The sequence below is a fragment of the Falsiroseomonas sp. HW251 genome (assembly GCF_050563545.1).
Lineage (GTDB): Bacteria > Pseudomonadota > Alphaproteobacteria > Acetobacterales > Acetobacteraceae > Falsiroseomonas.
On sequence record NZ_JBNXUM010000005.1, the window covers coordinates 55,611 to 111,513 of the forward strand.

Annotated in this window: 48 protein-coding genes (2 of these 48 only partly in view); 16 read left to right on the forward strand and 32 right to left on the reverse strand. The window is 72.7% G+C overall.

Going from position 1 to position 55,903, the window contains the following annotated elements; genetic code table 11:
• The 4 genes in view from ACLF3M_RS07230 to ACLF3M_RS07245 are tightly spaced (at most 22 nt apart) and all read left to right on the forward strand, a layout consistent with a single transcriptional unit that may run on beyond the window.
• Nucleotides 1–357 carry the 3' end of a carbohydrate ABC transporter permease gene (locus tag ACLF3M_RS07230; protein ID WP_430656205.1) on the forward strand. The gene continues 459 nt to the left of window position 1, outside the view, so 357 of the gene's 816 nt are visible here — the last part of the coding sequence; the start codon falls outside the window, past its left edge; the stop codon is at nt 355–357.
• Nucleotides 358–368: 11 nt separating this feature from the next.
• On the forward strand, nt 369–722 hold the full coding sequence (locus ACLF3M_RS07235; RefSeq protein ID WP_430656206.1) for a carboxypeptidase-like regulatory domain-containing protein: 354 nt from the start codon (nt 369–371) through the stop codon (nt 720–722).
• Between the two features lie 22 nt (nt 723–744).
• Nucleotides 745–1,515 (forward strand): shikimate dehydrogenase family protein, encoded by a 771-nt coding sequence (locus ACLF3M_RS07240; protein ID WP_430656207.1) that lies wholly within the window; start codon nt 745–747, stop codon nt 1,513–1,515.
• Nucleotides 1,512–2,408, forward strand: coding sequence for a polysaccharide deacetylase family protein (locus tag ACLF3M_RS07245; RefSeq protein WP_430656208.1), 897 nt, complete (start codon nt 1,512–1,514; stop codon nt 2,406–2,408). The genes ACLF3M_RS07240 and ACLF3M_RS07245 overlap by 4 nt, the downstream gene beginning before the upstream one ends.
• Before the next feature lies 1 nt (nt 2,409).
• Here ACLF3M_RS07245 and ACLF3M_RS07250 read toward each other — a convergent pair whose 3' ends face one another.
• A complete protein-coding gene (locus ACLF3M_RS07250) occupies nt 2,410–2,865 on the reverse strand; it encodes a hypothetical protein (RefSeq protein WP_430656209.1) in 456 nt (151 codons plus the stop codon).
• 145 nt (nt 2,866–3,010) lie between these two features.
• Here ACLF3M_RS07250 and ACLF3M_RS07255 point away from each other — a divergent pair, with 145 nt between their 5' ends.
• Nucleotides 3,011–3,469 carry a hypothetical protein gene (locus tag ACLF3M_RS07255; RefSeq protein WP_430656210.1) on the forward strand — a complete coding sequence of 153 codons (459 nt, stop codon included), beginning with the start codon at nt 3,011–3,013 and terminating at the stop codon, nt 3,467–3,469.
• Between the two features lie 4 nt (nt 3,470–3,473).
• On the opposite strand, the gene ACLF3M_RS07260 is transcribed toward ACLF3M_RS07255, so the two are convergent.
• From ACLF3M_RS07260 to ACLF3M_RS07310, 11 genes are all read right to left on the reverse strand, one after another.
• Complete coding sequence (locus tag ACLF3M_RS07260) at nt 3,474–4,547, reverse strand: hypothetical protein (protein ID WP_430656211.1); 1,074 nt, start codon at nt 4,545–4,547, stop codon at nt 3,474–3,476.
• Between the two features lie 58 nt (nt 4,548–4,605).
• Nucleotides 4,606–6,225: a formylglycine-generating enzyme family protein gene (locus ACLF3M_RS07265; RefSeq protein ID WP_430656212.1), complete on the reverse strand. Its 1,620-nt coding sequence runs from the start codon at nt 6,223–6,225 to the stop codon at nt 4,606–4,608.
• Nucleotides 6,218–7,384, reverse strand: a complete 1,167-nt coding sequence (locus ACLF3M_RS07270) for an ABC transporter permease (RefSeq protein ID WP_430656213.1) — start codon at nt 7,382–7,384, stop codon at nt 6,218–6,220. Before ACLF3M_RS07270 ends, ACLF3M_RS07265 begins: the two co-directional genes overlap by 8 nt.
• A gap of 1 nt (nt 7,385) precedes the next feature.
• Complete coding sequence (locus ACLF3M_RS07275; RefSeq protein ID WP_430656214.1) at nt 7,386–8,090, reverse strand: ABC transporter ATP-binding protein; 705 nt, start codon at nt 8,088–8,090, stop codon at nt 7,386–7,388.
• The gene (locus ACLF3M_RS07280; protein ID WP_430656215.1) at nt 8,087–9,982 is read right to left on the reverse strand and encodes a vWA domain-containing protein; all 1,896 of its coding nucleotides are present in this window, start codon (nt 9,980–9,982) and stop codon (nt 8,087–8,089) included. Before ACLF3M_RS07280 ends, ACLF3M_RS07275 begins: the two co-directional genes overlap by 4 nt.
• A complete protein-coding gene (locus ACLF3M_RS07285; protein ID WP_430656216.1) occupies nt 9,979–11,022 on the reverse strand; it encodes a hypothetical protein in 1,044 nt (347 codons plus the stop codon). The genes ACLF3M_RS07280 and ACLF3M_RS07285 overlap by 4 nt, the downstream gene beginning before the upstream one ends.
• Nucleotides 11,022–13,628, reverse strand: a complete 2,607-nt coding sequence (locus ACLF3M_RS07290) for a virulence factor SrfC family protein (RefSeq protein ID WP_430656217.1) — start codon at nt 13,626–13,628, stop codon at nt 11,022–11,024. The genes ACLF3M_RS07285 and ACLF3M_RS07290 overlap by 1 nt, the downstream gene beginning before the upstream one ends.
• A complete protein-coding gene (locus tag ACLF3M_RS07295) occupies nt 13,625–16,573 on the reverse strand; it encodes a virulence factor SrfB (protein ID WP_430656218.1) in 2,949 nt (982 codons plus the stop codon). Before ACLF3M_RS07295 ends, ACLF3M_RS07290 begins: the two co-directional genes overlap by 4 nt.
• Before the next feature lie 172 nt (nt 16,574–16,745).
• Nucleotides 16,746–17,963, reverse strand: a complete 1,218-nt coding sequence (locus ACLF3M_RS07300) for a hypothetical protein (protein ID WP_430656219.1) — start codon at nt 17,961–17,963, stop codon at nt 16,746–16,748.
• 76 nt (nt 17,964–18,039) lie between these two features.
• On the reverse strand, nt 18,040–19,320 hold the full coding sequence (locus tag ACLF3M_RS07305) for a hypothetical protein (protein WP_430656220.1): 1,281 nt from the start codon (nt 19,318–19,320) through the stop codon (nt 18,040–18,042).
• A gap of 6 nt (nt 19,321–19,326) precedes the next feature.
• Entirely contained in the window at nt 19,327–21,027 is a 1,701-nt protein-coding gene (locus tag ACLF3M_RS07310; RefSeq protein WP_430656221.1) for a S1 family peptidase, read from the reverse strand.
• 174 nt (nt 21,028–21,201) lie between these two features.
• Here ACLF3M_RS07310 and ACLF3M_RS07315 point away from each other — a divergent pair, with 174 nt between their 5' ends.
• From ACLF3M_RS07315 to ACLF3M_RS07335, 5 genes are all read left to right on the forward strand, one after another.
• The gene (locus ACLF3M_RS07315; protein WP_430656222.1) at nt 21,202–21,666 is read left to right on the forward strand and encodes a (2Fe-2S)-binding protein; all 465 of its coding nucleotides are present in this window, start codon (nt 21,202–21,204) and stop codon (nt 21,664–21,666) included.
• A gap of 2 nt (nt 21,667–21,668) precedes the next feature.
• Nucleotides 21,669–23,897 carry a molybdopterin cofactor-binding domain-containing protein gene (locus ACLF3M_RS07320; protein ID WP_430656223.1) on the forward strand — a complete coding sequence of 743 codons (2,229 nt, stop codon included), beginning with the start codon at nt 21,669–21,671 and terminating at the stop codon, nt 23,895–23,897.
• Nucleotides 23,898–24,033: 136 nt separating this feature from the next.
• On the forward strand, nt 24,034–25,401 hold the full coding sequence (locus ACLF3M_RS07325; protein WP_430656224.1) for an amidohydrolase family protein: 1,368 nt from the start codon (nt 24,034–24,036) through the stop codon (nt 25,399–25,401).
• Between the two features lies 1 nt (nt 25,402).
• Nucleotides 25,403–26,149 carry an aspartate/glutamate racemase family protein gene (locus tag ACLF3M_RS07330; protein WP_430656225.1) on the forward strand — a complete coding sequence of 249 codons (747 nt, stop codon included), beginning with the start codon at nt 25,403–25,405 and terminating at the stop codon, nt 26,147–26,149.
• A 332-nt stretch (nt 26,150–26,481) separates the two neighbouring features.
• Nucleotides 26,482–28,827 carry a zinc-dependent metalloprotease family protein gene (locus ACLF3M_RS07335; protein WP_430656226.1) on the forward strand — a complete coding sequence of 782 codons (2,346 nt, stop codon included), beginning with the start codon at nt 26,482–26,484 and terminating at the stop codon, nt 28,825–28,827.
• A 25-nt stretch (nt 28,828–28,852) separates the two neighbouring features.
• Here ACLF3M_RS07335 and ACLF3M_RS07340 read toward each other — a convergent pair whose 3' ends face one another.
• From ACLF3M_RS07340 to ACLF3M_RS07360, 5 genes are read right to left on the reverse strand one after another with little or no spacing between them, the layout of a single operon-like run.
• Nucleotides 28,853–29,824: a Bug family tripartite tricarboxylate transporter substrate binding protein gene (locus tag ACLF3M_RS07340; protein ID WP_430656227.1), complete on the reverse strand. Its 972-nt coding sequence runs from the start codon at nt 29,822–29,824 to the stop codon at nt 28,853–28,855.
• Nucleotides 29,821–30,888: a CobW family GTP-binding protein gene (locus tag ACLF3M_RS07345; protein WP_430656228.1), complete on the reverse strand. Its 1,068-nt coding sequence runs from the start codon at nt 30,886–30,888 to the stop codon at nt 29,821–29,823. The genes ACLF3M_RS07340 and ACLF3M_RS07345 overlap by 4 nt, the downstream gene beginning before the upstream one ends.
• Complete coding sequence (locus ACLF3M_RS07350) at nt 30,889–32,127, reverse strand: LVIVD repeat-containing protein (protein ID WP_430656229.1); 1,239 nt, start codon at nt 32,125–32,127, stop codon at nt 30,889–30,891.
• A 14-nt stretch (nt 32,128–32,141) separates the two neighbouring features.
• The gene (locus ACLF3M_RS07355) at nt 32,142–33,122 is read right to left on the reverse strand and encodes a Bug family tripartite tricarboxylate transporter substrate binding protein (protein WP_430656230.1); all 981 of its coding nucleotides are present in this window, start codon (nt 33,120–33,122) and stop codon (nt 32,142–32,144) included.
• A 7-nt stretch (nt 33,123–33,129) separates the two neighbouring features.
• Nucleotides 33,130–34,095 (reverse strand): Bug family tripartite tricarboxylate transporter substrate binding protein, encoded by a 966-nt coding sequence (locus ACLF3M_RS07360; RefSeq protein ID WP_430656231.1) that lies wholly within the window; start codon nt 34,093–34,095, stop codon nt 33,130–33,132.
• A 71-nt stretch (nt 34,096–34,166) separates the two neighbouring features.
• Between ACLF3M_RS07360 and ACLF3M_RS07365 the strand changes: the two genes are divergently transcribed.
• Genes ACLF3M_RS07365 through ACLF3M_RS07375 form a run of 3 tightly spaced genes read left to right on the forward strand, consistent with a single transcriptional unit; the run spans nt 34,167 to nt 37,082 of the window.
• Nucleotides 34,167–34,985, forward strand: a complete 819-nt coding sequence (locus ACLF3M_RS07365) for a GntR family transcriptional regulator (protein ID WP_430656232.1) — start codon at nt 34,167–34,169, stop codon at nt 34,983–34,985.
• Between the two features lie 17 nt (nt 34,986–35,002).
• A complete protein-coding gene (locus tag ACLF3M_RS07370; protein ID WP_430656233.1) occupies nt 35,003–35,995 on the forward strand; it encodes an amidohydrolase family protein in 993 nt (330 codons plus the stop codon).
• Nucleotide 35,996: 1 nt separating this feature from the next.
• Nucleotides 35,997–37,082 (forward strand): Ldh family oxidoreductase, encoded by a 1,086-nt coding sequence (locus ACLF3M_RS07375; protein ID WP_430656234.1) that lies wholly within the window; start codon nt 35,997–35,999, stop codon nt 37,080–37,082.
• On the opposite strand, the gene ACLF3M_RS07380 is transcribed toward ACLF3M_RS07375, so the two are convergent.
• The 9 genes from ACLF3M_RS07380 to ACLF3M_RS07420 all read right to left on the reverse strand — a co-directional run bounded on the left by ACLF3M_RS07380 (nt 37,083) and on the right by ACLF3M_RS07420 (nt 45,573).
• The gene (locus tag ACLF3M_RS07380; protein WP_430656235.1) at nt 37,083–37,739 is read right to left on the reverse strand and encodes an amino acid ABC transporter permease; all 657 of its coding nucleotides are present in this window, start codon (nt 37,737–37,739) and stop codon (nt 37,083–37,085) included. It abuts the gene before it with no gap.
• Nucleotides 37,736–38,419: an amino acid ABC transporter permease gene (locus ACLF3M_RS07385; protein ID WP_430656236.1), complete on the reverse strand. Its 684-nt coding sequence runs from the start codon at nt 38,417–38,419 to the stop codon at nt 37,736–37,738. The genes ACLF3M_RS07380 and ACLF3M_RS07385 overlap by 4 nt, the downstream gene beginning before the upstream one ends.
• Before the next feature lie 19 nt (nt 38,420–38,438).
• The gene (locus ACLF3M_RS07390; RefSeq protein ID WP_430656237.1) at nt 38,439–39,245 is read right to left on the reverse strand and encodes a transporter substrate-binding domain-containing protein; all 807 of its coding nucleotides are present in this window, start codon (nt 39,243–39,245) and stop codon (nt 38,439–38,441) included.
• Nucleotides 39,242–40,060 (reverse strand): HpcH/HpaI aldolase family protein, encoded by an 819-nt coding sequence (locus ACLF3M_RS07395; RefSeq protein WP_430656238.1) that lies wholly within the window; start codon nt 40,058–40,060, stop codon nt 39,242–39,244. Before ACLF3M_RS07395 ends, ACLF3M_RS07390 begins: the two co-directional genes overlap by 4 nt.
• Nucleotides 40,053–41,096 (reverse strand): malate/lactate/ureidoglycolate dehydrogenase, encoded by a 1,044-nt coding sequence (locus tag ACLF3M_RS07400; RefSeq protein ID WP_430656239.1) that lies wholly within the window; start codon nt 41,094–41,096, stop codon nt 40,053–40,055. The genes ACLF3M_RS07395 and ACLF3M_RS07400 overlap by 8 nt, the downstream gene beginning before the upstream one ends.
• Nucleotides 41,093–42,013 (reverse strand): NAD(P)-dependent oxidoreductase, encoded by a 921-nt coding sequence (locus ACLF3M_RS07405; protein WP_430656240.1) that lies wholly within the window; start codon nt 42,011–42,013, stop codon nt 41,093–41,095. The genes ACLF3M_RS07400 and ACLF3M_RS07405 overlap by 4 nt, the downstream gene beginning before the upstream one ends.
• A gap of 76 nt (nt 42,014–42,089) precedes the next feature.
• On the reverse strand, nt 42,090–42,317 hold the full coding sequence (locus tag ACLF3M_RS07410; RefSeq protein ID WP_430656241.1) for a hypothetical protein: 228 nt from the start codon (nt 42,315–42,317) through the stop codon (nt 42,090–42,092).
• Nucleotides 42,314–43,948, reverse strand: a complete 1,635-nt coding sequence (locus tag ACLF3M_RS07415; RefSeq protein ID WP_430656242.1) for an AMP-binding protein — start codon at nt 43,946–43,948, stop codon at nt 42,314–42,316. Before ACLF3M_RS07415 ends, ACLF3M_RS07410 begins: the two co-directional genes overlap by 4 nt.
• Nucleotides 43,945–45,573 carry an AMP-binding protein gene (locus tag ACLF3M_RS07420; protein WP_430656243.1) on the reverse strand — a complete coding sequence of 543 codons (1,629 nt, stop codon included), beginning with the start codon at nt 45,571–45,573 and terminating at the stop codon, nt 43,945–43,947. Before ACLF3M_RS07420 ends, ACLF3M_RS07415 begins: the two co-directional genes overlap by 4 nt.
• Nucleotides 45,574–45,626: 53 nt before the next feature.
• Between ACLF3M_RS07420 and ACLF3M_RS07425 the strand changes: the two genes are divergently transcribed.
• Entirely contained in the window at nt 45,627–47,192 is a 1,566-nt protein-coding gene (locus tag ACLF3M_RS07425; RefSeq protein ID WP_430656244.1) for a thioesterase domain-containing protein, read from the forward strand.
• 159 nt (nt 47,193–47,351) lie between these two features.
• On the opposite strand, the gene ACLF3M_RS07430 is transcribed toward ACLF3M_RS07425, so the two are convergent.
• The 4 genes from ACLF3M_RS07430 to ACLF3M_RS07445 form a co-directional block, all read right to left on the reverse strand.
• Nucleotides 47,352–48,854 (reverse strand): Do family serine endopeptidase, encoded by a 1,503-nt coding sequence (locus ACLF3M_RS07430; RefSeq protein WP_430656245.1) that lies wholly within the window; start codon nt 48,852–48,854, stop codon nt 47,352–47,354.
• A gap of 260 nt (nt 48,855–49,114) precedes the next feature.
• Nucleotides 49,115–50,431: a sensor histidine kinase gene (locus ACLF3M_RS07435; protein ID WP_430656246.1), complete on the reverse strand. Its 1,317-nt coding sequence runs from the start codon at nt 50,429–50,431 to the stop codon at nt 49,115–49,117.
• On the reverse strand, nt 50,431–51,144 hold the full coding sequence (locus tag ACLF3M_RS07440) for a response regulator transcription factor (protein WP_430656247.1): 714 nt from the start codon (nt 51,142–51,144) through the stop codon (nt 50,431–50,433). The genes ACLF3M_RS07435 and ACLF3M_RS07440 overlap by 1 nt, the downstream gene beginning before the upstream one ends.
• 19 nt (nt 51,145–51,163) lie before the next feature.
• On the reverse strand, nt 51,164–51,547 hold the full coding sequence (locus ACLF3M_RS07445) for a c-type cytochrome (protein ID WP_430656248.1): 384 nt from the start codon (nt 51,545–51,547) through the stop codon (nt 51,164–51,166).
• Nucleotides 51,548–51,684: 137 nt separating this feature from the next.
• Between ACLF3M_RS07445 and ACLF3M_RS07450 the strand changes: the two genes are divergently transcribed.
• Complete coding sequence (locus tag ACLF3M_RS07450) at nt 51,685–52,674, forward strand: Bug family tripartite tricarboxylate transporter substrate binding protein (RefSeq protein WP_430656249.1); 990 nt, start codon at nt 51,685–51,687, stop codon at nt 52,672–52,674.
• Here ACLF3M_RS07450 and ACLF3M_RS07455 read toward each other — a convergent pair.
• Nucleotides 52,661–53,893 carry a flavin-dependent oxidoreductase gene (locus ACLF3M_RS07455; RefSeq protein WP_430656250.1) on the reverse strand — a complete coding sequence of 411 codons (1,233 nt, stop codon included), beginning with the start codon at nt 53,891–53,893 and terminating at the stop codon, nt 52,661–52,663. The two genes, ACLF3M_RS07450 and ACLF3M_RS07455, sit on opposite strands and share 14 nt — an antisense overlap.
• 11 nt (nt 53,894–53,904) lie before the next feature.
• Nucleotides 53,905–54,945, reverse strand: coding sequence for a hypothetical protein (locus tag ACLF3M_RS07460; protein ID WP_430656251.1), 1,041 nt, complete (start codon nt 54,943–54,945; stop codon nt 53,905–53,907).
• Nucleotides 54,946–55,001: 56 nt separating this feature from the next.
• Between ACLF3M_RS07460 and ACLF3M_RS07465 the strand changes: the two genes are divergently transcribed.
• Nucleotides 55,002–55,903: the 5' portion of a Bug family tripartite tricarboxylate transporter substrate binding protein gene (locus tag ACLF3M_RS07465; protein WP_430656252.1), read on the forward strand. Its footprint extends 79 nt past the window's final position; only the first 902 of its 981 coding nucleotides appear in the window; the start codon lies at nt 55,002–55,004; its stop codon lies beyond the right edge, outside the window.

Here is a 55,903-nt window from a genome sequence, read left to right on the forward strand (position 1 = left end):
GCCGCGTTCGAGGCCGTGCCGCGCAGCCTGGTCGAAGCCGCGCGGATGGATGGCCTCTCGGAATGGCGCATCATCGCCCATGTGCTGCTGCCGCTCTCGAAGCCCGCCATCGCGACCAACGTCATCCTCGCCTTTATCTGGTCCTGGAACAGCTTCATGTGGCCGCTGATCATCACGCGCGACGCGAACATGCAGACGCTGCCGCTCGGCCTGGCGCGCTTCCTGTCCTACATGGAGGACACGACCGGCGCGCTCTATGCCTTCGTCTGCATGGTGCTCGCGCCGGGCCTGCTGGTCTTCCTGATGGCGCAATCCGCCTTCATCCGCGGGCTGACGCATGGGGCGACGAAGGGATGATCCCGTCCTGGATGCGCTCGCGCTGGTTCATCGTGCCGGCGGCGATCGCGACGGTCGTCATCGGCTGGAATCTCTACGTCGCGGCGAACGCGACCGGCGAGGTGCGCGGCCGCGTGGTGGACGCAGCCGGCCGTCCCGTCGCCGGCGCCACCGTCCAGCTCTTCGAGCGCGCCTTCGTCGTGAACACGGAAAAGCAGACGGCCACCACCGACGCCGCCGGCGCCTTCCGCTTCGGCGGAAACGGCAGCCACTCCGTGCAGCTCCAGGCCGAGGCCAACGGAGCGAAATCCGACCGTGTCACGCTCCGGCTGCTGTTCCGCGCGCAGGACGCCGACCTGCCCCGGCCCCTGGTGGTGGCGCGGTGACGCGCGGGGAGGACAGATCGCGATGACCGGACCGCGCACGCGCCTGATCTTCCTTGCCGGCGATCCGATCGGCCACACCAAGGGCTACGCGGAATACGCGGACGCCATCGCCGCCGGCGGCCATGACGCGGCCTACCTCCCCGCGCATGTGCCCGCCGGCAGGCTAGCCGAGTTCCTCGACGGCCTGCGCCACCTGAACAACCTCGCCGGCGTCGTCTGCACCATCCCGCACAAGCAGGACGCCGCCCGCATCGGCCGCGGCGACGAGGCGACGCGGCGCAGCGGCAGCGCCAACCTCCTGCGCCCCGACGGGCAGGGAGGGTGGGAAGCCTCCGGCGTGGACGGCGCCGGCTTCCTGATCGCCGCGCGCGCCGCCGGCATCCCGCTCGAGGGCCGCCGCGTGCAGTTGCTCGGCGCCGGCGGGGCAGGGCGCGCGGTTGCCATGGCGATTGCGGCCGAGACGCCGGCCAGCCTCGTCATCCACGATCCCGACGAGCCCCGCGCCGCCGATCTCGTCGCCGCGGTCGCCGCCGCTTTCCCGGCCCTTGGCGTGACGATCGGCCTCGGCCCCGCCGAGGTGCTGGTCAATTGCAGCGCCGTCGGGATGGGCCATGACGACCGCATGCCCTGCGATGCCGCGCTGATCCCGGGCTTCGTCTACGACGTCGTCAACCGCGCGGACACGCCGCTGCTCGTCGCTGCCCGCCTCCGCGGCGCGGTCTGCGACCACGGCTATTCCATGATGGCCGCGCAGATCCCGCTGGTGCTGCGCTGGATGCTGGATCCACGATGACCGCCACGCTCCGGCTGCTGGGCCTGCCCGACGACGCGCGCGTCGTCATCCTCCATGCCGACGACGTCGGGATGTGCCGCGGCGCCAACCGCGCCTTCCTGGAACTCGCCCGCGCCGGCCGGCTCGACTGCGGCAGCGCCATGGTGCCGTGCCCCTGGTTCCCGGAGATCGCGCATGAGGCCGCGGCCGATCCCTCGCTCGACCTCGGCGTCCATCTCACGCTGACCAGCGAATGGTACGGCTACCGCTGGGGTCCCGTGGCGGTGCGCAGCAAGACCTCCGGCCTGCTCGACGCCAACGGCTATTTTCATCGCGATTGCCTGCTGCTGCGCGCCGCTTTGGACCCGATCGCGGCCGAGGAGGAGATGCGCGCCCAGCTCGACCGTGCGCTCGCCGCCGGCATCGACGTCACGCATCTCGACACCCATATGGGCGCCGCGCTGGTGCCCGAACTCCTGCAGGCGACGATCCGCATCGCGCGCGAGCATCGCCTGCCGCTGCTGCTACCACGCGATCTGCAATCCTATCTCGGCGTGCTCCGCCTGGGCCAGGTGGACCCCGGCCCCCATGCCGAAGCCGTCGCGGAGCTCGACGCTGCCGGGCTGCCCGTCATCGACCGCTTTGCCATGACGCCCGGCGTCCCGAGCGAAGAGTCGGAGGCCGCCTATGCCGCCCTCGTCACGCCCCGCTCACCAGGTCTGACCTATGTCGCGCTGCATCCCAACGGCGCCGAGGACATTGCCGACATCCAGCGCGACCATCCCCGCGCGAAGCCGCATTGGCGGACCGACGAACTGCGCCTGTTCGGCAACGGCCATTGCGATGCCGCGATCGCCGCGGCGGGCGTGCGGCGCCTCGGCATGCGCGCGCTCCGCGACCTGCACCGGGCCTAGACTAGAACGGCACGACCGACGACACCCGCCGCAGCACCGCCGCCATGAAGGCCACCGTGAGCCCGAAGGTGATCATGCCGTTCAGCGCCTGGATCGCCCCCAGCAGCTGCCATTCCGGCGCCAGGTAGATCGCGGCATGCCCGTAGGTGGACATCGCGCCCAGCGAGTAGAGCGATGCGGTGTGCAGGTCCGGCACCGCGCCGATCAGCACATAGGCGATCGCCCAAACCAGCGCCTCGCCGGCGTGCAGGCCGAAGATCAGGGCGACGATCGGCCCGACGATCGCCACGATCCGGGACAGCGAACGCTTCATGCGGTGGTCGAACAGCGCCAGCAGCCGCTCGAAGACGCGGTGCAGAAGGCCGAGGCCGAGGATGTGGAGGAGCAGCGTCAGCACGGTCAGCGTCAGGCCGAACGACCAGTCGCTGCCCCAGGAGCCGATCTCCCATCTCGTCATCGAACCCCCTTCGCCGTCGCCCGACTCCGCAGGCAGCGGCCGCAGCTTTCGCCCCCCCTCCGCGGCTGTCCAGCGGCATCGGCGCTATTGATCCCCGGGAGGTCCAGGGGCAGGTTGCCGCCGACCCCTACGACAGGACAACGCCGTGCGCCGCCTTCTCCTCCTGGGATGCCTGCTCCTCCCGCTGCCCGCGGCCGCGCAATCCGGCGACGCCTTCTGCGCGGGCCTGCAGCGCGCCATCCAGCTTGCCGCCAACGGCTTCCTGGAAGTCCCGCTGAACGAGCACCTCATCCCCGGCACGATCGAGCAGCGCCGCGGCGTGCTGGAGGACCAGGACGGTCCCGCGCGCGCTGCCCTGATCGTCGTCGTCTATGCCGATCCCACGCGTCGCGAGACGGCCGCGCTCGAGAGCCATTTCCACGGCTATGCGGAGCGCGTCGCGCGCTGCCTGCCCGGCGCCGCCTCGAACGGCCCGCTTCCGGTCGCACGCGGCGTGATGAGCAGCTGGCAGACCGAACAGGCGCGCATCCGGCTGCGCCGCGACGCCGGCGACCTCTATTCCGATCCCGCGAAGGTCGAGATCACCGTCGCTTCCCGCTGGTGAGTCGTCAGCGTGGCGGCGTCGCGCAGGTCCCGGCCAGCGCGCAGGCCAACTGGTCCGCCGCGCCGGACGGCGCGCGCGGCGCGGGCGCCGAGGCAGGGGGCACCACGGGCGGTGGCGTGGCGGCGGACGGTGCCGGCGGCTGCCGCGGCGTGATGGTCGCGATCGGGGGCTCGCGCGCCGCATTCGCGGGCGGCGCGTTGCTCGGCGCGGGCTTGTCGACCTGGCTGGCGACGGGCGGGCTCGGCGCGGGAGCGGCCTGATTGGTCGGTGCCGGCTTGGCCGGCAGCGCGGAGGCCGGCGGCGCCTGCGGCGCCTGGACCGTCGGCAGCGGCGCGGCCGGCAGGGTGCGGGTCAGGCTGACCGTGCAGGGCTGGTTGCCGACCACGCCGCGCGCCTCGATGCGGTTCGGCGTGACCATCGTCGCGTCGAAGCCCGCGCCGACGCCGCGCGCGCCGCTGCCTTCAAGCCGGAGCCCCGGCCGCGGCGAGACGCCCGCCACCCGGCCCTGCACGCGCACGCTCGCGAAATCCACGGTCAGCACATTGTCCACCATGCTGCCGCGCGCCGTGATCCGGTCGTCGCCCGAGAGGTCGCGCAGCGGGCAGGTCACGGTCCCCGACCACGGCCCGTCCAGGCTGGGCAGGCCGCGCACCTGCTGCAGCGCTGCGGCCTGGCGGCCGGGCGGCGCCGCCGCCACGGTCAGCGTGAGGTTCAGGTTGCAGGGCTGCTCATTGACGATGCCGCGGGCATGCACCTGGTTCGCGCCGATCACCAGCCCGTCGAAGGATGCCGACCCGCCGCCGCCGCTGCCTTCCAGCCGCACCGCGGGCTGCGGACCGAGTTCGACGATGCGCCCGCTGACGGTCAGGGGCCCGAGGCCGACGGTCATCTGCCCGCCGCGGACATTGCCGCGGACCTGGGTGCTGCCGCTTTCGAAGATGCTGCGCGCCGGGCAGTCCAGCGTCCCCGCGACCGGCCCATCGAAGCGCTGCGCCTGCGCCGCCCAGGGCAGCAGGGCGGACGGCGCGATCAGCAGCCAGGCCCAGGCGGCGTAACGGGGCAAGCGTGTCTCTGGCATCGGGAGCGCAGGATAGGCGGGGCGGCCCGTCCGCGTCCAACGCCCGGCCTATGCCGCATCATCGTGGCGAGGCCGCGGCGCCGAGGATGTCGGTGCGCAGCGTCGCGGCGGAGGGCATGGCGCCGCGCCTCGCCGCCTCCGCATGCCGCGCGACGAGGGCCACATGCGGCGCGAGGTTCGGTACGTTCTGCGCCCTGATCTCCTGCTGCACGACCTGGGCCTCGGCGGGGATGGCGACATCGGCGGCCTGGGCGAGCTGTGCGACGACGGCGGCATAGGCGCGCACCCCGCCATCCACCTCGGCCCGCACGGCGTCGAGCATGGGGCGCCAGTTGCGGGCCTGCTGGTCCGTCGCGCCGAAGGCCGAGGGGTTGTCGATCATCCCCTGCAGCCCGCTCGCGCGCTGCTGGGCGATGAAGATGGAGCGCGAGAGCACGGCCGCCGCCTGAAGCTGGGCCCGCGCGGCGACCCGGGCGCGGTCCGTACGCTCCCGCGTCTCGCGCGCGTAGGCCGCGCCGATGCGGTCCAGCGCGGCCTGGGTCACGGGATCGGCCTGGTCGCGCCGCAGCGCCGCGATCAGCGCGGCCGGGTCGTCCTGGTTCTGGGTGCGGGCCTGCGTCTCCGCCTCGAAGGCCTGGCGCAGCGCGGCGGTATCCGCCAGCGAGGCCTGTGCCGGCCCGGCCAGGGCGAAGCGGAAGCCGACGGTGCCGAGCCGCGTCGGCTCGCCGTTGTCGTCATAGGGCGCGTACTCGATGCGCATGGAGGAGCGGAGCTGCGCCTCCGTTGTCGTACGGAAGTCGCCGCCGCGCGCGACGAGCCCGCCGGCCTGGCCGTGCTGGCGGCCGACGCGGTTCAGCCGGAACGGGTCGAGCACCCATTCCGCGGCGTTGCCCAGCATGTCGTGCAGCCCCAGCGGATTGGGCCGCTTCAGCCCGATCGCGGAGATCCGCCCCGCCGCGCTGCGGCTGCCCTGGAACCAGGCATAGGCTTCCGGGCCATCCGGCATGGGGAAGGTGCGGGCCTGGAAATCGGCCTCGCTGACGGCCGCGCCGCCGCGCGCGGCGTATTCCCATTCGACTTCGGTCGGCAGGCGGACGAAGGCCCGCGCATCGCCCCGCCGCGGCAGGCGCTGCGCGGCGTTGCGCAGCAGCCAGGTGGAATAGCGCTGCGCGGCATCCGCGGCATCGAGCCAGGTGACCTCCACCGCAGGCTGGCGCGAGGCCGGCGTGGCGGCGTTCGGGCAGGGCGGGGCGCGCAGCGCTTCGAACTGGGCGCGCGTCACCTCGTATTTCGACATGAAGAAGTGGCGCGGCACGGCACCGCCGCCGAAGGGGCCGGCGACCCAGGTGCGGCGGAGGTACTCGAGATAGCCGGTCTCGGTCTCCGGCGAGCCCAGCAGCACCGCGCGGTCGTCGAGGCCGCTCTCGCCCGCCGGCGTGTCGACGCGGCGGAAGGTCATGGAGCCGCCGCAGGGCATGGGCAGGATCAGGTCGTCCGGCAGCGGCGCGGGGTTCCAGGCGATTGCCGGCCAGGGCTGTTGCGCGGGCTGGCCGAGGGTGGTCGCGGGGCAAAGCAGCAGGGCGGCGGCCAGAAAGGCGGCGCCGCTTCTCCCTCCCCCGCTGTTGCGGGGGAGGGTTGGGGAGGGGGCGCCGCCGCTCGCCGGCCGACCGTCATTCATCCCGAAGCCCCTCCGCCGGATCGGCCCCCGCCGCCCGCGCCGCCGCGACGCCCGATGCCAGCACCGCCGCGCCGGCCGCCAGCATCGTCGCCGCCGCGAACTCGTCCAGGCCGATGCGGGCGAGGTCGCGCCCATCCGCCGCGCCGAGCAGCGAGAGCCGGTTCACCAGCCGTGCCGCGCCGGCGGCGAGCGCGGTGCCGACCACCGAGCCCGCCACGGCATAGGCGATGCCCTGCCAGACCGGGATCATGACCAGCGTCGCGCGTCGCATCCCCATCAGCCGCAGCAGCGACAGCGTCCGCCGCTTGCGCGCCACCGCCGCCCAGAGCGCGGCGCCCAGCCCGAGCACGAAGCCCGTCCCGCCGACGGCCGCGATCACGACGAAGCCCGCGGTCAGGTTGCGGTCCAGCGCGAGAAGCGCGGCCACGTCCTCCACGCGCGACCGCGTCTCTATCCCCTGTTCCTGCAGTGCGGCGACCAGCGCCGGGACGTCCTCGAGCCGCCTTGCATGAAGGCGGAAGCCTTCCGAGCGCCGCGGCGCCGCGTCCTCCCCGCGGTTGTCGAGGAAGTCCTGCATCCGCCGCCCGAGCGCGGGCGGGGCGAAGACCGCGTCCCGGTCGAAGGCGCCGAGCGGCGCGATGGCGACAGCGACCAGGTCGAGGTTCAGCGCTTCCCGCCGTCCTTCCATCACGCGCACGACGCGCAGCCGCAGCGCGTCGCCGGCGTTCAGGCCGAGACGCTGCGCGGCCGACGCCGTCACCACGACCTGGCCTTCGCGGGGCTGTGCGATGCCGGCCAGCAGCGGATCGCCCGGCGCGGTCGGCAGCACCTCCACCGTCGCGACGCGGCCCGGTCGCGCGGCGGCCTCCAGGCTGCCGGTGGCGGCGAGGAGGCGCGTGCGCGGCACGACGAAGCCGACCTCCGGCCGCGCCGCGATGCGCGCGAACCAGGCCTCGTCCAGCGCGAGGTTCTGCACATTCGCGATCTCCCGCGCGCGCGGGCTGGACGCCAGGTCCTCCTTCAGCCCCGCGACGACGCCGGCGCGAAGCCCCGCGAGCAGGATCAGCGGCGCGATCACCGCGGCGAGCGCCAGCACCGAGCAGAGCGTGAAGGCCGGCTCCCGCCGCAGATCCGCCAGCGCCAGGCGCAGCGCGCGCATCTCAGGCCGCGACACCGGCGGGCAGGCGCGATCCCGCGCCCGCCGGGCGCAGCGGCATCTCCGCGAAGCCGGCGGCGCGCGCGGCCTGCGCGTCATGCGTCGCCAGCAGCACGGCGGCGCCGGCCTCCCGCGCCTGCGCCACCAGCAGCGCCAGGACCTCGCCCGCCATGTCGGGATGCACGCTCGCGGTCGGCTCATCCGCCAGCACCAGCGACGGCCGGTGCGCCAGCGCCCGCAGGATGGAGGCGCGCTGCCGCTGCCCGACCGAGAGCGTCGCCGGCAGCCGGTCCAACAGGGAAGCGAGCCCCAGGGTGCGCGCCAGCGCCTCGATCCGCGCGGCGTCGCGCCGGGCCGCCAGATCCTGCGCCAACGCCGCATTGGCCCGCACCGTCAGGAAGGGCACAAGCCCGCCGGTCTGCAGCACATAGCCGAAGTTTCGGGCCCGCAGGCCGGCAAGGGCATCCCGCGCGCCGCGCCGCCAGAGCGCAGCGGCGTCCTCCCCCGCGACGCTCAGCGCCGCCGCGCGATCGGGCTCGCGCGCCAGCGCCGCGACGTCCAGCAGCGTGGACTTGCCCGACCCGCTCTCGCCGGTCACCGCGACCAGCGCGCCGGGTTGCAGCGCCAGTGCCTCGACCTCCAGCGTGAACGCCGCGCCGCCCGAGCTTCGGGTGACGACCACACCCTCCAGCCGCAGCGCCGCGGTCACGGAAGCTGGTCGAGCGGCACCGGGAAAACCGCCGAGCCCGGATCGTTGCCGCTGCCGAGCTGCGTCCAGAGCGAGGGCGTCGCCGCGTATTCCTCGTACAGCCGCAGCTTGGCCTCCAGCGCGTTCAGCAACTCCCGCTGTCCGCCGGATTGCAGCTCGAGCCAGTTGCGCTCCGTCAGCTCCATCACCTGGCTGCGATAGGGTAGGCCATCGAGGTACTCGCCGAACGCCGCGCCGAGCGTGGCGAGGTTGCCGATCCGCCGGGGATCGCGCGCCGCGGCCAGCGCGGCGTTGCGGATGTTGGCGAACACCGTCTGCGGCTGCAGGCGTCCGGCATTCGCCTGCTCGATCACCAGGCGCAGCGCGCTGCGCAGGTCGGAGAGCTGGTCGCGCGTCAGCAGCACGCGGACCTCGACATTCGCGCGGTTCGGATCCGACAGGTCGCGATCGGTGGTGAAGCTGCGCACGATGTCGGGCGCCGCCGTTTCCTGCACGCGGCCGAGATAGGCGAGCCGCATGGCCTGGGCCACGACCTCCAGGCCCTGGGCCTGCGGCGTGGGTTGCACATTGGCCGGCGCGCGCAGCTGCTGGATGCTGACGCCGGTGATCGCCGCGACCTGGCGCAGCAGCGCTTCCGTGATCTGCTCGACCGTCTGCCCGAACGCCGCGACGTCGCCGTTCTGAATCGGGAAATAGAGCGGCTCCGACGCGCCCTCGAACCGCGTGAGCTCCCTCCACTGGCCGCGCGCGCGGGAGTGGTTATTGCGGCCTTCCGGCGTCAGCAGGTGCAGCGCCAGCGCGGCGATGCGCTGCTGCTTCAGAAGATCGCGGATCTCGGGGATGCCGAGATGCGTCGAGCTCCTGGGGTCGTTGGCGTCGCGCGTTCCGGCATCGGTCACCAGCATGATGAAGCGCGCGCTGACGCCGGACCAGTCGATGTCGTCGATCGCGGCCTTGAGCCCGGCAATCGCGTCCTCGTCGAAGGCGTCGTTGCTGTCGGTCGCGGCGTTGACCGCCGCGATCTGCGGCAGGATGGCACTGGCGGGCTGGCCGAAATCAGGGCGCGCGAAGGTGCGCACGACGTATTGCAGCTGCGGATTGCCGTCCATCGCGTCGCGATAGGCGATGAGGCCGAAGCGGAAGCGGTCGCGCAGCGCGGTGTCGCCGATCCGCGCCATGACGTTGCGAAGTGCTTCCCGCGTGCGATCGAGATAGGGCTGCATGGACAGCGTGCTGTCCACCACGAAGACCAGCGCGCCGCGGAAATCCGCGAGCGGATCGCGCGCCGGCGCGGGCGTGCGGCGTTCCGCCGGGGCGGAGGCGACCTCGATCAGCCGCATGCGCTCGCCGCGCTCGTTCTCGACCTCTTCCGCGTTCAGGGCGGGAAGGAGGTAGAAGTTGCGCGTGATGTCCACCCAGTTCTCGGGCTCCAGCGCGATGACCTGGCCGTCACTGGCATTTCGCGCCGCCGCCGCGGCCGCCGCCATGTCGCGCGAGAGGATGATCCGCCGGACCGCCTGGCCATCGGCGAAGAACATGGTGCGCTGGCGTCCCGCGGGGTTGGTGAAGGACAGCACCATGGTCTGGTTCCAGGGCACGGCGCGTTCCTCGCGCATCCAGCCCTCGGTTGCGCCCTGCGCATCGCGGCCGACCTCGATCCAGGCATCGGCGCCGGAGCCCTGGCGGGCATAGACGTGATACAGCGTGAAGCCCGGGATCTGCCGCGACTGCGCGGCGCCTGGCGTCGCATGCAGCGTCGCACCTGGTCGCGTCAGCACCTTCTGCGTCAGCGTCTGCTTGCCCTCGATCAGCAGGGCGCGGCGCGGCTGCGCCTCGGCTTGGATCGGCACGAAGGCCAGGCAGGCCAGCAGGATCAGCAGGCGGCGCATCATGGCCAGAAATCCCTGAGCGCGAGGGCGGCGATCGCATCGCCGTTGCGGGACGCCGCTTCCAGCCGCTGTCGCAACGCGTCGCGCGGCGCGGCGACGGAGGCGTCGCCCGCGCGCTGCGCACCGCGGTAAAGTTCGGCCGCCTTCACAGCATTTGGCGCCGACAGCGCGCCGCCCGCCGCGAAGGTCGCGGGATCGTAGAGCCGGGCGAGCGCCGCCAGCGCCGGCCCGTATTGCTGGTCCGCCGCCAGTTCCATCAGCAGGAGCGCGTCGCCGTGCCGGCCCTGTGCGCCGCGGCGCTGCGCGATCGCTAGGATGCGCTCGGGCGGCAGGCGCATGGCGGCGATCTCGGCCGGCGTCGCGTTCTCCGTGGGATCGCCGGGCTGGGCCGGCGGCTGCGGCTGTGGCTGCGCGACTTGCGGCGCCGGAGGGTTCACCATCGCCTGGATCTGTGGCCAGAACCACCAGCCACCCGCACCGGCGCCGGCCAGCAGCACCAGCACGGCGAGAAGCGCCACTGGCAGGCGCGATGCGTTCGGCCGCGGCGCTTCGGGCGGCAGGATGCGCTCCTGCTGCGGCGGAGGCGGCGCAACCGGCGGCGTCGGCTTCACGATCACCGTCGCGTCGTCCGCCGGTGGGGCGGCCGTCGCCTTCGGCGGCACGCGGCGCTGCTGCGCCTCGCCGCGCCGCTGCGCCCCGAAGCCGCCCCGCCGTCCCGCGACCGCGGGCGCAATGTCCGGCCAGATCACGATCTGGTCCAGCCCGAGCGCGGGGATGCCCATCCGCACCGGCCCGGTCTCCAGATGCTCCGCCGCTTCCGGGCCCAGCACCAGGACCAGCGCGTCGCCCTCGTTCGTCACCTCGATCGGCTCGATCCGGCCGGCGGCGACCTGCCAGCCGTCGGGACCGAGGCTGTCCGCGCCGAAGCCCTCGCGCGTGAAGGTGACGGCGTTCGGCATGGCGCGGCCGCCGAGGCCCGGCAGCAGGATGCGCGCACAACCCTCGCCGGGCCGGCTCGCATCTTCCTCGATGATGACGCGCATCAGGTCGCCCGGACGGCGGCGAGCGCCGCCTCGACCTCGGCCAGGATCCGCCCGAGCGCCGCGTTGCGCACGACATCGACGGAATCCTCGCCTTCGCCCTGCACGTTGAGCTCGGTGGCGCGCAGGAAGGCCTGGACCCAATCGAGGCTCTGCTGCCGGTCGTAATCCGCCGCGACCTCGGCGAGCGGCGGCAGCCCGTCCAGCTTCGGCCGCGGCGCGAAGATGGGGCGGCGGTCCTGGCCGACCGTCGGCCGTTCCGCGACCGGCTTGGCGTCGAAGCCCATCGCCGCAACAAAGCCGCCGATGCGCAGCGCCGCGCAGGACCCGCAGATCGCCGCCGCCGCCGCGGGATGGCGCCGGAAGCCGAGGATTCCGCGGAGTTCGGCGGCGAGCGCCGTCTGCAGTTTCTCCCGCCGCGCGGAGCGCAGCAGTTCCGCCACCATCGTTCCCGCGACTTCCGGCGTCAGGCCGTACAGGGTCGCGGTGGTCGGCGCGTCGGCGAAGGCGTGCAGCTGATCCGCCCAGAGCTTCAGCGCGACGGTGGCCAGGTGATCCGCCTCGTCCTCCGGACCGCTGCTTTCGACGGTCGGCGGCGGCTCATCGCCGAAATCAAGCTCCGCGAGCAGCCCGGCAGCGCCGCTGCGCGTGCCGATCGGGATCTCGCTGGCGACGAAGCGCGTGCGCGACAGCACGGCCGCGATCTCCTCGGCATCCGGCGAGATCGCGCGGAGCAGGTGGCCGAAGCGCTGCCGCTCGACCGCCCTGGCCAGCGCCACCGCCACCGCGCGAGACGCCGTGCGGCGCTTCGCGAGTTCCTGCGCGAGATCGGCGGAGTGCCAATGCGGCAGCAGCCGCGCGCGCAACCGCTCCGCGAGATCGCCGACCCGCGCCGAGACCTGGCGACGCTTCAGCGCGGGATCGCAGACCGGCCGCAGCCGATCGGCGAGGAAGGAGATGCCGCCGTCGTTCAGCCGCATCGCCTCGTCCCAGGCCAGGCCCGGATCGGCGAAGTGCCGGCGCGCCTCGTCATTCTCCACGAAATCCGCGCGAAGCTGCGCGACGCGCGCGGCCTCGGATGCGCGCACGCCGGCCTCGTGGCCCGCGGCGTCGTAGTCCAGGATCGCCTTGTTCGCGACGTTCGGATTGCGCAGCCAGAACAGGTTGTCGAAGGGTTTGCCGGGATGCCATTCCCGCGGCCAGGCGCTCTCCTTCCCGAAGAAGTCGAGCAGGCTGGCCGCGAGGCGCGCCGTCCAGCGTCCACCGCCTTCGGCCTGGCCCTTCTTGCTCTCGAACTCCATGTCGAACTTGGTCAGCACGAAGAACAGCGCCGTCGGCTGCGTCGCGCGCTTCTCCGGCGTGTCGCCATGCGTGCCGGCGATCCACTCCTCCACCATGCGCGGCAGGGTGCGGACTTCCTGGTTGGACGGGCCGATGCAGAGCAGCATGCCCGTCAGCTCGGTTTCCGCGCAGTAGCGCTCAAAGAGATAGGCGACCTTGCCGCGCAGCAGCACCGCCGGCAGCTTCGTGGGATCCGCGAGGTGCCGCGCGGGATCGCGGATATGCTCGCGGGATCGGGCGCCCGGGAAGTCCAGCAGGTCCGTGACGTCGAAGAAGTCCCAGGGCTTGTCGCGCAGCTGGATCGTGACCTCGGCGACCAGCGCCGTCAGCACCGCGCGCGGCAGCTCGGCGCGAAGCCCCGCCGGCGTCGCGACGGCAATGGTGGAATCGTCGCGCGCCCCGAAGCGGTTCAGCGTGAGCACGTCGATGATCCCGGTCTCGCGCGGCACCAGCGCCGAGAGCGGCGCGAAGGCCTCCGCGGCGTGGCCGAGCTGTGCCAGCGCGCCGACCAGGCGGAGATAGGCGTCGTCGAGCGGCGCGACGCGGCCCCAGACCAGGCCGAACAGCGCGGCGCGCGCGGGCTGGTCGAGCCGCGGCGCGATCTCGCTCGCGGCCTGCCAGAAGCGCGCGGCCTTCAGCGCCTGGACCAGCGCATGCCCGCCGAAGCGCGTCTCGAAATACTCGCGGAGGTCGGCATAGACGTCGTCCTCCGTCAGGCTGTCGGTCGCCTTGGGCAGCATCCGCCCCTTCGCGACTTCCAGCGCGTTCGCGATGACCTCGGGCGAGGGCGGCTCGATGTCAGCGGGGTCGAAGTCCGAAAGGAAGGCGTTGCCGATGATCTTCACGACATCGGTCTGCGACAGCAGCCGCAGCGCGACCGGCATGCCGGGGGGCGTCGCGATGCGCTTCATCGTGAAGCGGGTGACCAGGCCCGTCGCCTCGCGCCCGCCTTCAGGGTTGATCTCGCGGACGAAGTCCACGGCGCGGTCGTCGAAGACTGCCATCAGCGGCGCGTCCTTCGACTGCGCCAGCGCCGAGATCAGGTAGGACTTGCCGGCCTGGGACGGCCCGAAGACGCCGACGCACATCGGCCGCGCCGCGGCGGCCGACAGGCGCTGCGCGCGAAGGTTCACGCCGCGCAGCTCGCGCGCCAGCGCGGCGGCATCCAGCCCCGGTCGCGCGGCGCCGGCGAACCATTCCAGCGATTTCTGCGCGGCCTCGCCGACGCGGCGGGCCTCGCCCGCGAGTTTCTCGTCGGCCGGCGTCACGGCACCCCCAGCGCGCCCGTGTCGCGCCAATAGCCGGCCTCGTCGCGCATGGTCTGCAGGCGCATCCGTACCGTGGTGGGATGACGCTCCTGGCCCTCGGCGTCGCGGATCGAGGTCGGCTTGAACTGTTCCTTGCTGGCCTCCGCCTCGGCCGAGCCGGGCTCGGCATAGCCGCGCGCGAGCCGCACGGTCAGCGGCAGCGCCAGGTTTCGCACGTCATCCGCATTGCCGAATTCCAGCGCGTAGAGCGGCGTCGCCGGCCAGCGTTCCAGCGGCAGCTGCCGAAAACCCAGCATGCAGGGCGCCTCGAAGGGGATCTCGACCTCGAGCGGCACCGACGTATCCGCGTCGAGGTTCACCTCCTTCAGATACTCGTTTCGCTTCAGCAGCTGGCCGGACGTCTCGAGCCGCCCGATGAAGCGCGCCGTGGATTTCATGCCGAGCCGAGAGGACCGCAGCAGGAAGCCCGACAGCGATCCTTCCGCCAGCGCTGCGACCATCGCGCCGACCGCCGCCGTGGTCTTGGGATCCTCGATCCGCGCATGCGCATCGCGGAAGGGATACCAGCCGCCCGCGGGATAGCCCTGCATGTGCACGATCCGATGCGCCGCGACCGGCAGCTTCGCCAGCACGACGTCCGTCACCGCGCGCAGCCGCGACGGACGGCCCGACAGCAGCAGCACGTCGCAGTCATAGGCGTGCGTTGCCTCGCAGAGATCCGACAGGATCGGCCCCAGCGTCCCGCGCACCAGCCCGTCCATCGCGGTCGCATCCGGCGCGACCTCCACCGCATCCAGCCGGAACTCGCCGGCGCCGGCGTCATGCGCGAGCCGCTCGAAGAAGGCGATGGCGCGGTCGTGGCGCGGCCGGCCGTTGCCCTGCGCGATGCCGATGCGCGCCACCGCGCCGCCGGCGCCGGGCTCCATCACCTCATAGGCGCCGAGCAGTTCCAGGGCGCAGGGTTCCAGCACGCGCGCCACGAATTGCCGCGTGAGCTGCCGGTCGGCCTCGGACTGGCCGCCGCGCGCACCGCCGAGCACGCGGCGCAGGAAGGCCTTGGGCTCGCGCAGCCCGGCCTCGCCGAGCGCGGCTTCCAGCGGCGGCAGCACCGCGCGCTCGATCACGGCCTGCAGCAGGTCGTCGCCGGCGATCTTGAAACCCTCGCGGAAGTTCTGCGTGGGCCGGATCTCCTGGTCGGCCGACAGCGTGTAGGTCGTGACCGCGAGGTCCGTCGTGCCGCCGCCGATGTCGATGCTGGCGACGCGCAGGGATGTCGCGCCGTCGCGCATCCGCCCCATCAGCGCGAAGAGCTGGCGCGGATCGGCCTGCAGCCGATGCACGCTTTCGGCATAGAGCCAGACCAGCTGCGTTGCCGTGGCCTCGTCGAGATTGGCGTTGATCCGCGGCGGGATCGGCGCAGCGACGGCGCGCTCCGCCGCGCCCTGCGACCAGCCCATCCAGGCCCAGACAAGCTCCACCGCATGCTCCGCGCGGCGCCGCACGATGCGCTGCTCCGCGACCGGCATCGCGGTCGGCAGCGTGAGCGTCACGCGGCGCAGCCGACGCGGCACATCGGCGTTGCGCCGGGCCTGGCGCGTCGCCGGCGCGTTGATCTGGCAGATCGCCTGCAGCAGGATCTCGGCCAGCATCAGCGTGTAGAGCGAGGAGCGGGAAAAGCGCGCGCGCACCGCGGGCGTCGCGTTGCGGTTGCGCGACAGCAGCTCGCCGGTCTCGGTCAGCTCGTTCATGAAGGCGCCGGAGACCGGCTGCTCGCCCGCCGTGCCGAAGGCGCCGACAGCCGCCCCCGCGCCGAAGCGCCAACCCAGCACGGAAGGCCGCTCATCCCATAGATACCGCTTCGGCGAGGACAGCCCCGTCGCGCCTTCGTTGCCAATGGAAAGTCCGGCCAGCCGCACGGCTTCGGGCCCCACGCGCAGCGGGGACGGCCAATAGAACGCCGTCGCGCGCCCCGACCGGCGCGACAGCGCATCCTGTCCGAAGCTCGCGCGGGAGAATTCGACGCGGCTTTCGAAGGGCCGGGTCGAGACCATCTCGGGCTTCGTGAGGTCGCGCAGCGCCAGCGGGTAGGAATCGTTCAGCGAGAGCGGCCCGTCCGGCGCGCTTTCCACCAGGATGCCGCAGGTCCTGCTGTTGCCGATGTCGAGCAGCAGGTCCACGTCCACCACCGCATTCCGCCGCCCCGACACGCCGGCATCCACCAGCTTGACGCGCGGTGCGGCGCCGGCAGCCCCGAGGAGTTCCAGCAGCGTGAGATACCGCGCGAAGGGCTCCATGCGGTTCGGCAGATCCTCCGCCTTCACGCGCTGGCCGCGGCGCTGGGCGGAGACGAAGTCGATGTAAAGCTGCTCCAGCCACTGGCCGAACCAGCCCTCCGCCAGAAAGGACGCGCTGTCCGCCATCTTCGCGGCCAGGCCGAATTCCTGCTCCTCCGCCGCGTCCTCGGGGCTCGGCCCGGCGTAGGGCAGGCCCTGGCGGCGGGCGAGCAGCGCGGTGTCGAAGGCGAGCACCGCGCGATGCGTCGCCCCACGGACGGTTCCGGGCGGCAGTTCCACCACGCGCAGGCGCGCCCAGTTCGTCGGCCCCTCGTCGAAGATGGGCTGGCCGTCCGCGGTGCGGGACTGCACGCGGAGATAGGGCAGCGGGATCCATTGCCCGAGGAAGGGCTCCAGCGCCTGCGCGCGGGAGATCCGGTAGACCTCCTCCTCCGGCGGGTGGTTGCGCCCGACGGGGTCGAAGAGCTCGCCGGCCTCGGTCTGCTCCAGCACGCGCAGCAGCACCTGCTGGTCGCCGGCGGCGTCGCGCAGATGCATCGGCCGCTCATCCCAGAAGGGGCGGCTGATCCGGGGCAGGGCGTTGACGTCGAAATCGACGTCCAGGAACTGGATGCCCGAGGCCGGGATCAGGCTGGTCAGGGCGCGGCTCATGATGCGGCGCAGTATCGCCCCGCGAGGGGCAGTGCCGCAAGGAAGGCGGCCGGCGCAGCCGGCCGAGGCCGCGAATGCGGTCCGCCGCAAGTGCGGCGAGCCAAGGCCGCGGACGCGGCCGTCGGCGCCCGAGGGCGTTTACGCAGGTGCGTGAACGCAGCCAAGAGACTCCTCATCGGCGCAGCGTGAAGCGGCTGCCGCCGCCCTGCGGGCCACGGACGTTCCGCGTGACGCATTCCGCGCGGTCGTCGCCGGCGCGCTCGCAACGGCCGAGCCGGTGCAGGACGCGGTAATTGCCGTCGCAGGGCAGGTCGGCGGTGTCGTCTATGAGCAGTTCCTGGCCCTCGAAGCGGCCGGCCACAGGCCCCTCGCAACGGCGGCCGTTGGAGTAGGTCATAGTCTGCCGGCCGCGCCCCTGCGCGTCGAAGCACATCCGCCAGGCCCGGACGGTGTCGATCCGGCCGGTATCCACGTCGCGGGTGCGGTAGTCGGAATCGAGGTTCCAGCAGCCCTGCAGAATGGAGATGTCGCCGCGGTCCCAGCGCTCCTGCGGCAGTTCCGCGCGGGGAGGCGGCGGCGGCGGGGGCGGTGGCGGTGGCAGAGGTTCGGGCGGCGGTTCCTCGCGCGGCGGCTCGGGTGCGGGTGGCGGCTCGGCCTGGCGCGGCGGTTCCGGCAGCGGGCAATCCAGCTGCCGGCGGCCGCGGTCCGCACGAAGGCGGTCGCGCTCGGACGCCAGGGCACGTCCCTGTTCGCGGAGCTGCTCGAGTTCCGCCAGCGTCGCGAGGCCGCGTTCGTCCACCACGCAGGCCGGCAGGGGTGGCGAGAAGATCTCCTTCACGAAGGGCGCCGCCAGCACCGCCGCGATCGCCAGCAGCAGCACGGCGAGCCCGGCGAGCCAGATCGCCGTCCGGTCGGCGACCAGCGGCGTCGCGGCCCTGCCGTCGTCGAAGGGCGTGAGCACGGAGATCGCGGGCCCTTCGCCCGCGGCCATGCCCCAGCCCGCCAGCACCGGCGCGCCATCCACGGCGAAGACGAGTTCCGGCGCCGGCACGCGACGCACCAGGTCCAGAAGCTCCGCTTCCTCGGGCCGGCCTTGCGCACGCGCGGTCTCCGCGGCGCGGCGGACGTCCGACAGCAGCGTCGTCAGCGTCGCGTCGAAAACCTGGCGCTGGCCCTTGTCCAGCGAGGGCATGGCCCGATGCGCGGCCCCCGGCGCGTCCCAGGCCATGCCCGCCGCGGTCTTCACGGGCTGCGCCAGCAGCCCCGCGTGATGCGACCCAAGCGCGGCGAGCAGCTGCCGCAGCCGCGCGTAGACCGCGTCGGGCGTCTGCGGCCCCAGCCAGCGGACCCGCGCATCCGGCAGTTCGACGAGGCGGCGCATGTCGGTCATGCGTGGCCCCCCTCACCCAACCCTCTCCCCCCGTCGGGGGGGGAGGGCAACAGGCGGGGCATGTCGAAGGGCGCGCTCATCGGCCGGGGATCGTGAAGCGGTCCACCACGCGGGGCGGGCCGGGGCGGGCGACGCCCTGGATGACGCGGTCGGGCTGGCCGGCGATGCGGATCGTCACGCGATAGGGCGTCTCGGTGCGGTCCACATGGTCGTACTGGTGCACGCGCACCTCGTAGGTGCCTGGCATCGGGTTGTCGAAGAAGACGTTCTCCACCGGCGTGCGCGTGCGGTTGTTGCCGACGTTGCGATCCACGTCGAGCGTCCCGCCGCAGGCATTTCGCTGCTGGTACCAGATCATCTGGCCGTTCGGGCAGACGATCGAGAGATCGAGGTCGTCCCGAGTGTCCCAGCCCAGGATGACCTGCACACGGCCTTCCTGCCCGCCCTCGCGCCGCGCGCGGTCGAGGTCGTCGTTGCGCGGCTGCGGCGGAGGCTCGGGCGGGCGCGGCGGTTCCGGCACCGGCGGCGCGGGCGGCGGGGGCAGGGGCAGCGGCTCCTCCGGCGGACGGGGCGGCGGTGGAGGCGGTGGCGGCGGCGCGGGCGGCTGGCACAGCAGGCGGCGCCGGCCGAGCTCCTCCATGATCTCCGCGATGCGGCTCCGCAGCGTCGCCTCCTCGGCCCGCGCGGCGTCGAGGTCGCGCAGCAGGTCGAGATCCGCGGGGTCCGCCACGCATTGCGCGTCGGGCGGGATGAGCCAGCCGAACGGGTCCTTCCACGCCAGGAACAGCCCGATCGCCGTCATCAGCGCGACGAAGGAAGCCAGCAGCAGCGCCAGCGGCCAGGTCGCCTTCCCCGCGACGGCGCCGAGCGCCAGCATCGTCATCGGCGCCGCGGTATTGGGCAGCGTCCGGATCAGCTCCGCGCCCTGCGCGCGGCCCGTCGCCAGGTGGCCCCAGGCGATCAGGACGATCGCATTGCCGCGGGTCGCGATCCAGCTGCGGTCGGGAACTTCCAGGGCCAGGCGCAGCAGCTCGCCGAGCAACTTCAGTCCCTCGTCGCGCTCGGCCAGCAGGCGTTCGGATTCCGCGCGGATGTCGGCGACGAGCTGCTCGAAGCGCGGCAGCAGGCTCGGCACCTCGTCCAGGCTCTTCAGCTCGCCCTCGCCCTCGGCGTACCAGTCGGTGGTGCCGCGCGCGGGATCGGGGCTGGGCTCGGCGAAGAGCGCGGCATGCGCGGGCGACAGGCGCCGGATCAGGTGTCCCGTGATCTGCGCCCAGGCGCCCGCTACAGGCTGGCCCGCCACGGCCAGCGCGCGCAGCTCCGCATCGCGCGTCGTGGCGGCGAGGCTGCGGGCCATGCTGCCTCAGCGCGCCGGCTGCGCTGGCGCCGCGGGGGCGGCGGGCGCGGCCTGGGCCGGGGCAGGGGGCGTGGCGGGGGCGGCCGCGGCCGGCGGTGCCGGCGGCGCAGCAGGCGCGGCGGCAGCAGGCGCCGCCGCGGGCACGCAGGGGCTATCCTGCGTCTCGACGTTCACGCCGGCCTCCCGCAGGAAGGCCAGCAGCGCGTCGGTCTTCTGCGCATAGGACACGCGCTCGGCGAGCTGCGCGTTGATGTGGTTGAAGGTGTTCACCCCCATCACCCGGCCGCAGCGATCCACCAGCGGTCCGCCGGAATTGCCGGGGCTGATCGCCGCGGTGTGCGGCATGGCCACCAGGCCGGACTGCAGCGTCTGCACCGCGGAAATCCGCCCGTCCGTCGTCACGAGCTCCGGCAGCTGCGACGCATCGCCGCGCAGCAGCGCCTGGAAGCGCTGGTCGTTCTGCACGATGGCGGCGGGGTAGCCCGCGGCGATCACCTCATCCAGCCGCTGCGCCTGACGCGTCAGCGTCAGCGGCGTCAGTGACGGCACGCCGGCGACGCGCAGCAGCGCGAAATCCGCCTGGCCGGGCTGGGCCGCCGGCGTGCGCCGCGCGACCTCGGCCTGCACCGCGCGGCCGAGATGCCGCGACGCCACGAAGACCGGCCCCTGGATGTCGTTCACGACATGGGCGTTGGTGACGATGGCGTTCGGCGCGACGAAGAAGCCGGTGCCGATGGACAGGCCCTGTCCGCTCTGCCCCGCCACCAGCACCACGGACTGGTCGAGCAGCTGGAGCAGCGTGTCCGGCCGCGGCGCCGGCGGCGCATCGGCTGGCGTCGGCGGGGTCGGCCGCGCCGGCAGGTCGGCGGGCAGCGGCGCGCGACCCGGCGGCGGGTTCAGCGGCGTCGCGACGCAGACATCGCCCTGCGAGGCGCGGCGCGCGCGCTCCACTTCCTCGGCCAGCGCCTCGTTGGTCCGGCGCTGCAGCTCCAGCGCCTGGCGCGCGCGGTCGCGGTCCACGAATTCCGCGACTTGGCGGCGGTTCGCCGCGGCCTCGGCCAGCATCCGCCAGCCCAGCCAGAAACCGAGGCCGAGGAACAGCAGCGCGACCGCGATCGCCGCCGGGATCAGCCACCAGCGCCGTGGGCCGACCGCCGCCGCGCCCGATACCGGTGCCACCGGAACCGCCGCGGCTGGCGCGCTGCGCGTCGGGGCCGCCCGCGCCGTCGCCGGCGCGCTGCCCGGCAGGAAGGGCCCGAGCACGCCCGCGATGCGCGACTGCGGATCCCGCGAGTCGCCGGCCTGCACCATGCCCCAGCCCGCCAGCACGGGACGGCCGTCCAACACCAGGATCGAGCCGGCATCGGGCAGCGACAGCGCTGCCGCGACCAGCGCGGCCTCCGCCGAATTGCCCTGCGAGATCGCGACCAGCGGCGCCAGCATCGCGCGCAACTCGGCCTCCGCCGCCGCGCGGCCGGGCTGCGCCAGGGAGGCCAGCGGCTGCGCCTCGGCCCCCGGCGCATACCAGGCGAAGGACCGGATGCTGCCGTCGCCGTCGCGAGTCGCGACGGGCTCCGCGAACAGCGCCGCCGACGGCCCCGCGATGCGCTGCAGCTCCGCGAAGCGCGTCTGCACGGGCACGCCGCCGATCTCGACCGGCACCACCGCGCCGACCGGCGTCTGGAGCAGGAAATGCGGCGCTGCCATGCGGGCCCCTCGAGCGGTCCGGCCGGCCTGCCGGGTCCGCGATCAAGTGAAGCGGAGCATCGCCGCGTGGCGCAAGCAAGGCCGGGATCGTGGCGATCGTGGCGGAAGCTTTCCTGACGGGCTGGGGCGGACTAGGCTCGGCGCCAACACTGCAAACGATTGGAGGGAACGCCGATGGTGACGCTCAGCGTCAACGGTCGCACCGTGGAGGTGGATGTGGATCCCACCACGCCGCTCGTCTTCGTCCTGCGCAACGACCTCGCGCTGAACGGCCCCAAACTCGGCTGCGGACGCGCGCAATGCGGCGCCTGCACGGTGCTGGTGGACGGTGCCGCCACGCGGTCCTGCCACACCGAGGTCGGCACCATCGTCGGCCGCCAGATCACGACGCTGGAGGGCCTCGGCACGCCGCAGCGCCCGCATCCCCTGCAGGCCGCCTTCCTGGCCGAGCAGGCCGCGCAATGCGGCTACTGCACCAACGGCATGATCATGCAGGCGGCCGAACTGCTGGCCACGAAGAAGGACGGCGTCACCGAATCCGACGTGATCGAGGCGCTGGAGCACAATCTCTGCCGTTGCGGCACCCAGCCCCGCGTCGTGCGCGCCGTGATGCGCGCCGCCCGCCAGCAGGGGGTGTGACCATGGGCATCGACATCACCCGTCGCGGCGCACTGGCCGGCCTTGCCACCGGCATCGCCATCGGCTTCCGCTGGGACGACGCCGCGGGCCAGCAGGCCCCCGCCATGCCGCCGATGATCCGCGCCAACCCCGCCATGCAGGCCTGGGTGCGCATCGCGCCGGACGGCCGCATCACGGTGCTAACCGGCCGCGTCGAGCTCGGCCAGGGCGTGCTGACCGCGATGCGCCAGATCGCGTCGGATGAGTTGGACGTCGCGCCGGATCGCCTGAGCCTGATCTCCGGCGACACCGCCGAGACCGCGGATGAGGGTGTCACCGCCGGCAGCCAGTCCATCCGCTTCGGCGGCGAGGCGCTCGGCGTCGCCTGCGCCGATGTCCGCGCGACGCTGGTCGGCATCGCGGCGCGCGAATGGAACGTGGAGCCCGCCGCCGTCACCGTCCGCGACGGCACCATGCAGGCCGGCGAACGCCGCATGACCTATGCCGAGGCCGCGTCGAAGGTCTCGCTGGCGCGTCCCGTGGACGGCACCGCGCGCCGCAAGCCACCCGCCGCCGCGCCACTGACCGGTACCTCCTTCCCGCGCACCGATCTGCCGGCGAAGGTCTTCGCCACGCAGGTCTTCATCCACGACATGCGCCCCGAAGGGATGCTGTTCGGCGCCGTCGCGCGCCCGCCGGGCTATGCGTCCCGCCTCCTGTCGCTCGACATGGACTGGGCGCGCTCGCTGCCGGGCGTCGTGCAGGTGGTGCGCGACGGCTCCTTCGTGGGCGTCATCGCGCGACGCGAGGAACAGGCCAACGACGCCGCGCGGAAGATCACCGCGGCCGCGCGTTGGCAGGACGGCGCGCCACTGTTCGGCGGCAAGGACATCTATGCCTATCTCAAGGAAGCGCCGGCCGAGACGCGCGTCCTGCATCAGACCGAGGGCGGCAGCCCCGGCGCTCGCACGCATCGCGCGGAATACCGCCGCGGCTTCCAGGCCCATGCGTCCATCGGCGCGTCCTGCGCGCTCGCGAAGTGGGAGGACGGGCGCGTCACGGTCTGGTCGCACACCCAGGGGCCCTTCCCGCTGCGCGGCGACCTCGCCAAGGGGCTGCGGATGCCCACGGCCGCGGTGCGCGTGATCCATGTCCAGGGCAGCGGCTGCTACGGCCACAACGGCGCCGACGACGTCGCGCTGGATGCCGCGCTGCTGGCCCGCGCCATGCCCGGCCGCACCGTGCGCGTGCATTGGACGCATGAGGAGGAGATGACCTGGGCCCCCTGGGGCTCCGCCATGGTCACGGGGCTGGAGGCCGGGATGGCGGCCGATGGCGCGCTGACCTCCTGGTCTCACGAGGTCTGGTCATTCCCGCATTCCACGCGCCCGGCCAGCACCGATGGCTGCAACCTCCGCTCCGCCTGGTACCTGGAGAATCCGGTGCCGATGGGGCCGATCACCGACGGCGCGCTGCCGAACGGGGCTGCGGCGCGCAACGCCGTGCCGATCTACGCCGTGCCGGGCCAGAAGGTGACGACGCATTTCCACACCGAGATGCCGATCCGCACCTCGGCGCTGCGCACGCTGGGCGGCTTCTTCAACACGGTCAGCGCCGAGATGTTCATGGACGAATGCGCGGCCATTGCCGGGCAGGACCCTGTCGCCTATCGCATTCGGCACCTCCGCGACCCCCGCCTGGTTGCGGTGCTGCGGCGTGCCGTCGAGATCTCGGGCTGGCAGCCGCAGTCCGTGGCAATGGGCCGCGCGCGCGTGGAGGGGGCGGAGCTCAGCGGCACCGGCGTCGCGCTCTGCAAGTACAAGAACTCCGACGCGCATGTCGCGGTGGTGGCGCGGGTGACGGTGGATGTCGGCAGCGGCCGCATCCGTCTCGATCGGATGTGGGCGGCGACCGAGGCCGGCCGCGCCATCAACCCCGACGGCATCACCAACCAGATCGAGGGCGGCATGATCCAGGCCTCGTCCTGGACGCTGATCGAGGAAGGCAAGTGGGACGCCCGCCGCCTGGTCAGCGAGGACTACCTGTCCTACCCCATCATCGACTACGCCCGCGTCCCGCGGATCGAGAGCGTCATCATCGACCGCCCCGACCTCCCCTCGCTCGGCGTCGGCGAGGGCAGCCAGGGCGCCGCCGGCGCCGCCATCGCGAATGCGCTGCTGGCCGCGACGGGACGGCGCATGCCGGAGGTGCCGTTCACGCCAGAGCGCGTCCGCGCGGCACTGCAGGGGTAGCGCCCAAGCACCCTCTCCCGCTTGCGGGGGAGGGTGCCGAGCGAAGCGAGGCGGGTGGCGGCGAGCGCAACCTCGCCCATTTTGCTCTTCTGCGCCGGCGCTTCCGCCAAGCCTGCATCGCCGGCACACTCCGCCCATGCTCGACGCGCCCACGCCCTGCGACCTCCTCGTCACCAATGCGCTGGTGATGACCCTCGATGACGCCGGCACCATCATCCCCGGCGGCGCCATCGCCATCGCCGGCACGCGCATCCTCGCCATCGGCTCCACCGCCGAGCTTACGAAGACCTACGCCCCCGCCCGCACCATTGACGCGCGCGATCGCCTGGCCCTGCCGGGCCTGGTCAACGTCCACAACCACAGCCCGCTGATGATCACCCGCGGCATGGTCGAGGACCTCGGCTTCGCCCCGATGTACGTCCCGAACATCCCGCAGGGCCACAGGCTCTCGCAGGAGGAAGCCTTCCTGCTCTCCCGGCTCGGCGTCTACGAGATGCTGCGCCAGGGCAGCACCACCATCGTGGACTACTACCGCTTCCCCGAGGCGCTGGCCGCGGCGCATGCCGAGCTCGGCACGCGCGCGATCATCGGCGGCCGCATCCACGACGTCGACCCCGAGGCGCTGGCCCAGGGAAGGCACGACCACGCCACCCAGATCGGCCGCGCCTCCATCGTGGAGAACGCCGAGCTGATTGCCCGCTGGAACGGGCACGATGGCCGCATCCGCTGCGACTGGGCGCCGCACGCGCCCGACACCTGCTCCGACGCGCTGCTGAAGGAGGTTGCGGGCCTGGCCGACGCGCATGGCGGCAACGTCCACACCCATCTCGCCCAGTCGAAATCGGAGGTCCGCATAGTCCGCGAGCGTACGGGGAAGAGCCCGGCCGAGGCGCTCGATGCCGCGGGACTGCTGCACGCCCGGACCATCGCCGCGCATTGCATCCACCTCGACGCCGCCGACGTCGCGCTCTGCGGCCGGGCGGGGATGACCGTCGCGCATTCCCCGATCGGCAATGCCAAGGCCGGCGACGTCGCGCCGATCCTGGCCTTGCGCGATGCCGGCGCGCGCATCGCGCTCTGCACCGACACCATGTCGGGCGACATGGTGGAGGCGATGCGCTGGGCCGTCTGCATGCAGCGCGTGCGGCAGGGCGGCGAGTTCGTGCTGGACGCCGCCACCGCGCTGCGCTGGGCGACACGCGCCGGCGCGGAGGCGATTGGCATGGCGGACGAGATCGGCGTGCTGGAGCCAGGCCGGAAGGCCGATGTCATCCTGCTGGACCTGACGGCGCCGACGCTGGCGCCCGTTGTGGACGGGGCCGGCATCCTGGTCTGGAGCGCCTCGGGTCACGACGTGGACACCGCCATCGTGGACGGCCGCGTCGTGCTGGAAGGTGGGCTGCCCACGCTGACGGACGGGCCGGCGATCGTCCGCGAAGCGCAGAAGGTAGCGGAGGGCCTTTGGACCCGCGCCGGCCGGCGCCCCGTCACGCTGGGCGGCTGAGATGCGCATCCTGCTGGTGAACCCGAACACCACGGCCGCGGTGACCGACCTGCTGGTCGCCGCCGCGCGGCCTGTCGCGGCGCCGGGGACGGAGATCGTCCCTCTGACCGCGCCGCGCGGCGTGCCCTACATCTCCTCGCGCGCGGAGGCGCAGCTCGCCGGCGCGCAGCTGCTGGAGACGCTGGCGGAGCATGCACCCGGCGCGGACGCCGCCATCGTCGCGGCTTTCGGCGATCCCGGGCTGATGGCGGCACGCGAGCTCTTCGACATCCCCGTCATCGGCATGTCGGAGGCCGCGATGCTGACGGCCTGCATGCTCGGCCGCCGCTTCGCCATCGTGACCTTCAGCACCAATCTCGGTCCCTGGTACCGCGACTGCGTGGAGATGCACGGCATGCAGGACCGCTGCGCCGCCATCCGCTGCCTGGACGGCGCCTTCCGCGCCATCACCGAGGTCCAGGAGGAGAAGGAGGCGATGCTGGTCGAATTGGCTGAGCGCGCGGTCAGGGAAGATGGCGCGGATGTCGTGATCCTGTCCGGTGCGCCACTGGCCGGCCTGGCCGCGAAGGTCGCGGACCGCGTCCCGGTTCCGCTGGTGGACCCGATCCAGGCCGCGGTGAAGCAGGCCGAGGCGCTGGTCGCGCTGAAGCCGCGCAAGGCGACCGCCGGAAGCTTCGCGCGGCCGCCAGGCAAGCCCTCGCGTGGCCTGGCGGACACGCTGGCCCGGCGCATAGCGGGAGAGGGATGATTCCCCTCGTGTTGTGACGATATTCCTTGCATCCGTCGGGGATGCAAGCTGATCCCCACCTCCACGCGCCGCGGCCGACCGTATCCGGAGCCGCTGCCGGGACGGGGATCCGGTTCGCGACGACGGCCGGTGACACCGCGGCGAATTTGTCCGACGCACCGTATGTTCTAAAGCTTAAAATCCTAAAATCCCAAAATTGCAGCTTCGGACGGCGGAAGGCGCGGCATCCGCCGGCCATGCACGCCGCGCGCTCATTGCCCAGTGGATGTGCAACCAGCGCTTGGCATCGCGGAATCTCCGTCATAGAGTGTCGTTAAGAGGGGATTTTCGTCATGCGTAGCTGGAAGCTCGGCCGGGACACCGATGAGCCTGGCAACGGTCTCGGCCTCGATGACGGGCCGCCCGGCCTGGTGTCGGCCTGGGACATCCACCTCTCCACCCTCCAACTGCTCACCGAAGCGGCACGCCAGAACGCCGCCGAGGGGCTCGAGACCGCGCTGGCCAAGGGCCACGACGCCCTGGTGCCGATCCCTGACCTCATGCCGCACGGGGCGGAGCACAACGAGGCCGGGCTGCATGGCTTCCCCGGCACGGACCCCGCCCCGGGCAGGGGCGGCCATTCCGGCCCGGCCCAGCCCGGCGGAGAGCCCCAGGGCATCGTCTTCGACCCGACGGTCCGCCTGGTCGTGGTGGACGGCGCCGGCGTCGGCGCCGCCTTTGGCGACACCTTCAAGCTGCACAGCCAGCCGACCTCGCCCTACCGCATCTATCTCGACTTCGACGGCCACACCACGACCGGCACCGCCTGGAACAATGACTCGCGCTGGGGGGCGACGCACTACGCCACGGCCTTTTCCACTGATGGCTCCGAGGCCTTCGTGGAAAGCGAGCTGCTGAAGATCCAGCAGATCTGGGCGCGCGTCGCGGAATACTTCTCGCCCTTCAACATCGACGTCACGACCGAGGATCCCGGCATCTCCGGCCTCCGGCGCGACGCGACCGACGCCGACGGCTACGGCATCCGCGTCGTCATCACCGACGAATACGACCCCAACAAGGCCTGGGGCGGCATCGCCTATGTCGGCGTGTTCGGCAACATGACGTACTCGCCGGCCTTCGTGTATTCGCAGCGCCTCGGCCCGGACGACGTGAAGTTCATCGCCGACGCCATCGCACACGAGGCCGGGCACAACCTCGGCCTCAGCCATGACGGCCGCACCCTTACCACCGGCACCGAGGACTACTACTACGGCCATGGTAGCGGCGCGACGGATTGGGCGCCGATCATGGGCGTCGGCTACAACGCCAACATCGTGCAGTGGAGCAAGGGCGAGTACTACCAGGCCAACCAGCTGCAGGACGACCTGTCGATCATCACGACGAACAACGGCGGCGTGACCTATCGCGCCGACGACTACGGAAACACTTTTGCGACGGCCGCATCGCTGAACGGCACCGTCGCGAACGGCATCGCGACCGTGAACACCTACGGCGTCATCTCCGGCTCCGGCGCGAACAACGACATCGACATGTTCGTCTTCAACGTCGCGGCCGGCGGGTCGCTGGCGCTGAACGTCACGGACTACACCCGCGCCTATGTCAGCGGCAGCGCGACGCCGCTGTTCAGCGAATCCTCCTTTAGCATGCTCGACATCAAGATGACGCTGTACGACGCGAGCTTCGCGCAGGTCGCGGTCATCGACGACACCACGCGCATCGACGGCACGCTGAGCCTGACGAACCTGGCGGGCGGCACCTACTACCTCGCGCTCGACGGCACGGGCTGGGGCTCGCCGACCGCCACCACCCCGACCGGCTACACGGAATACGGCTCGCTCGGCCAGTACCGGCTCAGCGGCACCTACACCGCGAGCAGCACGCCCGTGGTGTCGCTGTCGAGCAGCATGACCAACGTGACGACGCGCGAAGGCGGCAGCTCGCAGACCGTCACCATCACCGCGACCAACGCGACCGGGCCGATTGCGCTGCAGATCACCGGGCTCGACGCGACGGAGGGCACGCTCTCCTCGAACCAGCTGACGCTGACGGCGACCGGCACTCCGAACGTCTATGCCGGCAGCTTCACCATCACCGGCCGGGACGACCGCGACGACGACGGCAACGTCGCGTACAACCTGCTGGTCTCCGGCGCCGGCCTGCCCGGCCTGCAGATCGCGGTGACCAACCAGGACGACGAGGCCGCGCCGAACGGCATCGGCGCCGCCGTCGCGGTGGACCCGCGCCGCCCCGCAACCTCCTCCGGCGCGACGCTGTCGAGCCTGCAGTTCGACGACGGCGTCGCGATGCGCATCACGGAGGGCGGGGCGAAGGGCGCCTATTCCCTGGAATGGCGCTACCAGTTCAGCGGCCTCGCAGTGGGCAGCTACACGCTGCAGTCCGATGCCGCGGGCGGCGCGGAGGCGATGCGCCTGCAGACGGCCGTCCTCGCCGCCGGCGCGACGCCGGGCACTGGCACGAGTTGGACCACGCTGGCCGGTCTCAGCGGCGACTACGGCGTGACGATCGGCGCGGCGAACAGCACGCTCTGGGTGCGCTTCGTGGACACGGTGCGGAGCTCCGACGGCACCAAGGACGTGCTGTCGGTGGACCTGCTGACGCTCGAACCCGTCGCGGCGGCGCCCGGCGCGCCGGCGGCCGCCGACTGGGTCTTCGCCTGACCGCGACGCCCAGCGCGGGCGACGCTCAGTCCGGCGTCACCCCGATCTCCTGGATCACGCCGCGCCAGCGCGTGAACTCCCGCGCCACGAAGTCGGTGAAGGCCGCGGGGTTGCGGCTGGGCGCGGCAACGGCGCCGGCCTCCACCAGGCGCTTCTGCACGACCTCGTCGCGCAGCGTCGCGACGATGGCGTCATGCAGCTTCTGCACGATCGGCGCCGGCGTCGCGATCGGCGCGAGCATCCCCTGCCAGGAGGAGGAGACGTTGTCGGGAAAGCCCTGCTCCAGCAGGGTCGGCACATCTGGCAGGCCGGGGAAGCGCTCGGCCGTGGTCACCGCCAGCGCGCGCAGCCGCCCGCCCTGCACGGGCCCGAGGGCGGAGGGCAGCGTGACGAACATCACCTGGATCTCGCCCGCGACCAGGCCGTTCACCGCGGGGCCGGCCCCGCCGCGATAGGGGACGTTCACGACCTCCAGCCGCTGCTGCTTCATGAACATCTCCATCTCCAGCCGGTTCTGGCTGGCGCTGCCGGCGGAGCCGTAGTTGAGCTGGCCAGGGCGCGCGCGGATGTGGTCGATGAGTTCGCGGATGGTGTGCACGGGCAGGGCGGGGTTCACGACGACGATGTTCGGCGTCTCCGCCACGAGCGTCACGCCGGTCAGGTCGCGCGTCGGCGACCAGGGCAGGGTCTGCACGCCGGGATTGATCACCGTCGTGCCGGCATTGCCGAGCACGATGGTGTAGCCGTCGGGCGCCGCGCGCGCCGCGGCCTCCATGCCGATGTTGCCGGTCGCGCCGGGACGGTTGTCGATGACGATCGGCCGGCCGAGGAGGTTGTTCAGCGTGGGCTGGATGATGCGCCCGATGATGTCGGAGGCGCCGCCCGGCGCGAAGGGCACGATCATGCGCACCGGGCGGTTCGGGAACTCCTCCTGCGCGAGGGCGGGGCGCGCCAGCGCGGCGCCGAGGGCGAGCAGGGCAGGGCGGCGGCCAATCATGCGGTCTGGTCTCCACCCGGGGGCGCGAGGGCGAGCACGGCGCGGAACAGGCTCTCCACGCTTTCGCGATCCAGCCCGCCGGAGGTGATGAAGACCAGGCGGGAGGTGCGGTTGCCCGTGGGCCAATCCTCCAGTTCCACGGGACGGTGCAGCAGGTGGCGCACGGCATGCACCACGACGGGGCCGCGGCAGCCCTCGACCGCCAGCAGCCCCTTCACCCGCAGCAGGTCCTTGCCGCGGAGCTCCGTCAGCAGGCCGAGCGCGGTGGTGAGCGACCGCCAGTGCAGTGGCGTGTCGAAGGTCAGCACGAAGCTGGCGAGGCCCGGCACATGCCCCGGCGCATCGCCCCGCATCGGCGTCGGCGGGATCGCGGAATCCGCGAGGAGGAAGGCAGGGTCCACCTGGCCCTGGATCGCGGTCGCGACCGGCGCGTCGGGGTTGATGGCTCGCAGGGCGGCCAGGAAGGCCGCGGACTCCGTCTCGACCGCCAGATCGGTCTTGCTGAGCACGACGCGGTCCGCCAGCGCGACCTGGTGTCGCGCTTCCGGGTTCTGCTCCAGCGCGATGCGCCCGGTCGCGGCGTCGGCGACGGCGACGACGGCCTGGATGTGATATTCGCGCGCCAGGGACCGCTCGCCGAGGAAGGTCTGCAGCACCGGCAGCGGATCGTCGGCACCGCTGAGCTCCAGCACCACGCGCTCAAAGGACGGGATGACCCCGCGCGCGCGGTCGGTGAAGAGCTGGCGGAAGGTCTCCTCGAGGTCGCTGCGCACGGCGCAGCAGAGGCAGCCATTGTTCAGCAGCGCCACGCCATCCGGCGCCGAGGGCGAGAGCAGAGCCTGGTCGATGCCGATCTCGCCGAGCTCGTTGACCACGACCGCGGTGTTGCGCCCGGCCTCGCTCTCCAGCAGAGCCTTGACCAGCGTGGTCTTGCCCGCGCCGAGGAAGCCCGTGACGAGGATCACCGGCACCCGCGCGCCGCGGGCCCGGCGCTGGCGTCGGCCGAAAGGGCCGGCCTCGGCACCGGGGGGAAAGACGCCCGTGAAGTCGGCGTCCGTTGGCACCTAGAAGTCCATTTCGAGGATGTAAAGGCCGCCGATCACGCGGTCGACGCAGAAGACGATCCCGCGATCATCCACGAAGACGTCGTTGAGCTGGATCGCGCCGAGCGGCGAGTGGCGCGGTGCCTCCGGCACGAAGTGGCCGACTTCCTTCGGGGCGTATGGATCGGTGATGTCAAAGGCGCGCAGCCCGCCGTTGAAGAAGGTGCCGATGATGATGTTCTCGGACCGCCAGCAGCCCGGCACCGGCACGTTCTCGTGGATATTGTGCGCGCCGAAGCGGCCGCCGCGGCCCCGAAAATCGGCGACGGGCGGCATCGGGCAGGTCGCGATCGGCACGGGGTTGGTCTCGTCGCGCCCGTCAACGATCCATATCAGCTTCGGCCAGTCCGCGGCGTTGTCCACCGTGCTCTCGTCCGTGACGACAAACAGGTCGCGGCCAAAGAGCGGCAGGATGGTGTGGGTGAAGCCGTGATAGGGCGGCGAGTTGTCCCAGTTCGACACCACGCGCGGCAGCGACTTGTCCGTGATGTCGAGGATGTACATTCCGCCATCGATGTAGCCGAGGTAGCAGCGGTCCGGCTTCTGTGGATAGACGTTCGTGTTGTGCGCGCGGAAGCCCTTGTCCATGTGGGGCGGGTGGCGGGTGATCTTCGGTGCGTTGTCACCGACGCGCTGCCCGGGCATCCACCAGCGCCCGACCTCCTCGGGCTTCGATGGGTTGCGCACGTCCACGATGCGGTAGAACTGGTCGTCGTTCGAGTGATGCGGCTGGAAGTCCGATGCGCCGGCAGCCATGTGGACGTATTCGCCGTCGCAGAACCAGAGCTGGTGGACGCCGCGGGAGTACGGACCTGACGCGTCGAAGAAGCCGATGGATTTCGGCATCTCGGGCGTCGAGATGTCGAACAGCTCGAACCCAGCGGGCTGCAGGCCGACCTGCTTGGTCTGGTAGGCCACGGCCATGATGTCGCCGGACGTCTCCAGCGAATTCGACCGCATCTTCTGGTGCGGCAGGTCGGTCTGCACCACGACCTTGGGGTTGCGCGGATCCGTCACGTCGATCGCGGTGAAGTTCTTCGGCGCGCTCTCATGCGCGGCCCAGAGGATGCGCCGGCCGTCCTTTGCCATCTGCATCGACAGGCCTTCGCCCATGCCGCCGAAGCCGTTGAGCTCGTGGTGGCCGATCAGCCGGAAGTTCCAGATCGCGGAAGGCCGGGAGTCGGCGGTGGTGAGGCTCATGCGGATGTCCTGGTCTAGCCGATGGTGATGCCGAGCTCGCGGATCAGCGCGGTCCAGCGCGCGACCTCCGCATCGATATAGGCGGCGAAGGCGGGCTGGCTCTCGTTAGGCCTCAGCCGCATGCCCTGGCGCGTCAGCCCGCCCGCGATGTCGGGATCGGACAGCGCGCGCGTGACATGCGCGTGTAGCGCCTCGATCACCGGCGCCGGCGTGCCGACGGGGACGAACATGCCGTTCCAGAGAGCGGTCGTCAGCTCGGGGAAGCCGGCCTCGGTGGTCGTCGGCACGTCAGGCAGCTGCGGCAGCCGCTCGCGCGACACCACTGCCAGCGCCCGCAGACGGCCGGACTGCAGATGCTGCTGCGCCGTGATCAGGTTGAACTCCGCGAGCTGCGCATCGCCGCGCAGCGTCGGGGTGACCATCTCGCCGGCGCCGCGCAGCGGCAGGTGGGTCAGCGTGATGCCGGCGCGCTTCGCAAAGAGCTCCATGTCGATGTGCTGGTAGGAGCCGACGCCGGCCGAGGCATAGACCAGGGGCGCGGGCGCCGCCTTCGCGCGTTCGACGAACTCGGCCAGCGACCGCGCGGGAAAGTCGCCGGGCACCATGATGACCTGCGGCGTCTCGCCCATATGGGCCACGGGGACCAGCCCGCGCGCCGGCGTCAGCGGACGGTCGGCCGGAGCGGCGGCGGAGTTGATCGCGTGGGTTGAAACGTTGTTGACGATGATCGTCAGCCCGTCCGGCCTTTCGCGCATGACGAAGTCGTTGGCGATCCAGCCATTCGCGCCGGCGCGGTTCTCCACCACCACGGGCTGGCCGAGGCCGCGCGACATCGGCTCCGCCACGGCGCGGGCAATCAGGTCGGTGGTGCCGCCCGGCACGAGCGGCACGATCAGGCGCAGCGGGCGCGTGGGCCAGGTCTGCGCCACGGCGCTGCGCGCGGTGAGCAGTCCAGCGGCCGCGAGCATCGCGCGCCTTGTCAGCATGCCCGTCATCGTCGCCTCACTCTGCTCGGATATTGGCGGCGCGCACCAGCGCGCCCATGGCAGCATGGTCGCGCGCGAGCGCCGCCGCGAAGGCGTCGGGCTGGTTGCCCACGATCTCATAGGCCAGGCCTTCCAGCCTCTCCTTCACGGCCGGCGTCGCCAGCGCATCCCGCAGCACCGCGTTCAGCCGCGCCACGATGGGCGCCGGCGCGCCCGCGGGCGCCAGCAGGGCGCCCCAGGTGAAGAAGGCGAAGCCGGGCAGGCCGGCTTCCGCCAGCGTCGGCACGTCCGGCAGCGTCTCCACGCGCCGCGGGCCGGCGGTCGCCAGGATCTTCACGCGGCCCGCCTCGGCAAGCTGCACCGGCGTCGGCAGGCCGAAGAAGCCGACGGGGCATTCGCCTGCCGCGACGGCGTTCAGCGCCGGCGTCGCGCCGCGATAGCCGACATGGTTCATACGCACGCCCGCGGCGGCCATGAACATCTCCATCGCGACATGCTGCGGGCTGCCCGGCCCGCCGGAGGCGAAGTCGATCTGCCCCGGCCTGGACTTCGCGTCCGCGATCAGCCCCGCGACGTCGGTGGCGCGAAAATTCGCCGCCGCGACCAGCGCCCAGCGGATGCGCGCGACCTGGCCGATCGGCGCGAAGTCCTTCAGCGGATCGTAGCCGGCTTGGCTGCTCATGTTCGGCAGCATCGTCATCACGGCGTCATTGACCGCGAGCAGCGTGTAGCCATCCGCCGGCGCCCGCGCGCCGTTGCGCATGCCGATCATGCCGGAAGCCCCGGTCTGGTTCTCGATCACCAGGCGCTGGCCCAGGATCTCGCCCATCCGGTCCGCGACGATGCGCACCATCACGTCCACCGCGCTGCCGGCGGCGAGCGGCATGACCACGCGGATCGGGCGATTGGGGAACGCGTCCTGCGCCAGGGCGGGTGCGGCGAGAAGCCCGGCAGGAATCGCCAGCAGGCGACGGCGCAGCATGGTTCCCTCCCTGCGTGCCGCGTGCGGCGCGGCGACTTGCGTTATGACGACCTAGGACATATTCCAGCGGCATGGAAGTCAAGCTGGCCCGGGCGAACCGGCGGCCGTCTCAGGGGGGGAAGGCGAAGCCGCGGCTGCGGCCGCTGCGCGGCGGGCCGGCCGTTCCGCTTTGGCTGCAGCTGAAGCACGCGCTGCGCGACCTCGCGAGCTTCGACTTGCGCCCGGGCGACCGCATCCCGACGGAAGCCGAACTCGGCGCGCATTACGCGCTTTCGCGCATTACGGTGCGCCAGGCCGTGACCTCGCTGGTCGAGGAAGGGCTGCTGTTGCGCCAGCAGGGCAGGGGCACCTTCGTGCGCGCGCGGCGGCATGACGCGCCGCTGTCCAACCCCGGCCATTTCCTGGCAACCGCCTTCGACCGTGAGCCAGGCTCCGACATCCGCCTCCATGCCGCGGAGACCGTGCCCTGCCCGGACTGGGTGGCGCAACAGCTGGGCATCGCCGCGGCTGCGCCGGTCCACAAGCTGCGACGCATCCTGCACCGCGACGGCAAGCCCATCGCGATCCGCACGAGCTTCATCCCCGCCGCGCTGGCACCCGACCTGCTGAGCGCCACGCCCGCCGATCCGCTGCACCTGGCGCTGGAACGCGATGTCGGCCTGGTCGCGCAGGAAGCGACGGAACGGCTCGAGGTCATCGGCGCCGATGCCTGGCGATCCCGCCTGCTGGCCGTGCCGGAGCATGCTCCGCTGGTGCTGACCGAGCGCGTCGCGCTCGACGCCGCCGGCCGCGCCATGGAATGCGCGCGGACCTATTACCGCGCCGACGCCTTCTCCTTCACCCGCACGCTCCGCCGGGGCGAGTTGCGCAACCTTCGCCCGCGCGGCTGACACCCAGGGACCACACGATGCCAATTATCGACGCGCATACCCATGTCCTGACCGAGGCGATGATCGCCGCGATCGCGAAGGAGGTCCCGTCCTGCACGCCGAAGCTGACGCGCGTGGACGACGACAGCGCGATCCTCGAGATCCTGGACGTCAGGCAGAACCCCTTCCCGCGCAGCGCCTGGGACCTGGAGCGCCGCTTCGCCTTGATGGCCGAGCAGCGGATCGACATGCAGGTCGTCTGCAACATCCCGCATACCTTCCTGTACGAGGCCGATCCGGGCGCGGCGACGGCGATGGCGGAGATCCAGAACGAGGCGATCGGCGCGCTCTGCCGCCAATATCCCGACCGCTTCCTCGGCCTCGCCACCGCGGCGATGCAGGATCCCTCGGCGGCGGCGGCCACGCTGGATCGTGCAGTGACGCACCACGGGCTCCGCGGGCTCCATCTCGGCTCGAACATCCGCGGCGGGAATCTGGACGACCCGTCACTTGATCCGGTGTGGGAGGTCGCGGACCGCCACGGGCTTTTCGTGCTCGTGCATCCGCACAAGGTCGTCGCGGCGCAGCGGATGCACAGCTATTACCTGACGAACCTCATCGGCAACCCGCTGGAGACGACGATCGCCGCGGCGTCGCTGGTCTTCGGCGGCGTGATCGAGCGGCATCCCGACATCAACTTCTGCCTTTCGCACGCCGGCGGCTTCGTGCCGTTCCAGGCCGGCCGCTTCCGGCATGGCTGGAAGGTGCGGAAGGAGCCGCATGTCCGGCTGAAGGGCGACCCGGCGGAGTCCATGGCGCGCTTCGTCTACGACACCATCACCCACGCTCCGGGCCCGCTGCGCTTCCTGCTGGGCGAGGCCGGCGCCGAGCGCATCGTCTTCGGCACGGACTATCCCTTCGACATGGGCACCACGCGCGGCGTGGAGGAGATCGAGGAAGCCATCGCCGACCCCGCGACGCGCGACGCGATCCTGACGACGAACATCCTGCGCCTGCTACGGGCGGGCTGAGATGGCGATCGAGGAGAGGCTCGCGGCGACCCTGCCGCGCTACCCGCACGAGGCGATGATCGCCTTCATCGCGGATGTCCTGCGGGCGCATGGCTTCCGGCCCGCCGATGCGCGGCGCTGCGGCGAGTTGATGGTGGAGGCCGACCTGACCGGCGCCGACAGCCACGGCATCTTCCGCCTGCCGCAATACGTCCGCCGCATCCGCAACGGCGGCATGAACCCGACGCCGAACATCACGCTCTCCCGCCGCGCGCCCGCCGTCGCGATGGTGGAAGGCGACAACGCGATGGGTCACCTTGTGATGTCGCGCGCCGGCGAGGCGGCCGTCGAGATTGCCAGGGAGACCGGCGTCGCCTGGATCGGGGCGCGGCGGTCGAACCATGCGGGCTCCGGCGCGGTGCATGCATGCCTGCCGCTGAGCGCCGGGATGATCGGCATCTACACCGTCGTCGCCAGCGCCAACCACATGGCGCCCTGGGGCGGCAGCGATTCCCTGCTCGGCACCAACCCGTTCGCCATGGCGATCCCGATGGTGGATGCCGATCCCGTCGTGCTGGACATGGCGACGACCGTCGTTTCCTACGGCACGGTGAAGGGCCATGCGCTGCTCGGCACGCCGATGCCCGAGGGCTGGATGGTGGATAGGAACACCGGCGAGCCGCTGACCGATCCGAAGCGCAGCGCGGACGGCATCCTGCTGCCGATCGGCGGCTACAAGGGCAGCGGGCTCGCGCTGATGCTCGGCCTGCTCGCGGGGCCGCTGAACCGCGCGGCCTTCGGGCGGGATTGCGTGGACTTCAACGCGGACGAGAAGACCGTCACCGAGACCGGCCATGCCCTGATCGCGCTGGATGTGTCGCGCTTCCTCGACCCCTTGGAGTTCACCAGGGACGTCGCGCGCCACCTCGACGACCTCCGGAACTCCACCAGGCTGCCCGGCGTGGAGCGCATCCGGCTGCCGGGCGAGATGCGCGCGTCGCGCCGTCGCGACCGCACCGCGAATGGCGTGCCGATCCCGGCGCCGCTGATGGCGCAGCTCGACCGGCTGGCAGCCGAGACCGGCGCTGCGCCGCTCGGCACCCGCTGATCAGGCGCGGCCGCGCTCCAGCCGGCGCTCCAGCCGCAGGGCGACGAGAGACAGCGGCCAGCACACCGCGAAGTACAGCAAGGCGACCACGGGATAGACGATCATCGGCTGGAAGGTGACGTTGACGATCAGCTGGCCGGCGCGCGTCAGCTCCACGAAGCCAATGATCGCCGCGACCGAGGTCCCCTTGACCAGCGAGACGAGGAAGCCGACGGTCGGCGGGATCGCGATGCGCAGGGCCTGCGGCAGCACGATGCGCAGCAGGATGACGCGGCGGGGCAGGGCGAGGGCGGTGCCTGCCTCCCATTGCGTGCGCGGCACCGCCTCGATCGCGCCGCGCCAGATCTCACCGAGGAAGGCCGCCGCATAGAGGGTGAAGGCGGTTGCGACCGCCGGCCAGGGGTCCATCCGCACGCCGGTCAGCACGGCCAGGCCAAAATAGACCAGGAACAGCTGCATCAGCAGCGGCGTGCCCTGGAACAGGCCGACATAGCCGCGCGCGATCCAGCGCAGCGGCGCGGCCGGCAAGGTCCGCAGCAGCGCGATCAGCAGGCCGGCGACACCGCCGCCGATGAAGGCGACCAGCGCCAGCGCTACCGTCCAGCGCAAGCCCATCAGCAGGAAGACGAATTCCGGCCATTCGAAGTCGCGGCTCATTGGCGGCGTTCCACGGGCCGTCCGCGGCGGAAGAGCGCCCAGTGCAGCCCGTCCAGCGCGACGCGCAGCGCCAGCGCCATGACCAGATAAAGCGCGGTCGCGACGAAGTAGAATTCGAAGGACCGGAAGGTCGTGGACTGCAGGGAGTTGGTGACCGCCGTCAGCTCCTCGACCGAGATCGCGGAGACCAGCGACGAGCCCAACATCAGCAGCACCGCCTGGCTCGCCAGCGCGGGCCAGGCGATGGCGATGGCCTGGGGTGCCACCACGTGGCGGAAGATGCGCAGCGGCGTCAGGCCCAGCGCGCGCGCGGCTTCCAGCTGGCCGCGCGGCACCGCTTCCATGCCGGATCGCACGATCTCGCAGCCATAGCCCGCGAAGTTCAGCGCCATGCCGATCAGCGCGGCCTGCCAGGCGTCCATCCGCAGGCCGAGCGCTGGCAGGGTGAAGTACAGGATGAAGAGCTGGACGAGAAAGGGCGTGTTGCGGATGACCTCGACATAGGCGCCGACCAGCGCCCGCACCCAGCGCGGCCCGTCGCGCCGACCGAAGGCCAGCGCGACCGACAGCGCCAGCCCTAGCAGCAGCGACGCCGCGGAAAGCCGCAGCGTCAGCCAGGCGCCCTCAAGCAGCTTGGGCCAGTGGTCCCAGACGATGCCAAACTGGAAGACATAGGACATCGCCCGGAACGCGGCGCCTTCAGATCGTCGGCAGCGCCGGCAGCTCGACGCCGGTCTTCTCCTGGTAGATGCGGGCCAGCACGCCGTTCTGCTTGTTCAGGAAGACCCAGGTGTTGACGAATTGCAGCAGGTCGTAGTCGCCGGGCTTGATCGCCGCGCCGTAGAAGGCCGTGGTGACCGTGAACTTGTCCTCGATCCCGGCGCGCGGGTTGCGGTCGGCGACCGACTTGGCGGCGAAGGCGCTCATTCCCGCCGCATCCACCTGGCCGGACAGCATGGCCTGGATCGTCGCGGCGATGTCGTCGAAGAAGACGATGTTGGTGCCCTGCGGCGCGATGCGCGGGACCGTCGCCTCCTCCAGCGTCGCGCGCGTAAGGCCGATGCGCTTGCCCGCGAGGTCGGCGGCGCTTCGGATCTGCGTGCGCTGCGGCCCCGCGATGACGATGGACAGCGCCCCATGCGGCGAGGCGAACATCACGGTCTTCGCGCGGTCATGCGTGATCGAGAGCGAGGAGATCGCGATATCGGCGCGCCCCGCCAGCAGGGCCGGGATGCGCTGCGGCGCCGTGACCTGCACGAACTCCACCTCGACGCCGAGGTCGCGAGCAAGCTGGCGCGCGGTCTCGATCTCCGACCCGTCGGGCTGGCCGTCGCGGCCGAGAATGCCGAAGGGCGGGGAGGTCACTTCCGCCGTCACGCGGATCTTCCTGTCGCGGATGATGCGGTCCAGCGTGCCGAGGGACCCCTGCGGCGTCTGCGCACCCGCCGGTCCCGCGGCGAGCAGCGCGAGCCCCGCGGCCGGGCCCATGATGTGACGTCGGTTCATGGCAGTCCTCCCTTCCCTGGATTGCCCGCCGGGTTCCCGGCCGGGATCGTGCTTCGTGCCACGGCGAAAGCGGAAGACAACGCCTCGCGCAGCACCATGACCTCGTGGCCGATGCAGAGGCAGCGGAAGCCCGCGCCCAGCGCATCGCGCGCCTGCGTCGCATCCGCCGCCACCCAGCCGATCGGCTTGCCGGCCTCATGCGCGGCGTCGCGCAGTTTCCCTGCCGCCGCGCGGTAGCGCGGATCGTCGAAGCGGCCGGGAATGCCGAGGCAGTCCGACAGGTCGAAATGGCCGAGCCAGAGCAGGTCGATGCCCGGTACCGCCGCGATCTCGGCGGCGTTCGCGGCGCCGGCCTCGCTCTCGATCAGGGCGATGGTGAGCACGCCGTCGTTCGCCGCGTGGATCTTCGCTTGGGGATCGCCGCCGGTGTAGCGGTCATGCGCGACGGAGAAGCCGAGCCCGCGCCGGCCTTCCGGCCGATACCGGCTCGCCGCCACCAGTGCGCGCGCCTGCTCCGCGCTCTCGACCAGCGGCATCATGATGCCGAGCGCGCCGGCATCCAGGATCGGCGGCACGAGACCCGCGCGCGGTTCGGGGATGCGCACCATCGGCACGATGCCGGCGCCGCGAGCGAAGGCGCATTGCGCCTTCACGCCCTCGATGCCGAGGCCGCCATGCTCCATGTCGAGGATGACGAATTCCGCGCCGGCGGCAGCGAGCGTCGGCGCGAGGCCCGGCGTGAAGAAGTCGAAGGCCATGGTGCCGAAGGCCGTGCCGCCGGCGAGGAGCTTGCGGCGGACGGGGTTCTCAACCATCGACGAGTTCCGCGGGGATCGCGACCTTCAGCCGCGTCGCGGCGCCGCGGAGCTGCGTGCGCGTGACGGCGTCGAGCGGGATGCCCTCGGCGTCGCGCCGCGCCCTTGTACGCGCCTCGATCTCGCCGGGCAGCATGATGTCCTCGCCGCGCGACGACTTCACCCAGGACTCGAGCTTCGCGACGTCGAGGCCGAAGGCCTCCGCCGCGCCGAGCGAAGCGGGCTCCACGGCGACGGTCAGCATGTTGTTGACCAGCCGCCAAGCCGTCGGGTTCTGCGGGTTGCTCGCCCCCCCGCCGGTCAGCGATCCGGCGAGCAGCTCGCAGAGCACCGACAGCCCGTATCCCTTGTGCCCGCCGAAGGCGAGGATCGCGCCGGGCGGTGGGCCGTAGAAGGACGCGGGATCGGTCGTGGGCTCGCCGCGACCATCCAGCACCAGGCCTTCGGGCAGTTCCTCGCCCTTGTTGCGCGCGACCTGGATCTTGCCTTCGGCCGTCGCGGAAGTCGCGATGTCGAGCACGATCGGGCCATGCGGCCCGGGCGCGCCGGCGGCAATGGGGTTCGCCGACAGCCGCCGCTCCGTCCCGCCATGCGGTGCCACGAGGATGCCGTAGCCGCTGGTGTTGACGAAATGCACCGAGATCAGGCCCGCCGCCGCCAGCTGCTCCGCCCAGGCGCCGATGCGGCCGAGATGGCCGGCGTTGCGCAGCCCCAGCACACAGGCGCCGTGCCGCCGAGCGCGCTCGGCCGCCATCGCCATCGCCTCGCGCCCGATCACCTGGCCGTAGCCGAAGCCGCCATCCAGCAGCAGCAGCCCGCCGGCATCCACGACGACATCTGCATGCCGGTTCGGCAGCAGCTCCCCCGCCGCGACCCAGTCCACGTATTTCGGCGCGCGGATCGCGCCGTGGCTGTCATGGCCGACCAGGTTCGCCTCGACCAGATGCGCGGCGACTATCGCGGCCTCCGCCGGCTCCGAGCCCGCGGCGCGGAACAGGGCGGTGCAGAAGGCCTGGAGCGTCGCCGCCGCGATCATCGGGCCGGCAGGTCGCGGATATGCGTGCCCATCAGCTCCGCCAGGATCTGCGGCAGGACCGGCATGAACTGCTCGCCATGGCCGAGCGAGTTGGCGAGCCGGTAGGTCTGGCACACCGCCTCCGCGACGAAGGCGGGCGTGCCCGCGCCCTCCGCCAGGCGGCACCAGAACCGCATGTCCTTCCCCGCGATGCGCAGCGGGCCCTTCAGATGGTTGTCGTCGCCCTCCAGCGCGAAGGGGATCATCATCTGCCACATCCTGCTGTTCGCGCCGCCCGCCGAGACCACCTGGTTCAGCTTGCCGAAATCCACGCCGAGCTTCGCCGCCGTCGCCAGCGCCTCCGAGATCACGGTCGCCGTGCCGATCGAGATGAAGTTGTTCACCAGCTTCAGCGTGTGGCCCGAGCCGAGATCGCCGGCGTCCACGATGACGTCGGCATAGGTCTCGACGATCGGGCGCACGCGCGCGACGTGCTCCGGCCTGCCGCCGAGGAAGGTGGAGAGCTGCCCGGCCTCGGCTTCCTTCGGCGTGCGGCCGAGCGGCCCGTCCACCATGCCCACGCCGCGCTCCGCCAGCATCGCGCCGAGGCGGCGCGTCGAGTGCGGATCGGCTGTGGTGGAATCCACCAGGATCGAGCCGGGCTTCAGCGCGGCCAGCAGCCCGCCCGAGCCCGTCAGCATCTCCTCCACCTCGACCGACGAGGGCAGGCAGAGGAACACGACGTCGCTGGCCGCGGCCACGTCCGCCGGCGTTCGGACTTCCGTCGCGCCGCGCGCGACGAGGTCGTCCACCGGCGCGCGGTTGCGGTGGCCGAGGATGGTGAGCGCGTAGCCCTTTTCCAGGATGTTCTTCGCCGCGCCATGGCCCATCAGCCCGACGCCGACATAGCCCACACGCGTGGCGCGGGTTGCGGACATGCCCTTCCTCCCCGGCCGGGGACCGGCCGCCTTTCGCGCCAGCCTGCGCGTGGTCCGCGCGGCTGGCAACCCGAAATCAGGCGCGGGCGGCGCCGCGCGACAGCAGCGCGCGCGTGTCCGGCTTGCCGCCGGGCAGCAGGGGCAGGGCGTCCAGCAGCTCGATCCCGGCGGGCTGCATGAAGGCGAGGCCCTCCGCCACGCCCGGCGCGGCCACGACGAAGGCGCGCAGCGCCATCCGGCCCTGCGCCTCGGCCGCCAGAACGACGACGCCGCGCGCCATCGCCGCTGCATGCGGCTCGGTCACCCCCTGGCATCCCGCGCCAGCAGCGCGCGCTCGTCCAGCTTGCCGCCTTGCAGCCGCGGCAGCGCGTCCAGCAGCGCGATCCGCGCGGGTTGCATGTAGCGGGGAAGTGCTTCGCGCATCGCGTGCCGCAGCCGCGTCTCCAGCCCCGGCGCGGCGTCGGCGGCCGCGACGACGAAGGCGTGCAGGGCCACGCGCGCCTCCGTCGCGCGCGCGATCACGGCGGCCTCGCGCACCTCGGCATGGCGGCGCAGCGCGGTCTCGACCTCGGCGAGCTCGACGCGGTGGCCGTTGATCTTCACCATGCGGTCGGCGCGGCCGAGCACCTCCAGCACGCCGTCCGGCAGCAGCCGCGCCATGTCGCCGGTGCGGTGGATGCGAAGCGACGGATCCTCGGGATCAGGCTCCAGCCGTCCTGGCATCAGCCCGTCCGGCCCCCAGTCGCCGAGCGCGCCGTATCGCCCGCGCAGCCACAGCTCGCCGGGCTCGCCCGGCCGGCAGGGCAGGCCTGCGGCATCCACGATCCGCATCTCCACCTCGGGATCGGACAGGCCGGCGGGGATACGCGGCGTGCCGTGGTCGTCGCCGGGCAGCGCGACCCAGCTCGTGCCGATCATCTCGGTCGAGCCGTAGCGGTTCCACACCAGGCAGCCCGGCGGCAGCAGCGGCCACAGCGGCTCGAGGTCGGCGCGCAGCACGGGCTCGCCGCTCAGGCGCACGGCGCGCAGCGGCGCGAAGACCGCGCGCGCGTCGGGAAGCTGCACCAGCGTCCGCAGCAGGGACGGGCCGGCGCGCAGCACGCTCGGCGGCGCGTCGCGCATCCGGCGCCGCAAATCGGCGATTCCGAAGGCCGAGAGCTGCACGATGTCCACCGTGCAGCCCGACAGCATGAGGAACAGGCTGCACAGCCCGCTGATCGTGGCCAGCGCCGTCGGCAGCAGGAAGCGGTCGCGCTCCGACAGGTGATTGCCGTCCACCTGCATGGCGACCTGCTGCAGCACGCCGCGCTGGCTGTAGGCCAGCATCTTGGGCTCGCCCGTGCTGCCGGAGGTGCAGACCACGAAGGCCGGCTCGTCCAGGCCGAGGCCCTCGCCGCGCGGTGGCGGCCCGGCAGCCTCGAACCCCGCCTCGATCGGCACGACGGGCCGTTGCCCCTCGACGCCGCCGAGCGCGGCGGCGGGTCCGAGCAGCAGCACCGCGCCGCCACGCCCGGCCAGGTCCGCATTGCGCGCCGGCGCCTGGGTGGCGTCGAGCATCAGGGCGACACGCCCCGCGGCGAGGCAGGCGAAGAGAGCGACGCCGGCGCCGACGCCCGGCGGCAGCAGCACGCCCGCGGGGCCCCGGGCGGGCACGGCGCGAAGCCGCGCGGCCAACCGCGCGACGGCGTCGGCCAGCGCCGCGAAGCCCAGCGCGCGGTCGGGATCGGCGAAGGCGACGCGGTCCGGCCAGCGCGACGCGGCCTGGTCCAGCAGCGACAGGATCGGCGTGTCGCGCTTCGCATCAAAGGGCTCGTAGGGCACGTCCGTGGGGCCGCGGTAGTCGCGCGGCAGGTCGGGCAGGTGCAGCCAGCCGCCGCGCGACGGCGCGTGGCGCAACGCCTGGTCGAGCAGGCGGCGATGCAGCGGCGTCGTCACGCCAGCCGCTCCAGCAGCGCCCGCTGGTCCAGCTTGCCGCTGGGCAGGAAGGGCAGCGCGTCCACCAGCTCGATCCGCGCGGGCACCATGTAGCCCGGCAGCGACGCCCGCAGCGCCTGGCGCAGCCGTTGCGGCAGGCCGGGCGTCGCGCCGGGCGCGGCCACGACGAAGGCGCCGAGCGTGACGCGGCCCGCCGCCTCGGTGGCCAGCACCGCGGCGTCCCGCACCTCCGCGCAGCCGCGCAGCACGGTCTCGACCTCGGCGAGTTCGACGCGGTTGCCGTTGACCTTCACCATGCGGTCAAGCCGCCCGAGCACGACCACGACCCCGTCCGGAGTGAGCCGCGCGAGGTCGCCGGTGCGCCAGATCCGCAGCGACGGATCGGCGGGGTCGCGCCCGAGTTGGCCATCCACCAGCCCGCCGGCGCTCCATGCGCCGAGCGCGGCATGGCGGCCGCGCATCCAGAGCTCGCCCGCGACGCCGGGCGGGCAGTCCGCGCCGTCCTCGCCGACGATCCGGATGGCGACACCCGGATCCGGCAGGCCGACGGCGGTGCGCAAGGGATCGTGGTCGTCCTCCGGCCGCGGCACCCAGGACAGGCCGACGAGCTCGGTCGCGCCGTAGCGGTTGTAGATCCGGCATTCCGGGGGCAGGCAGGGCAGGATCCGCTCGAGATCGGCGCGCAGCAGCGCCTCGCCGCCGACGCGCAGCACGCGCAGGCCGGCCAGCAGCCGCTTCGCATCGGGCATCTGGGCCAGCACGCGCAGCATGGCGGGGCCGGCGCGCAGGATCGTCGGGGGATGGCTGCGCAGGCGCTCGCGCAGCGCCGCCACGCCGCGCTCGGCCAGCGCGACGATATCAACCGCGCAGCCCTGCAGCGGCATCAGCAGCGTGATCAGGCCGGTGATGGTGCCGAAGGCGCCGAAATGCAGATAGCGGTCGGCCTCGCTGACCCGCATGCTCTCGATGCGCAGGCGCACCTGCTCCAGCACGGCGCGCTGGCTGTAGGCGACGAGCTTCGGCTCGCCGGTGCTGCCGGAGGTCGAGATGATGAAGGCCAGCGCGTCGGGATCGGGGCCGTCGGGCAGCGCCGGCGCCGCGCCGGGGCCGAAGGCCGACTCGATCGGCAGGAAGGGCAGGTCCGCCGGCGGCGCCGCGGCCGGCCCGACCACAAGACCGGCGCCGGCGCGGCGCAGGATCGCGGCGTTGCGCGGCGGCGCGCCGGCTGCTTCCAGCAGCAGCGCCGGCCGCCCGGCGGCGAGGCAGGCGAGCAGCGCCACCGGCGCCCCGGCATCGGGCGGCAGCAGCAGGCCGACCGGACCATCGCCGCCCACGGCGCGAATCTCTCGGGCCAGCCGCGCCACGGCATCGACCAGGCCGGCGAAGGATAGGTCGCGGGCCGCATCGGCATAGGCGACGCGATCCTGCAGGCGCGCGGCGGCGTCCTTCAGCGACGCCAGCACGGGCCGGTCGCGGCCCGCGAAGGGTTGCATCGCCCGGTCCGTCGGACCGCGGTAATCCACGGGGAAATCGGCCAGTTGCAGCCAGCCGTCGCCGGCCGCGGCCCGCCGCAGCGCCGCTTCCATCGCCGGACGGTGCGGCGGGGCCGCCACGTCGCTGTCCATGCCGCTCCCGCGCTGCCCATTGCCTGTTCGCGGCATCTATGGTGACAGGCGCCATGCCCGACAACCAGCGATCCGGCGGGGCGACGGCCAGGCCGGGCCCGAGGCAGCAGATCGCCGCGATCTTCGCGCGGCTGCTCGAGCGCGAGGGCGTGCCGCACGACGCGCATTTCGCCGATCTCGGCGGCGACTCCATCCAGGTGCTGACGCTGCTGCTGGAGATCGAGGAGCGCTTCGGCCTCTCCCTCACCCCGCCGCAATTCGCCGATCACGGCACGGTCGAGGCGCTGGCCGCGCTGGTCCGCGCCAGGCGGGCGCCGCAGCGCCTGACGGCGGTGCAGGCGGGACGCGGCGTGCCGCTGTTCCTCGCGCATGCCGTCAACGGCGTGACGCCCTATGCCGGCTGGCTCGCCGAGCTGCTGGGGCCGGCGCAGGAGCTGCGCCTGATGCAATGGCGCCTGCCGCCGCCAGGCGTGCCGACGCTGGAGGAGCACGCCGCCGGCTTCGCCGCCGCGATCCGGAGCGCCTGGCCGGACGGGCCGTATCATATTGCCGGCCATTCCTTCGGCGCGATGCTGGCCTTCGAGGTCGCGCGCCAGATCGCCGAGGGGGGCGGGCAGGTCGCCTTCCTCGGCCTGATCGACCGCGGGCCGTCGCTGCATGCCCGCCGCGCCGGCACGGCGCTGCTGCCGGCGCCGGAACGCCGCACCGTGCCGACCTGCAGCCGGATGATGGAGCGCTACGTGCCGCAGCCCTATCGCGGCGACCTCTGGCTGTTCCGGTCGGGAACTCCCGGCGAGAACGACCTGCTCGCCCCCGCGATGGGCTGGGGCGACCTGGTGCTGGGCCGCGTGCACGAGATCCAGGCCGAGGGCACGCATGGCGGGATGATGGCCCGCGACGTGCTGGCGCGCTGGGCGCCCTCGCTGCGCCGCGCGCTGGACGAGGCCGCCCCCGGCACGGTCGCGGAGGCGCCCCGCGCCGGCGTGACGGCGGGGCTCGAGGGGCTGCGCGCCGCGCGCCGGGGCGACCAGGCGTCGGAGATCGCGGCCTATCGCGCGGCCATCGCGGAGGCGCCCCTCGCGCCCTACTGGGTGTGGCGCAACCTTGCCGAGGCGCTGCGGGAGGCGGGCGACATCGAGGGCGCGCGGGAGGCGCTGGAAGGCGCGGCGCGCGCGGAGGCGCGGCCCATCAATGCGTGCATGGACCTCGCGGGCCTCCTGCAGAGGCGCCGTCCGGAGGAGGCGGCGCGCTGGGCCGCGCGGGCGCGGGCCCTCGGGGATGGCTCCGTCCCGGCGGAGATCGCGCTCGGCCGGCTCGCGCTGCAGGAAGGCGACGCCGCGCTGGCGGAGCTGCATTTCCGGCGCGTGCTGGAGGCTTGCCCGCTGCACGACCGGATCGCCCGGCGCCTGCAGCTGATGTTCGACAGGCAGGGGAGACTGGCCGAGGCGCTGGGGATGGCGCAGCAGGTGGCGCGGCTCAGGCCCGGCGAACTCGCGCCGCTGCTGGAGGTCGCGCGGCTCGCGGCGCGCTGCGGCGACGACGCGGCCCGGATCGCGGCGGCCCAGTCGGCGCTCGCGCTGGCGCCGGCGCATGAGGAGGCGCGGCAACTCGCGGCGTAACGCGCGAACGGCGCGCCGTGCCCCGGCCAGGAGCGCGAACGGCGCGCCGTGCCCCGGCACGACGCGCCGCCCCGCTCTCCCCCGGCGGGGAGAGGGCGGGCCCGGTTGGTTCCGGACCCGCCCGGGCCCGCAGGGCAGGACCCGCCCTGCGGACCGCGCTCAGCCTTGCGTCGCGGGGACCTGGACCGCGACGAAGGCACCGCGGCCTTCGCGGATGATGCGCAGCGCCACCGAGGAACCCGGGGTCGCCGTCGCCTCGCGGATCGCGCGCGCTGCGGCCTCGGGGTCCTTCACCTCGCTCGCGCCGACCGAGGTGATGATGTCGCCGGGCTTCAGGCCGGCCTCGGCGGCCGGGCTGTCCGGACGGACCTCGGCGACCACCGCGCCGGTCGCGCCCTGCGGGAGGCGAAGCGCCTGGCGCGTGGCGTCGTTGATCGGCGCCAGCGCGATGCCGATCTTGCCGCGCTCGGCCGCCTGCTCCTGCGCCGCGCCGCGCTCGGCGCCGTCCTGCACCGCGGCGAGCGTGACGCGCAGTTCGCGGTGCTGGCCCTCGCGCCGGACGTCGAGCGCGACTGTGCTGCCCGGGCGCTGGTCGCCGATGGCGCGCGCGAGGTCACGCGGGGAGCTCACGGCCCGGCCGCCCACCGCCGTCACCACGTCGCCGGCCTGCAGGCCCGCCTTCGCGGCGGGGCTGTCGGCCTCGACCGAGGCGACCAGCGCGCCGTTCGCGCCGTTCAGGTGCATCGCCTGCGCCAGCGCCGGGGTCAGCGGCTGGGTGGAGGCGCCGAGGAAGCCGCGCTCGACGCGGCCGTTCTCCTTCAGCTGCGCCACGACCTGGCGGACCATGTTGGACGGGATCGCGAAGCCGATGCCGACCGACCCGCCGGAGGGCGAGAAGATCGCGGTGTTCACGCCGACCACGTCGCCGTTCGCCGCGAACAGCGGGCCGCCCGAATTGCCGCGGTTGATCGGCGCGTCCACCTGCAGGAAGTCGTCATAGGGGCCGGCGCCGATGTCGCGCCCGCGCGCCGAGACGATGCCGGCCGTCACGCTGCCGCCGAGGCCGAAGGGATTGCCCACCGCGATCACCCAGTCGCCGGGCCGCGCGCGGTCGCTGTCGCCGAGATTGAGGTGGGGCAGGGCCTGCGCGCTCTCAACCTTCAGCAAGGCGAGGTCGGTGCGGGGGTCGCGGCCGACGATGCGGGCCGGCATCTCGCGCCCGTCGTCGAGGCTGACCTTCACGCTGTTCGCGCCCTCGACCACGTGGTTGTTGGTCACGATGAAGCCGCTGGCTTCGATCAGGAAGCCGGAGCCCATCGCCTGGCTCGGGCGCTGCTGCTCGCCGCGGCCCGGGCCCTGGTTGTTGCCCTCGGGCTGGCCGAAGTAGCGGCGGAAGTTGCGGTCCTGCTCGGTGCCGGGCTGGAAGGGCGAGCCGGCGCGGGCCTGGGGCTGCGCGCGCTCGGTCGCAACGATGGTCACGACGGCGGGGCGGACGCGCTCAACGAGGTCGGCGAAGCTGGCCGGGCCGGCGGCCGGCGCGGTGATAGCCGACGGCGCGGCCTGCTGCGCGAAGGGTGCGGCGCCGGGCAGGAAGACGGCGGAAAGGGCGGTGCCGGCCAGCAGCACGGCGGCGAGGCCGGTGCGGCGCTTGGGGAAGGTCATGGGGTCAGGTCCTCCGTTGGGATTCGCGGGAATGACCGCGTGGAGGACGGTGTCGCGCCCCGGCGGTGGAGGCGGCGGGGAAGGACCATGACAGGTTTGTCAGAAAACTCGCGGACGCCGCGCGAAGCGCTGCTTCAAACCCTCTCCACCCGCAGGGGGGGAGAGGGCAGGGTGAGGGGGCATCGAGGATAGGAAGCCCGCGCTTCGCCTCCAGCGTCCCCCTCACCCAACTTTCTCCCCCGTGAGAGGGGGAGAGGGCTTTACGTCCGTCGCAAATCCAGCACCGCCGTCACACCCCGCCCACCCGGCCCGTCCTCGATGCGCAGGCTCCCGCCATGCAGCCGAGCCGCCGCCGCGACCAGCGCGAGGCCCAGCCCCGTTCCCGGCGTGTGCCGGCTCGAATCCAGCCGGTAGAAGCGCCGCGTCACCGCCTCCCGCTCCGCCGGCGGGATGCCCGGGCCGTCGTCCGCAACCTCGATAACAGGGCCCGGCTTGAGCCGCAGCGCGACACGCCCGCCACCATGCAGGATCGCGTTGTCCAGCAGGTTCGCCAGCGCCTGGCGGAGCAGCGCGGCGTCACCGCGGAACTCGATCCCGCGCGCGATCTCGGTCGTCAGCGCGCGTCCCGCTTCCTCGGCCGGCGCGGCATAGGTCTCGGCGATGCCTGCTACCAGCGCCGACAGGTCCAGCGCCGCGAAGCCCGCGGTCGAGCCGCTCTCTGCCCGCGCGATGCGCAGCAGCGCGGCGAAGGTGGCCAGCACCGCGTCGAGCTCGGCGATCGCAGCCGCCAGCGTCGCCTCGTCCGCCGAGGGCTCGCGCGCGGCGACAAGCGCGCCTTCCAGCCGCTGCCGCAGCCGCGACAGCGGCGTCCGCAGGTCATGCGCGATGTCGTCGGTGACCTGGCGCTGCGCCGCGACCAGGGCCTCGATCCGGCCGAGCAGCGTATTCACCGTGCCGACCAGCCGGTCGAACTCGTCGCCGCGGCCGGAATCCGGAAGGCGCCGCGCGAGGTCGCCATCCATGATCGCCCGCGCGGCGCGCCCGACGCCGGCCAGGCGCGTCTCGAAGCGCCGCGCGGCGAGGAAGCCCAGCAGCAGCGCCAGGGCAGCGGCGGCGAGCGCGATCACCGGCGGCCCCCAGGCCAGCCGCGACGCCGCGTCCTCGACCGGCGCGAGTTCCGTCGCGACCAGCAGGTTCGCGCCGCCCGGCAGCACCGCGCCGAGCACGCGCAGCGAGGGCCGGTCGGCCGTCGCGTCCAAGGTCGCATAGCCCCGCAGCACCGGCGGGCGCGCCACCGGCAGCCCGCCAGCCAGCGGCCGTCCGTCCGGCGCCTGCAGCAGCACCAGCACCGGCCCGCGGCGCCGCGCATAGGCCGCGGTCTGCTCGGCCAGGCCCTGCAGTCCCAGCGCCTCGTATTCCCGGATCAGCGACTCCGCCTCGGCGGCCAGCGCGAGGTCGAGCTGCGCGCGCAGCGCCTGCTCCGCCTGGCGGCCGATCCAGCCCGAGCCCAGGAAGGACGCCACCAGCATCACCGCCGCGGCGGCGAGCGAGGCGCGCAGCGCGAAGCTGCGGCGCATCACTCGCCCTTCGAAGCTGGTCCCGCGCCCGTTCCGGGCGACGGATCGAGCGCGTAGCCCGCGCCGCGCAGCGTGCGGATGGCGGGGCCGTCGCCCTCGGCCTCCAGCTTGCGGCGCAGGCGGCTGACATGGACGTCAACGACATTGGTGGTGGGGTCGAAGGAGAAGTCCCACACCTTCTCCAGCAGCATGGTGCGGGTCAGCACCTGGCCGGGATGGCGCATCATGTATTCCAGCAGGCGCCATTCCGTCGGCAGCAGGTCGAGCTTGCGGCTTCCCCGCCACGCCGTGCGCTGCAGCAGGTCCATGCGGATGTCGCCGACGACCAGCTCGGTCTGCGCCGCCGGCGGCGCGGCGGGGCGGCGGGCCAGCGCGCGGATCCGCGCGCGCAGCTCGGCGAATGCGAAGGGCTTGGCGAGGTAGTCGTCCGCCCCGGCTTCCAGCCCCTCCACCTTGCGGTCCACGTCGCCGAGCGCGGTCAGCACCAGCACCGGCGTCGCGATGGACGAAGCCCGCAGCGCCCGGACGATGGACAGGCCATCGGGCCCGGGCAGCATGCGGTCGGTGACGATGATGTCGAAGGGCTCGTTCAGCGCGAGGAACAGGCCGTCCTTGCCGTCCCTCGCGATGTCCACCACGTGCCCTTCCTCGCCCAGGCCCTTGGCGATGTAGTCGGCCGTCGAACGGTCGTCCTCGATCACCAGGATGCGCATGGGCGAGGCGCGTCGGCCCTCAGCCCTGGGACTTGAGGTAGGCGATCACGTCGGTGATCTGCTGGGGATCGCGCAGGCCCGGGAAGGCCATGCTGCCCTGCGGCACGACGGCCTTGGGGTTGGCGAGGTAGGCGCGCAGGTTGTCCTCGGTCCAGACGTGGTTCTGCTCCCCGAGCTGCCGCATGTTGGCGGAGTAGCGGAAGCTCTCGATCGAGGCGGCGCGGCGGCCGACGACGCCGTGCAGGTTCGGACCCACGCCGTTGCGGCCGTTGTTGTCGATGACGTGGCAGGCGCGGCACTGGTTGAAGATGCGCTGGCCGGCCGCTGCGTCCTGCGCCTGGGCAGGCAGCGCAGAGGCGGTCGCGACCGCGAAGGCGAAGGCAAAAGCGGAGATGTGCCGCATGGAGTCTCCTCGTGTTGCAGGCGAAGGGCGCGGAACATGCCTAGGGACAGATTGACGCGATCACGTCGCGCGGTGACAGCTATGTCATATTTGGTCACGCATGCCGAGATGGCGCTGACGGATCAGGGAGGAATCGCATGCCGGAGCAGGGCGGAACGACGCGCCGGCGCCTGATCGCGGCGGCTGGGGCGCTGTGGGGCGGCGGCGCCGCGGCGCAGGGGACCGCCGGGCGCATGCCGGATGGCGCCGTGACGATCGTGGTGCCCTACACCCCCGGCACCGGGCCCGACATCCTGGCGCGGATGGTCGCGCCGGTGCTGCAGCAGCGCTTCGGGCACCCCGTCGCGGTGGACAACCGCGCCGGGGCCAGCGGCAACATCGGCAGCCAGGCCGTCGCCCGCGCCGCGCCGGACGGGCGGATGCTGGTGATGCAGCCCAACACCTTCGTGATGAACCCGAGCCTCTTCCGCCAGATCCCCTACGACGCCGTCGCGGGCTTCACGCCGATCGCCAGGCTCGCGGTCGGCGACCTCGTGCTCGTCGTGAACCCCGACGTGCCCGCGACGACGGCACGGGACTTCGCGGCCTGGTCGGCGGCGCAGCCGGGCGGGGCGAACTACGCGTCGCCCGGCATCGGCACGCCGCATCACCTCGCGATGGAGCTGTTCCGCCTGAAGGCCGGCGTGCCGATGAACCACGTGCCCTATCGCGGCAGCGCGCCGGCGATCCAGGACCTGATCGGCAAACGCGTCGCGGCGATGGTGCTGCCCGTGCATGTCGCGGTGCCGCTGGCGCGCGACGGGCGGCTGCGCATCCTAGCCGTCGGCAGCGAGCGCCGCGCCGACGCCGCGCCCGAGGTCCCGACCATGGCGGAGGCCGGCTATCCCGACGTCCTGGTGGACCTGTGGTACGCGCTGCTCGGTCCGCCCGGCCTGCCCGATGACTTCGTCCGCCGCGTCAACGCCGACCTCAATGCCTGGCTGGCCGAGCCCTCGACGCGCGAGCAGCTGCTCGGCCAGGGACTGGTGCCGTCGCCGGGCACGCCGGGCGACCTCGCCGCGCTGATCCGCCGCGACGTCGCGCGCTGGGCGGAGGTGATCCGCAGCGCGGGGATCACGGCGGATTGAGTGCCGCCTTGTCGTAGCCCGCCACCTTCCTGTAGCCGTCGAGCATGGCGGCAAGTTCGTCCGCGCTGATGACATCCTCGATCCGCGCGAAGGGCTTGTCGCCGGTGCGCTGCCAGACCTCGCGGATGATGGCGTCCGGCGGCGCGGTGCGGTTGGTGCGCACGACCTGCGCGGTCGGCCCCAGCCGCCGCGCCTCGTAGTCCCTGAGCGCGGCGACGGGATCGGCCTGTCCGCCGAGGCACTCCGCCAGCGCCTTCGCATCCAGGATCGCCTGGCCCGCGCCGTTCGAGCCCCTGGGATACATGGGATGCGCGGCGTCGCCGAGCAGCGTGACGCGGCCGTGGCTCCAGCGCGACAGCGGGTCCTTGTCCACCATCGGGTATTCCAGCACGACATCGGCCGCGCGGATCATCGCGGGCACGTCCAGCCAGTCGAAATGCCAGCCCGCGAAGGCCGGCAGGAAATCCTCGAGCCGCCCGGGCTTCGCCCAGTCGTTCTCCGCATGGGACGGTGTCTCGATCTCCGCCACCCAGTTCATGAGCTGCGTGCCGTCGGGATGGTCGCGGATGGGGTAGATCACCATCTTGCCATGCGCGAGCCAGCCCGCGCGGACCATGGTGGCGTGCGACAGGATCGGCTTCATCCGCGTCACGCCGCGCCACATGTTCACGCCGGAATAGAGGTAGGGCGCCTCGTCGGGGAAGAACTGGCGGCGGATGACGGAATGGATCCCGTCGGCGGCGACCACGACCGACGCGCGTTCGGGCGGCAGCGCCTGGCCGGTCTCGCTGTCGTGCAGTCGCAGCGTGACGCCGTCCGCGTCCTGCTCGACGCCAACGCAGCGGATGCCGGTGCGGACAGCGTGCGCGCCGAGGCGGGACAGCACCGCGTCCAGCAGCACCATCTGCAGCTCGCCGCGATGGATGGACAGCTGCGGCGTCGCGTAGCCCGCGGCGCGGCCGAGCGGCTCCACATGGATGAGCTGGCCGAAGCGGTTGTAGTAGGCGGCCTCCTTCGTCGCGATCGAGACCGCCTCCAGCGCGCGCAGCACGCCGAGGGCGTCCAGCACGGCCGTCGCATGCGGCAGCAGGTTGATCCCGACGCCGAGCGGGCGGATCTGACGCGCGCTCTCCAGCACCCGGCACTCGATGCCGCGGGCCTTCAGGGCGAGCGCCGCCGTCAGCCCGCCGACGCCGCCGCCGATGATGGTCACGGTCATGGGACGACCCTTCAGATCCGGTAGCGCTGCAGCAGCTCCGGCGGGAACAGCTCCTCCGGCTGCAGCCGCCTATGCGCGACGCCCTGCTCATGCGCCCAGGCGCAGAAGGTGTCGAGCGTGGTGCGGTTGGGCTCGAGACAATAGGGCCAGGGATCGCCACCGAAGCGCGCCGCCATCCGCGCCGCGGCGAGCTGCCCCCAGGCGAAGGGGATGCGCGAGGCCGTGATCTCCTCGGCCCGCGCGACCGCGTTGCGCTTCGCTGCCTCGAAGGCGGTGAGCAGGTTGCCCGCGACCCAGGGAAAGCGGTCGATCACCTCGCGGCGGATGGCGACGGCATGCATGATGGGGAAGACGCCGGTGGCGTCGAGGAAGGCTTCCTCGATGGGCTGCGGGTCGGGGAAGAGGCGGACGATGCGCGGGTCGCCTTGCTCGAAGCTTTGCGTGGGATGGGCGGTCAGGATGGCGTCGAGCTCGCCGTTCAGCAGCATTGCATCGAGCGACGAATCCGGTCGCCGCGTGAGCGTCAGCCCCTCCGGCAGGCGCAACTCCACCTTCTCCCCGCGGCCGGGCTGGTTCACGCCCGCCTGCACCCAATTGATCGCATTCAGGTCGAGGCCGAACTGGTGGCGCAGCGCGCCGCGGCTGTAGATCGCCGCGGTCTGCGCCCATTCCGGCACGCCGACACGCTTCCCCGCGAGGTCCTCGACCCGCTTCACCAGCCCGTCGGCGCGGACATAGATCGAGGAATGGCGGAACACGCGTGAGGGGAAGACCGGCAGCGCGACCAGGCTCTCGTCGCCCTGGCTGCGCAGCGCCACGTATTTCGCAAAGGAGACCTCGCTCACCTCCCATTCGCGGAACTTGATGAAGCGGAAGAAGATCTCCTCCACGGCGAAGCGGATGGGAATGAGCTCGATGCCCTCGGCCTGGACCCTGCCTTCCATGAGGTCGCGGACATGGTCGTAGTCGCTGACCGCGCAGGAGAGCACGAGGCGCGAGGCGCCGCCGCGGCTGAGGAAGGAAGGCACCCAGGGGCGTCCGGCGTTGGGCATGTCGGTGTTTCCTCGGGGTGGCGTTGCGGCGAGAATGGCGGCGGGAGGATAGCGGCATGATCGGCAGGCGGAAGGCCGGGATGGCCATGGCGGCGCTGCTGGCGCCAGGGATCGCCAACGCGCAGGGGACGGCGCAGGGCGCCTGGCCCGACCGGCCGATCCGCATGATCACCACGATCCCGCCGGGCGGGGCGCCCGACATCGTCGCGCGCATCCTGGCGGAAAGGCTGCAGGCCCGGCTCAACCAGCCCGTCGTGGTGGAGAACCGCACGGGATCGAACGGCGCCATCGCCGCCGAGGCCGTGGCGCGCGCGCGGCCTGACGGCTACACGCTGCTCTTCGCGCAGGACACCGTCTTCGTCGTCAATCCCTTCGTCTATGACAGCCTGGCGGTGAACCCGCTGACGGAGCTCGTTCCCGTCGCCTCGGTGGCGGCGAACCAGTTCATCCTGTCGGTGCATCCTTCCGTGCCGGTGCGGAGCTTCGCGGAGTTCCTGGATTACGCGCGCCGCGCCGGCGAGCCTCTGCCCTACGCCTCGGGCGGCGTCGGCAGCCAGCACCAGCTCGCGATGGAGATGCTGGCGCGGCGGGCGGGCCTCAACATGCTGCACGTCCCCTTCCGCGGCGGCACCCCCGCGGCCAACGCCACCGTCGCGGGGGACACCAAGGCGGTGTTCTCCGGCACCTCGACGGCGCCGCTGATCCAGGCCGGCCGGCTTCGCGCCCTGGCCGTGACGGGGCCGGAGCGCTCGCCGCTGTTTCCCGACCTGCCCCGCATCGGGGAGGTCTTCCCGGGCTACGAGGTCGTGATCTGGCTCGGCCTGTTTGCCCCGCCCGGCCTGCCCGACGCGATCATGGCGCGACTGCGCGCGAAGGTCGCGGCCAGCCTGGCCGATCCCGCGATGCGCCAGCGCCTTGACGCCGCCGGCGGGCTCGAGCCGCTCGTCACGACGCCGGA

What these genes read in the sequence shown, in the direction of transcription:
- ACLF3M_RS07235 (WP_430656206.1), top strand. Translation starts at nt 369, where the DNA reads ATGCGCTCGCGCTGGTTCATCGTGCCGGCGGCGATCGCGACGGTCGTC.
- ACLF3M_RS07240 (WP_430656207.1), top strand. Translation starts at nt 745, where the DNA reads ATGACCGGACCGCGCACGCGCCTGATCTTCCTTGCCGGCGATCCGATC.
- ACLF3M_RS07245 (WP_430656208.1), top strand. Translation starts at nt 1,512, where the DNA reads ATGACCGCCACGCTCCGGCTGCTGGGCCTGCCCGACGACGCGCGCGTC.
- ACLF3M_RS07250 (WP_430656209.1), bottom strand. Translation starts at nt 2,865, where the DNA reads ATGACGAGATGGGAGATCGGCTCCTGGGGCAGCGACTGGTCGTTCGGC.
- ACLF3M_RS07260 (WP_430656211.1), bottom strand. Translation starts at nt 4,547, where the DNA reads ATGCCAGAGACACGCTTGCCCCGTTACGCCGCCTGGGCCTGGCTGCTG.
- ACLF3M_RS07265 (WP_430656212.1), bottom strand. Translation starts at nt 6,225, where the DNA reads ATGAATGACGGTCGGCCGGCGAGCGGCGGCGCCCCCTCCCCAACCCTC.
- ACLF3M_RS07270 (WP_430656213.1), bottom strand. Translation starts at nt 7,384, where the DNA reads ATGCGCGCGCTGCGCCTGGCGCTGGCGGATCTGCGGCGGGAGCCGGCC.
- ACLF3M_RS07280 (WP_430656215.1), bottom strand. Translation starts at nt 9,982, where the DNA reads ATGATGCGCCGCCTGCTGATCCTGCTGGCCTGCCTGGCCTTCGTGCCG.
- ACLF3M_RS07285 (WP_430656216.1), bottom strand. Translation starts at nt 11,022, where the DNA reads ATGCGCGTCATCATCGAGGAAGATGCGAGCCGGCCCGGCGAGGGTTGT.
- ACLF3M_RS07295 (WP_430656218.1), bottom strand. Translation starts at nt 16,573, where the DNA reads ATGAGCCGCGCCCTGACCAGCCTGATCCCGGCCTCGGGCATCCAGTTC.
- ACLF3M_RS07300 (WP_430656219.1), bottom strand. Translation starts at nt 17,963, where the DNA reads ATGACCGACATGCGCCGCCTCGTCGAACTGCCGGATGCGCGGGTCCGC.
- ACLF3M_RS07305 (WP_430656220.1), bottom strand. Translation starts at nt 19,320, where the DNA reads ATGGCCCGCAGCCTCGCCGCCACGACGCGCGATGCGGAGCTGCGCGCG.
- ACLF3M_RS07310 (WP_430656221.1), bottom strand. Translation starts at nt 21,027, where the DNA reads ATGGCAGCGCCGCATTTCCTGCTCCAGACGCCGGTCGGCGCGGTGGTG.
- ACLF3M_RS07315 (WP_430656222.1), top strand. Translation starts at nt 21,202, where the DNA reads ATGGTGACGCTCAGCGTCAACGGTCGCACCGTGGAGGTGGATGTGGAT.
- ACLF3M_RS07320 (WP_430656223.1), top strand. Translation starts at nt 21,669, where the DNA reads ATGGGCATCGACATCACCCGTCGCGGCGCACTGGCCGGCCTTGCCACC.
- ACLF3M_RS07325 (WP_430656224.1), top strand. Translation starts at nt 24,034, where the DNA reads ATGCTCGACGCGCCCACGCCCTGCGACCTCCTCGTCACCAATGCGCTG.
- ACLF3M_RS07330 (WP_430656225.1), top strand. Translation starts at nt 25,403, where the DNA reads ATGCGCATCCTGCTGGTGAACCCGAACACCACGGCCGCGGTGACCGAC.
- ACLF3M_RS07335 (WP_430656226.1), top strand. Translation starts at nt 26,482, where the DNA reads ATGCGTAGCTGGAAGCTCGGCCGGGACACCGATGAGCCTGGCAACGGT.
- ACLF3M_RS07340 (WP_430656227.1), bottom strand. Translation starts at nt 29,824, where the DNA reads ATGATTGGCCGCCGCCCTGCCCTGCTCGCCCTCGGCGCCGCGCTGGCG.
- ACLF3M_RS07350 (WP_430656229.1), bottom strand. Translation starts at nt 32,127, where the DNA reads ATGAGCCTCACCACCGCCGACTCCCGGCCTTCCGCGATCTGGAACTTC.
- ACLF3M_RS07355 (WP_430656230.1), bottom strand. Translation starts at nt 33,122, where the DNA reads ATGACGGGCATGCTGACAAGGCGCGCGATGCTCGCGGCCGCTGGACTG.
- ACLF3M_RS07360 (WP_430656231.1), bottom strand. Translation starts at nt 34,095, where the DNA reads ATGCTGCGCCGTCGCCTGCTGGCGATTCCTGCCGGGCTTCTCGCCGCA.
- ACLF3M_RS07365 (WP_430656232.1), top strand. Translation starts at nt 34,167, where the DNA reads ATGGAAGTCAAGCTGGCCCGGGCGAACCGGCGGCCGTCTCAGGGGGGG.
- ACLF3M_RS07370 (WP_430656233.1), top strand. Translation starts at nt 35,003, where the DNA reads ATGCCAATTATCGACGCGCATACCCATGTCCTGACCGAGGCGATGATC.
- ACLF3M_RS07375 (WP_430656234.1), top strand. Translation starts at nt 35,997, where the DNA reads ATGGCGATCGAGGAGAGGCTCGCGGCGACCCTGCCGCGCTACCCGCAC.
- ACLF3M_RS07380 (WP_430656235.1), bottom strand. Translation starts at nt 37,739, where the DNA reads ATGAGCCGCGACTTCGAATGGCCGGAATTCGTCTTCCTGCTGATGGGC.
- ACLF3M_RS07385 (WP_430656236.1), bottom strand. Translation starts at nt 38,419, where the DNA reads ATGTCCTATGTCTTCCAGTTTGGCATCGTCTGGGACCACTGGCCCAAG.
- ACLF3M_RS07390 (WP_430656237.1), bottom strand. Translation starts at nt 39,245, where the DNA reads ATGAACCGACGTCACATCATGGGCCCGGCCGCGGGGCTCGCGCTGCTC.
- ACLF3M_RS07395 (WP_430656238.1), bottom strand. Translation starts at nt 40,060, where the DNA reads ATGGTTGAGAACCCCGTCCGCCGCAAGCTCCTCGCCGGCGGCACGGCC.
- ACLF3M_RS07400 (WP_430656239.1), bottom strand. Translation starts at nt 41,096, where the DNA reads ATGATCGCGGCGGCGACGCTCCAGGCCTTCTGCACCGCCCTGTTCCGC.
- ACLF3M_RS07405 (WP_430656240.1), bottom strand. Translation starts at nt 42,013, where the DNA reads ATGTCCGCAACCCGCGCCACGCGTGTGGGCTATGTCGGCGTCGGGCTG.
- ACLF3M_RS07420 (WP_430656243.1), bottom strand. Translation starts at nt 45,573, where the DNA reads ATGGACAGCGACGTGGCGGCCCCGCCGCACCGTCCGGCGATGGAAGCG.
- ACLF3M_RS07425 (WP_430656244.1), top strand. Translation starts at nt 45,627, where the DNA reads ATGCCCGACAACCAGCGATCCGGCGGGGCGACGGCCAGGCCGGGCCCG.
- ACLF3M_RS07430 (WP_430656245.1), bottom strand. Translation starts at nt 48,854, where the DNA reads ATGACCTTCCCCAAGCGCCGCACCGGCCTCGCCGCCGTGCTGCTGGCC.
- ACLF3M_RS07435 (WP_430656246.1), bottom strand. Translation starts at nt 50,431, where the DNA reads ATGCGCCGCAGCTTCGCGCTGCGCGCCTCGCTCGCCGCCGCGGCGGTG.
- ACLF3M_RS07440 (WP_430656247.1), bottom strand. Translation starts at nt 51,144, where the DNA reads ATGCGCATCCTGGTGATCGAGGACGACCGTTCGACGGCCGACTACATC.
- ACLF3M_RS07445 (WP_430656248.1), bottom strand. Translation starts at nt 51,547, where the DNA reads ATGCGGCACATCTCCGCTTTTGCCTTCGCCTTCGCGGTCGCGACCGCC.
- ACLF3M_RS07450 (WP_430656249.1), top strand. Translation starts at nt 51,685, where the DNA reads ATGCCGGAGCAGGGCGGAACGACGCGCCGGCGCCTGATCGCGGCGGCT.
- ACLF3M_RS07455 (WP_430656250.1), bottom strand. Translation starts at nt 53,893, where the DNA reads ATGACCGTGACCATCATCGGCGGCGGCGTCGGCGGGCTGACGGCGGCG.
- ACLF3M_RS07460 (WP_430656251.1), bottom strand. Translation starts at nt 54,945, where the DNA reads ATGCCCAACGCCGGACGCCCCTGGGTGCCTTCCTTCCTCAGCCGCGGC.